53 protein-coding genes and 1 pseudogene (1 of these 54 running past the window's edge) are annotated in these 52,246 nt (G+C 44.0%); 49 read left to right on the top strand and 5 right to left on the bottom strand.

The annotated features are described in order from the left end of the window. From RYK49_RS05740 to ileS, 13 genes and pseudogenes are all read left to right on the top strand, one after another. Positions 1 to 182: pseudogene (locus RYK49_RS05740) on the top strand (GTPase); the annotation flags it as partial. A gap of 23 nt (positions 183 to 205) precedes the next feature. Continuing rightward, positions 206 to 475 (top strand): DUF3165 family protein, encoded by a 270-nt coding sequence (locus tag RYK49_RS05735; RefSeq protein WP_032912504.1) that lies wholly within the window; start codon positions 206 to 208, stop codon positions 473 to 475. Between the two features lie 219 nt (positions 476 to 694). Beyond that, the gene (murD, locus tag RYK49_RS05730; RefSeq protein ID WP_032912502.1) at positions 695 to 2,047 is read left to right on the top strand and encodes a UDP-N-acetylmuramoyl-L-alanine--D-glutamate ligase; all 1,353 of its coding nucleotides are present in this window, start codon (positions 695 to 697) and stop codon (positions 2,045 to 2,047) included. Between the two features lies 1 nt (position 2,048). Beyond that, positions 2,049 to 3,119 carry a UDP-N-acetylglucosamine--N-acetylmuramyl-(pentapeptide) pyrophosphoryl-undecaprenol N-acetylglucosamine transferase gene (locus RYK49_RS05725; RefSeq protein WP_002910324.1) on the top strand — a complete coding sequence of 357 codons (1,071 nt, stop codon included), beginning with the start codon at positions 2,049 to 2,051 and terminating at the stop codon, positions 3,117 to 3,119. Beyond that, on the top strand, positions 3,116 to 4,327 hold the full coding sequence (locus RYK49_RS05720) for a cell division protein FtsQ/DivIB (RefSeq protein ID WP_002910323.1): 1,212 nt from the start codon (positions 3,116 to 3,118) through the stop codon (positions 4,325 to 4,327). The genes RYK49_RS05725 and RYK49_RS05720 overlap by 4 nt, the downstream gene beginning before the upstream one ends. A 121-nt stretch (positions 4,328 to 4,448) precedes the next feature. Next, positions 4,449 to 5,807 carry a cell division protein FtsA gene (gene ftsA / locus RYK49_RS05715; RefSeq protein WP_002896169.1) on the top strand — a complete coding sequence of 453 codons (1,359 nt, stop codon included), beginning with the start codon at positions 4,449 to 4,451 and terminating at the stop codon, positions 5,805 to 5,807. A 16-nt stretch (positions 5,808 to 5,823) separates the two neighbouring features. After that, positions 5,824 to 7,101 (top strand): cell division protein FtsZ, encoded by a 1,278-nt coding sequence (gene ftsZ / locus RYK49_RS05710; protein WP_011836648.1) that lies wholly within the window; start codon positions 5,824 to 5,826, stop codon positions 7,099 to 7,101. Positions 7,102 to 7,109: 8 nt separating this feature from the next. Next, positions 7,110 to 7,781: a YggS family pyridoxal phosphate-dependent enzyme gene (locus RYK49_RS05705; RefSeq protein WP_002910321.1), complete on the top strand. Its 672-nt coding sequence runs from the start codon at positions 7,110 to 7,112 to the stop codon at positions 7,779 to 7,781. A 9-nt stretch (positions 7,782 to 7,790) separates the two neighbouring features. After that, on the top strand, positions 7,791 to 8,378 hold the full coding sequence (locus RYK49_RS05700; protein WP_002910320.1) for a cell division protein SepF: 588 nt from the start codon (positions 7,791 to 7,793) through the stop codon (positions 8,376 to 8,378). A 5-nt stretch (positions 8,379 to 8,383) separates the two neighbouring features. Further along, complete coding sequence (locus tag RYK49_RS05695) at positions 8,384 to 8,659, top strand: YggT family protein (RefSeq protein WP_002896162.1); 276 nt, start codon at positions 8,384 to 8,386, stop codon at positions 8,657 to 8,659. Next, positions 8,656 to 9,441, top strand: coding sequence for an RNA-binding protein (locus tag RYK49_RS05690; protein ID WP_002910319.1), 786 nt, complete (start codon positions 8,656 to 8,658; stop codon positions 9,439 to 9,441). The genes RYK49_RS05695 and RYK49_RS05690 overlap by 4 nt, the downstream gene beginning before the upstream one ends. Positions 9,442 to 9,450: 9 nt before the next feature. Then, positions 9,451 to 10,245 (top strand): DivIVA domain-containing protein, encoded by a 795-nt coding sequence (locus tag RYK49_RS05685; protein WP_002910318.1) that lies wholly within the window; start codon positions 9,451 to 9,453, stop codon positions 10,243 to 10,245. Positions 10,246 to 10,528: 283 nt separating this feature from the next. After that, positions 10,529 to 13,321 (top strand): isoleucine--tRNA ligase, encoded by a 2,793-nt coding sequence (gene ileS / locus RYK49_RS05680; RefSeq protein ID WP_048772687.1) that lies wholly within the window; start codon positions 10,529 to 10,531, stop codon positions 13,319 to 13,321. Positions 13,322 to 13,457: 136 nt separating this feature from the next. On the opposite strand, the gene RYK49_RS05675 is transcribed toward ileS, so the two are convergent. Further along, a complete protein-coding gene (locus tag RYK49_RS05675) occupies positions 13,458 to 13,874 on the bottom strand; it encodes a MarR family winged helix-turn-helix transcriptional regulator (RefSeq protein ID WP_048772690.1) in 417 nt (138 codons plus the stop codon). A 61-nt stretch (positions 13,875 to 13,935) separates the two neighbouring features. On the opposite strand from RYK49_RS05675, the gene RYK49_RS05670 reads away from it, so the two are divergent. Continuing rightward, positions 13,936 to 14,370 carry a GNAT family N-acetyltransferase gene (locus RYK49_RS05670; protein ID WP_048772692.1) on the top strand — a complete coding sequence of 145 codons (435 nt, stop codon included), beginning with the start codon at positions 13,936 to 13,938 and terminating at the stop codon, positions 14,368 to 14,370. Between the two features lie 23 nt (positions 14,371 to 14,393). Here the strand turns inward: RYK49_RS05670 and RYK49_RS05665 are convergent, their stop codons facing one another. Next, a complete protein-coding gene (locus RYK49_RS05665) occupies positions 14,394 to 14,696 on the bottom strand; it encodes a DUF1827 family protein (RefSeq protein ID WP_002898025.1) in 303 nt (100 codons plus the stop codon). A gap of 67 nt (positions 14,697 to 14,763) precedes the next feature. Beyond that, on the bottom strand, positions 14,764 to 15,213 hold the full coding sequence (locus RYK49_RS05660; protein WP_002904052.1) for an NUDIX hydrolase: 450 nt from the start codon (positions 15,211 to 15,213) through the stop codon (positions 14,764 to 14,766). A gap of 224 nt (positions 15,214 to 15,437) precedes the next feature. Here RYK49_RS05660 and RYK49_RS05655 point away from each other — a divergent pair, with 224 nt between their 5' ends. Continuing rightward, a complete protein-coding gene (locus RYK49_RS05655; RefSeq protein ID WP_314865148.1) occupies positions 15,438 to 16,337 on the top strand; it encodes a YafY family protein in 900 nt (299 codons plus the stop codon). Positions 16,338 to 16,396: 59 nt separating this feature from the next. Beyond that, positions 16,397 to 17,011 (top strand): GyrI-like domain-containing protein, encoded by a 615-nt coding sequence (locus RYK49_RS05650; RefSeq protein WP_048772696.1) that lies wholly within the window; start codon positions 16,397 to 16,399, stop codon positions 17,009 to 17,011. A gap of 48 nt (positions 17,012 to 17,059) precedes the next feature. Here RYK49_RS05650 and RYK49_RS05645 read toward each other — a convergent pair whose 3' ends face one another. Then, positions 17,060 to 19,330, bottom strand: coding sequence for an ATP-dependent Clp protease ATP-binding subunit (locus RYK49_RS05645; protein WP_048772698.1), 2,271 nt, complete (start codon positions 19,328 to 19,330; stop codon positions 17,060 to 17,062). Between the two features lie 249 nt (positions 19,331 to 19,579). Between RYK49_RS05645 and RYK49_RS05640 the strand changes: the two genes are divergently transcribed. The 32 genes from RYK49_RS05640 to icd all read left to right on the top strand — a co-directional run bounded on the left by RYK49_RS05640 (position 19,580) and on the right by icd (position 51,301). Continuing rightward, positions 19,580 to 19,810 (top strand): DUF1797 family protein, encoded by a 231-nt coding sequence (locus RYK49_RS05640; RefSeq protein ID WP_002896146.1) that lies wholly within the window; start codon positions 19,580 to 19,582, stop codon positions 19,808 to 19,810. 189 nt (positions 19,811 to 19,999) lie between these two features. After that, the gene (locus RYK49_RS05635; RefSeq protein WP_002921925.1) at positions 20,000 to 20,854 is read left to right on the top strand and encodes a bifunctional methylenetetrahydrofolate dehydrogenase/methenyltetrahydrofolate cyclohydrolase; all 855 of its coding nucleotides are present in this window, start codon (positions 20,000 to 20,002) and stop codon (positions 20,852 to 20,854) included. Continuing rightward, complete coding sequence (locus RYK49_RS05630; RefSeq protein ID WP_048772700.1) at positions 20,851 to 21,624, top strand: HAD hydrolase family protein; 774 nt, start codon at positions 20,851 to 20,853, stop codon at positions 21,622 to 21,624. Before RYK49_RS05635 ends, RYK49_RS05630 begins: the two co-directional genes overlap by 4 nt. Before the next feature lie 107 nt (positions 21,625 to 21,731). Beyond that, positions 21,732 to 22,574: an NAD(P)H-hydrate dehydratase gene (locus RYK49_RS05625; protein WP_314830225.1), complete on the top strand. Its 843-nt coding sequence runs from the start codon at positions 21,732 to 21,734 to the stop codon at positions 22,572 to 22,574. Beyond that, on the top strand, positions 22,550 to 22,786 hold the full coding sequence (locus RYK49_RS05620) for an initiator RepB protein (RefSeq protein ID WP_314830226.1): 237 nt from the start codon (positions 22,550 to 22,552) through the stop codon (positions 22,784 to 22,786). Before RYK49_RS05625 ends, RYK49_RS05620 begins: the two co-directional genes overlap by 25 nt. Continuing rightward, a complete protein-coding gene (xseA, locus tag RYK49_RS05615; protein WP_314830227.1) occupies positions 22,731 to 24,071 on the top strand; it encodes an exodeoxyribonuclease VII large subunit in 1,341 nt (446 codons plus the stop codon). Before RYK49_RS05620 ends, xseA begins: the two co-directional genes overlap by 56 nt. Next, positions 24,049 to 24,261 (top strand): exodeoxyribonuclease VII small subunit, encoded by a 213-nt coding sequence (locus RYK49_RS05610; protein ID WP_002896137.1) that lies wholly within the window; start codon positions 24,049 to 24,051, stop codon positions 24,259 to 24,261. The genes xseA and RYK49_RS05610 overlap by 23 nt, the downstream gene beginning before the upstream one ends. Next, the gene (locus tag RYK49_RS05605; protein ID WP_002919432.1) at positions 24,258 to 25,133 is read left to right on the top strand and encodes a polyprenyl synthetase family protein; all 876 of its coding nucleotides are present in this window, start codon (positions 24,258 to 24,260) and stop codon (positions 25,131 to 25,133) included. The genes RYK49_RS05610 and RYK49_RS05605 overlap by 4 nt, the downstream gene beginning before the upstream one ends. Then, entirely contained in the window at positions 25,126 to 25,941 is an 816-nt protein-coding gene (locus RYK49_RS05600; RefSeq protein ID WP_314830228.1) for a TlyA family RNA methyltransferase, read from the top strand. Before RYK49_RS05605 ends, RYK49_RS05600 begins: the two co-directional genes overlap by 8 nt. Beyond that, positions 25,934 to 26,365 (top strand): arginine repressor, encoded by a 432-nt coding sequence (locus RYK49_RS05595; protein ID WP_002915680.1) that lies wholly within the window; start codon positions 25,934 to 25,936, stop codon positions 26,363 to 26,365. The genes RYK49_RS05600 and RYK49_RS05595 overlap by 8 nt, the downstream gene beginning before the upstream one ends. An 8-nt stretch (positions 26,366 to 26,373) precedes the next feature. After that, a complete protein-coding gene (gene recN, locus RYK49_RS05590; RefSeq protein WP_314830229.1) occupies positions 26,374 to 28,032 on the top strand; it encodes a DNA repair protein RecN in 1,659 nt (552 codons plus the stop codon). Positions 28,033 to 28,083: 51 nt separating this feature from the next. Beyond that, positions 28,084 to 28,812, top strand: a complete 729-nt coding sequence (locus tag RYK49_RS05585) for a metallophosphoesterase (RefSeq protein WP_314830230.1) — start codon at positions 28,084 to 28,086, stop codon at positions 28,810 to 28,812. A 281-nt stretch (positions 28,813 to 29,093) separates the two neighbouring features. Beyond that, on the top strand, positions 29,094 to 29,927 hold the full coding sequence (locus RYK49_RS05580) for a DegV family protein (RefSeq protein ID WP_314830231.1): 834 nt from the start codon (positions 29,094 to 29,096) through the stop codon (positions 29,925 to 29,927). Between the two features lie 112 nt (positions 29,928 to 30,039). Further along, entirely contained in the window at positions 30,040 to 30,315 is a 276-nt protein-coding gene (locus RYK49_RS05575) for an HU family DNA-binding protein (protein WP_002896125.1), read from the top strand. Between the two features lie 233 nt (positions 30,316 to 30,548). Then, positions 30,549 to 30,698, top strand: coding sequence for a hypothetical protein (locus tag RYK49_RS05570; RefSeq protein ID WP_314830232.1), 150 nt, complete (start codon positions 30,549 to 30,551; stop codon positions 30,696 to 30,698). A 238-nt stretch (positions 30,699 to 30,936) separates the two neighbouring features. Beyond that, positions 30,937 to 31,257 carry a hypothetical protein gene (locus RYK49_RS05565; RefSeq protein ID WP_002896121.1) on the top strand — a complete coding sequence of 107 codons (321 nt, stop codon included), beginning with the start codon at positions 30,937 to 30,939 and terminating at the stop codon, positions 31,255 to 31,257. Positions 31,258 to 31,461: 204 nt separating this feature from the next. Then, entirely contained in the window at positions 31,462 to 31,905 is a 444-nt protein-coding gene (locus RYK49_RS05560; protein WP_002896119.1) for a Fur family transcriptional regulator, read from the top strand. Positions 31,906 to 32,340: 435 nt separating this feature from the next. Then, a complete protein-coding gene (locus RYK49_RS05555) occupies positions 32,341 to 33,381 on the top strand; it encodes a hypothetical protein (RefSeq protein WP_314865141.1) in 1,041 nt (346 codons plus the stop codon). An 8-nt stretch (positions 33,382 to 33,389) separates the two neighbouring features. Next, positions 33,390 to 34,130, top strand: a complete 741-nt coding sequence (locus tag RYK49_RS05550) for a hypothetical protein (protein ID WP_002896116.1) — start codon at positions 33,390 to 33,392, stop codon at positions 34,128 to 34,130. A 33-nt stretch (positions 34,131 to 34,163) separates the two neighbouring features. Continuing rightward, positions 34,164 to 34,910, top strand: coding sequence for a hypothetical protein (locus RYK49_RS05545; RefSeq protein WP_314830234.1), 747 nt, complete (start codon positions 34,164 to 34,166; stop codon positions 34,908 to 34,910). 149 nt (positions 34,911 to 35,059) lie between these two features. Then, the gene (locus tag RYK49_RS05540) at positions 35,060 to 35,752 is read left to right on the top strand and encodes a phosphoglycerate mutase (protein WP_002898001.1); all 693 of its coding nucleotides are present in this window, start codon (positions 35,060 to 35,062) and stop codon (positions 35,750 to 35,752) included. A 209-nt stretch (positions 35,753 to 35,961) separates the two neighbouring features. Continuing rightward, on the top strand, positions 35,962 to 38,028 hold the full coding sequence (gene pbp2b, locus RYK49_RS05535) for a penicillin-binding protein PBP2B (RefSeq protein WP_314830235.1): 2,067 nt from the start codon (positions 35,962 to 35,964) through the stop codon (positions 38,026 to 38,028). A 104-nt stretch (positions 38,029 to 38,132) separates the two neighbouring features. After that, the gene (gene recR / locus RYK49_RS05530) at positions 38,133 to 38,729 is read left to right on the top strand and encodes a recombination mediator RecR (protein ID WP_002897999.1); all 597 of its coding nucleotides are present in this window, start codon (positions 38,133 to 38,135) and stop codon (positions 38,727 to 38,729) included. A 218-nt stretch (positions 38,730 to 38,947) separates the two neighbouring features. After that, complete coding sequence (locus tag RYK49_RS05525) at positions 38,948 to 39,994, top strand: D-alanine--D-alanine ligase (protein ID WP_314830236.1); 1,047 nt, start codon at positions 38,948 to 38,950, stop codon at positions 39,992 to 39,994. Positions 39,995 to 40,069: 75 nt separating this feature from the next. After that, positions 40,070 to 41,440: a UDP-N-acetylmuramoyl-tripeptide--D-alanyl-D-alanine ligase gene (murF, locus tag RYK49_RS05520; RefSeq protein WP_314830237.1), complete on the top strand. Its 1,371-nt coding sequence runs from the start codon at positions 40,070 to 40,072 to the stop codon at positions 41,438 to 41,440. A gap of 58 nt (positions 41,441 to 41,498) precedes the next feature. Further along, positions 41,499 to 42,185, top strand: coding sequence for a TIGR02206 family membrane protein (locus tag RYK49_RS05515; RefSeq protein ID WP_314830238.1), 687 nt, complete (start codon positions 41,499 to 41,501; stop codon positions 42,183 to 42,185). 18 nt (positions 42,186 to 42,203) lie between these two features. Beyond that, positions 42,204 to 42,890 (top strand): TIGR02206 family membrane protein, encoded by a 687-nt coding sequence (locus RYK49_RS05510; protein ID WP_314830239.1) that lies wholly within the window; start codon positions 42,204 to 42,206, stop codon positions 42,888 to 42,890. Positions 42,891 to 43,317: 427 nt separating this feature from the next. Next, the gene (locus tag RYK49_RS05505; RefSeq protein WP_314364801.1) at positions 43,318 to 44,862 is read left to right on the top strand and encodes a peptide chain release factor 3; all 1,545 of its coding nucleotides are present in this window, start codon (positions 43,318 to 43,320) and stop codon (positions 44,860 to 44,862) included. A gap of 336 nt (positions 44,863 to 45,198) precedes the next feature. Next, the gene (locus tag RYK49_RS05500) at positions 45,199 to 46,107 is read left to right on the top strand and encodes a magnesium transporter CorA family protein (protein WP_314830242.1); all 909 of its coding nucleotides are present in this window, start codon (positions 45,199 to 45,201) and stop codon (positions 46,105 to 46,107) included. A gap of 211 nt (positions 46,108 to 46,318) precedes the next feature. Further along, positions 46,319 to 48,982, top strand: coding sequence for an aconitate hydratase AcnA (gene acnA / locus RYK49_RS05495; protein WP_314865139.1), 2,664 nt, complete (start codon positions 46,319 to 46,321; stop codon positions 48,980 to 48,982). 2 nt (positions 48,983 to 48,984) lie between these two features. Then, complete coding sequence (locus RYK49_RS05490; RefSeq protein ID WP_314830244.1) at positions 48,985 to 50,103, top strand: citrate synthase; 1,119 nt, start codon at positions 48,985 to 48,987, stop codon at positions 50,101 to 50,103. Next, entirely contained in the window at positions 50,090 to 51,301 is a 1,212-nt protein-coding gene (icd, locus tag RYK49_RS05485; RefSeq protein ID WP_314830245.1) for an NADP-dependent isocitrate dehydrogenase, read from the top strand. The genes RYK49_RS05490 and icd overlap by 14 nt, the downstream gene beginning before the upstream one ends. Before the next feature lie 31 nt (positions 51,302 to 51,332). Here the strand turns inward: icd and RYK49_RS05480 are convergent, their stop codons facing one another. Continuing rightward, positions 51,333 to 51,731: a hypothetical protein gene (locus RYK49_RS05480; RefSeq protein WP_061589218.1), complete on the bottom strand. Its 399-nt coding sequence runs from the start codon at positions 51,729 to 51,731 to the stop codon at positions 51,333 to 51,335. Between the two features lie 357 nt (positions 51,732 to 52,088). Between RYK49_RS05480 and RYK49_RS05475 the strand changes: the two genes are divergently transcribed. Then, positions 52,089 to 52,246, top strand: the 5' end (the start) of a protein-coding gene (locus tag RYK49_RS05475; protein WP_314830246.1) for a DEAD/DEAH box helicase. 1,405 nt of this gene lie beyond the right edge of the window; the window shows 158 of its 1,563 coding nt (coding positions 1-158); the start codon lies at positions 52,089 to 52,091; its stop codon lies off the right edge, out of view.

The raw sequence follows: 52,246 nt of genomic DNA, 5'->3' as shown, positions 1-52,246 counted from the left end.
AGGACCAAACAGCTGTTATCAAGACACCTCGTATCTTGACACTTGAAGAGTCTCTGGAGTTCTTGAACGACGATGAGTACATGGAAGTAACACCAGAATCTATTCGTCTGCGCAAGCAAATTTTGAACAAACAAGAACGCGAAAAAGCCAATAAAAAGAAAAAATCAGCTGCAGCTGAATAAGCAAAATGGAAAGGAGCAGCAAGATGGTTTATCTTATCATTGGGATTTTAATCCTCTTTTTCTACATTTTTGCTGTTCCATCCAGTATTAAAGGGACTGTTAATGCAGTGACCATGGTGCTACTGATTGTAGCCTTAATTATCTTATTTGGCTTAGGCATTTTTAAAATTTTCCAGTTACCGGCTGAATATTTTGTAGGTTTCGGCCTATCCGTAGTGACTGTCTTGGCTTTGCGGGATATCAATCGTCTCAAGCCGCCTACGAAATCAAAAAAGAATTTTGATGAAGAATAATAAATGAGCAAGAATTTAGAAAGTTGGACAGACTTTTTGAGTTCTTGCTCTTTTTCTTTACAAAAACAATAGGTTTATGTTACAAAATATTTCAAATAGATGAAAACATATCATTTTTTTCAAAACTTGCTTACAGTCGAAAATAAAAGACTCCTATGACTTTTTTATTTTCACAAAAAAAGGTAAAATAGAGTGAAGTATGAATGGAAGAGGTTGCTTATGAAAAAAATAGCAAATTTTGCCAATAAGAAGGTCTTGGTTCTGGGATTGGCCAAGTCGGGTGAGTCAGCTGCTCGCCTTTTAGATAAATTAGGAGCTATCGTGACAGTTAACGACGGCAAACCTTTTGAGGAAAATCCTGCTGCTCAATCTTTGCTAGAAGAAGGTATTAAAGTGGTGACAGGAGGTCATCCCTTGGAGTTGCTGGACGAAGATTTTGAACTAATGGTGAAAAATCCAGGTATTCCTTATGACAATGCCATGGTCGTTCGGGCTCTGGAGAAGAAGATTCCAGTCATTACTGAAGTCGAGTTGGCTTATCTAATTTCTGAAGCACCGATTATTGGTATTACGGGTTCAAATGGCAAGACGACGACCACAACCATGATTGCGCAAGTCTTGACGGCTGGCGGTCAGAATGGTCTATTGTCCGGTAATATCGGCTTTCCTGCTAGTCAGGTAGCCCAAACAGCCAGCAGCAAAGATACTCTGGTCATGGAACTGTCTTCCTTCCAGTTGATGGGGATTGAAGATTTTCATCCGCAAATCGCTGCTATTACTAACCTCATGCCGACTCATTTGGATTATCACGGCTCTGTTGAGGAATATGCAGCTGCCAAGTGGAATATCCAGAAAAACATGACAGCTGATGATTATCTGGTTTTGAATTTCAATCAAGATTGGGCCAAGGAAATGGCTAGCCAGACTCAGGCTGCTGTTGTGCCTTTTTCAACGACTGAAAAGGTGGATGGTGCCTATCTAGATGGTGACGTCTTGACCTTCCGTGGAGAAGCGATTATGCAGGCGGCTGAAATCGGCGTTCCTGGCAGCCACAATATTGAAAATGCTCTGGCTACGATTGCTGTGGCCAAACTGCGTGGCATTGACAATCAGACGATCAAAGAAGTCTTGTCTGCTTTTGGTGGTGTTAAGCACCGTCTCCAGTATGTGGGACGTGTAAATGAGGTTGTCTTTTACAATGATAGTAAGTCTACCAATATCTTGGCAACCCAGAAAGCCCTATCTGGTTTTGACAATAGCAAGGTGATTCTGATTGCAGGCGGCTTGGACCGTGGCAATGAATTTGACGAGTTGGTGCCTGACCTCAAAGGGCTCAAGAAAATGGTTATCTTAGGACAATCAGCTGCGCGTGTAAAGAGGGCGGCTGATCAGGCTGGTGTTTCTTATCTGGATGCGACTGATGTCCGGGATGCAGCTCATAAGGCCTTTGCTCAAGCGGAGCCAGGAGACATTATCTTGCTCAGTCCTGCCAATGCCAGCTGGGATATGTATAGTAATTTTGAAGTCCGTGGCGATGAATTTCTCGCTGCATTTGAAGAATTAAAAGGTTAAGATGAAGAAGATTGTATTTACAGGTGGAGGAACAGTTGGGCATGTAACCCTCAACCTTCTCCTTATTCCGAAATTTATCAAAGAAGGCTGGCAGGTCCACTATATTGGTGATAAGCATGGGATTGAGTATCAGGAAATCCAAAAGTCTGGACTAGACGTGACCTTCCATTCGGTAGCTACGGGCAAGCTTCGCCGCTACTTTTCATGGCAGAATCTGCTGGATGGCTTTAAGGTCGTCTGGGGTATTTTCCAGTCGCTGGGTATTATGCTCAAGGTACGGCCGCAGGCTCTCTTTTCTAAGGGAGGCTTTGTATCCGTTCCGCCCGTGATTGCAGCCCGACTGTCAGGAGTGCCTGTATATGTTCATGAGTCGGATCTATCCATTGGCTTGGCCAATAAAATCGCCTATAAGTGTGCGACCAAGATGTATGCGACCTTTGAGCAAAGTTCCAGTCTGACCAAGATTGAGCATGTCGGAGCTGTGACCAAGGTCGGTAACCAAGAGTCAGTCCCACCGCAGGAACTAGAAGAAATCCGTCAGTATTTTGATAAAGAGCTGCCTACTCTGCTTTTTGTCGGTGGTTCTGCTGGTGCTAAGGTCTTTAATGACTTTGTCAGCCAGAATCAAGCTGCGCTGACCGAGCGTTATAACGTTATCAATCTGACAGGCGATGCAAGTTTGGATGTTCTGTCTGAACGTCTCTTTCGCAGAGCCTATGTGACTGACCTCTACCAGCCTTTGATTGACTTGGCAGATGTAGTGGTGACACGCGGCGGTTCCAATACAATTTTCGAGCTCTTGGCTATGGCTAAGCTGCACATTATCGTTCCTCTGGGACGTGAAGCCAGTCGCGGCGATCAGATTGAAAATGCGGATTATTTTGTGAAAAAGGGATATGCCAAGCAATTGGCAGAGGAACAGCTGGATATGAGCAATTTACAGGTAGCTCTTGATGACCTTTTGGCTAATCAGGCTTCTTATCATCAAGCTATGAAGAATTCCCAGGAAATCAAGTCTGTAGATGAATTTTATGCTTTATTGAAGGCGGATATTGATAAAGGAAAGAAATGAGCAAGAAAAACAACGATGAGCCAAAGGAAGAGGTAAGTGAGCACCTCTCTGAATGGCAGAAACGAAACAAAGAATATCTTGAAAAGAAGGCTCAAGAAGAGGCCAGCAAACAAAAGAAGCTGGAAGAAGAGGAAGCAAATGAAGCTGAAGCTGAGGACTCAATCGAAGGCGAAGAAATAGCTGAAGAGACGGAAGAAGATGACTCATCTTATGAAGAGGAAGAAACAGAATATTTGGAAGATGAATCATCCGAATCTGAGCTAGAGACCGAATTGAGCGAGAAAGAGCGCAAAAAACTGGAGAAACTTCAGAAAAAGGCAGAAAAAGAAGCTGCTAAGGTTCATATCTCGAGGGTTCATATTTATCGAGCGCTGCCAATTTTGCTGGGCAGTGGCTTGATTTTTCTCCTGTCAGTTTATTTTTTGACGCCACTGGCAACCATGAAGACAATCGAATTTTCTGGGAATCAAATGGTCAGTCAGGAAGATCTGCTCAAAAGCAGTAAGATTGATGAGAAGGACTATACTTTAACAACCTTTATCAATGGCGGTAATCATATCCGCAATATGAAAGCTTCTAGCCCTTGGATTAACAACCTGGAGATGGCTTATCAGTTTCCGATTACTTTTCAGGTAAAGGTCAAGGAGTACGGAGTTCTGGCCTATCTGCATGAGGGTGGCCAGTACTATCCTATTCTGACAAATGGGGAGATTATTTCGGACCCGACTGCTGCAGATTCTTTGCCAGAAACCCATATTTCGATAGAGTTTTCAGATAAAAAATTGATTAAAGAATTTGCTCTTCAAATTGAAAAGGTACCGGCTTCGGTCAAGAAAAATATTAAGACAGTTCAGCTGACCCCGAGCAAGGTGACACCGGACTTGGTTACGCTGACAATGCATGATGGCAATAAAATTTTGGTACCAATTTCGCATATTGCTAAGAAACTGCCATATTACAAGGGAATCCAATCGCAGCTGGAAGAGGGTGTACCTAGTGTCGTAGATATGGAAGCAGGGATTTTTAGTTATGTTGAAGGAGCTCAAAACGAGTCGTCTTCTTCTGATGAAGAAAAGCAGAAAGCAGAAGAGGAATCGACGGGACAGCCAACAGAACAAGCGGCTGAGCAGGTGACAGAAAGTCAGGAAGAAGAACCTGCAGAGCCGCAAAATTCGACAGAAAACCCGGGAACTGCTGAAAATCGCTAAATTATATGTAAAAAAACTGCACATTTTCAGTTTCTTTATGTTATAATAAAGCTTGGGTAACTCTAATTTTTAGCGTTATTAGTATAGACCGGAAACATGGAAGATAGAGAGGACTGGTGTAATGGCTAGAGACGGCTTTTTTACTGGATTAGATATAGGAACTAGCTCAATTAAAGTGTTGGTGGCAGAGCACATCAACGATGAAATGAATGTTATTGGGGTCAGCAACGCAAAAAGTGCTGGCGTTAAAGATGGAATTATTGTTGATATTGAGGCTGCTGCTGCTGCCATTAAGACAGCTATTTCTCAAGCAGAAGAAAAGGCAGGCATTTCAATTGGTTTAGTTAATGTCGGACTTCCGGCTAATCTCTTACAGATTGAGCCAACTCAGGGCATGATTCCTGTGACTAGTGATTCTAAGGAAATCACAGATACAGATGTAGAGAATGTTGTTAGATCTGCTCTGACTAAGAGTATGACTCCTGACCGCGAAGTGATTACTTTCATCCCAGAAGAGTTTGTAGTGGATGGTTTCCAAGGGATTCGTGACCCACGCGGCATGATGGGGATTCGCTTAGAAATGCGTGGTCTTCTCTATACTGGACCACGGACTATTCTCCACAACCTCCGCAAGACAGTGGAGCGCGCGGGAGTTCAGCTTGAGAACGTAATTATCTCCCCATTGGCTATGACTAAGTCAATCTTGAACGAAGGGGAACGTGAGTTTGGTGCAACTGTTATTGATATGGGTGGCGGTCAAACTACAGTGGCTTCTGTTAAAGGTCAAGAGCTTCAATATACGAATATATACCAAGAAGGCGGTGACTACGTAACCAAGGACATCTCCAAGGTTTTGAAGACTTCACAAAAGTTGGCTGAAAGTCTTAAGTTTAACTATGGATCTGCTTATGTTCCAGAAGCTGGGACAGAGTCTTTCCAAGTAGAAGTGATTGGCGAGATTGAGCCGGTTGAAGTAACTGAAAAGTATCTGGCTGAAATTATTTCTGCTCGTATCCAACACATTTTTGAGCAAATCAAACGCGATTTGGATAGAAGGCATCTTCTCGAGTTGCCAGGCGGCATTGTGATTATTGGTGGAGCAGCTATTCTTCCAGGAGTGGTTGAGCTGGCTCAAGAAGTGTTTGGTGTGAATGTCAAGCTTTATGTGCCAAATCAAATCGGCATTCGCAATCCAGCCTTTGCACATGTTATCAGCCTGTCAGAGTATGCTGGAAACTTAACAGATGTGGATATGCTGGCTCAGGTTGCTGTTCATGGTGATGAGCAACTGCGCCATCGACCTGTATCCTTTGAGCGTCCTGCTCAGTCAGTACCACGTTTTGAACCTCAACCAGCTGATGAGATTCCTGAGGAGCCGGTCCAAGAAGTTCCAGTTGCCAGTGCTGATGTGCCAAACCAAGAACCAAAAACTGGTATTACAGATCGGATGCGCAACCTAATTGGCAAAATGTTTGATTAAGGAGAATACAGAGAATATGACATTTTCATTTGACGCTGCTGCTGCACAAGGCGCAGTAATTAAAGTTATTGGTGTCGGTGGAGGTGGCGGTAACGCCATCAACCGAATGATTGATGAAGGTGTTGCTGGTGTTGAATTCATCGCAGCAAATACAGATGTTCAAGCTCTTAGCAGTGCCAAAGCTGAAACAGTTATTCAGCTTGGTCCTAAGCTGACTCGCGGACTTGGTGCCGGAGGTCAGCCTGAAGTAGGTCGTAAGGCTGCTGAAGAAAGCGAAGAAGTCCTGACCGAAGCTCTGCAAGGAGCAGATATGGTCTTCATCACTGCTGGTATGGGTGGTGGATCTGGGACAGGTGCTGCTCCAGTGATTGCTCGTATTGCAAAAAATGTTGGTGCTCTGACTGTTGCTGTAGTTACACGTCCTTTCGGTTTCGAAGGAAGCAAGCGTGGAACCTTTGCAGTAGAAGGAATCAATGAACTTCGCGAGCATGTAGACACACTCTTGATTATCTCAAATAACAACTTGCTTGAAATTGTAGATAAGAAGACTCCGCTTCTTGAAGCACTCAGTGAAGCAGATAATGTTCTTCGCCAAGGTGTCCAAGGGATTACTGACTTGATTACCAGCCCAGGACTAATTAACCTTGACTTTGCCGACGTGAAAACAGTTATGGCAGACAAGGGTAATGCTTTGATGGGAATTGGTGTTGGTAGCGGTGAAGAACGTGTCATCGAAGCTGCTCGCAAAGCTATCTACTCACCTCTTTTGGAAACAACCATTGATGGCGCAGAGGACGTAATTGTCAACGTTACTGGTGGCCTAGATATGACTCTGATTGAAGCTGAAGAGGCTTCAGAAATTGTCAACCAAGCAGCAGGTCATGGTGTGAACATCTGGCTCGGTACTGCGATTGATGAGTCCATGAAGGATGAAATCCGCGTGACGGTTGTAGCTACTGGTGTCCGTCAGGACAAGGTTGAAAAGGTCAGCGGCATTCGTCAGACACCACAACCTACTAGTCCAAGCCGTCCGCAGCAAGTTGAGCCAAATCGCGAAGTTCGCTCAGGACAGTTTGAACGAAACTTTGATATGACCGAAACGGTTGATATTCCTGCTCCAAGCCGTCAAAGAACGGATGCGCCTAAAGGTTCAGCCTTTGGTGATTGGGATCTTCGCCGCGAAGCGATTGTTCGTCAGGCTGAACCAAGTTCGTCAGCCCGCGTGGAACGCTATGCAGAAACTAATGAAGATGATGATGAATTGGAAACACCTCCATTCTTCAGAAATCGTTAATCTAAATCATGAATTTGCAGAATAATAAAGAGTTGGTCTTTCAATCCGTCGCTCAAGCGGCGGAGCAAGCCCAGCGTTTGAAAGATTCAGTAAATATCATTGCAGTTACCAAATATGTTGACTGCGAAACAACTCAGGAGCTTGTTCGTACAGGTATTCAGCATATCGGAGAAAATCGGGTAGATAAATTTCTAGATAAATACCATGCTCTGAAAGATGAGAATCTGACATGGCACCTGATCGGCAGTTTGCAGAGGAGAAAAGTCAAGGATGTGATTAACTATGTTGATTACTTTCACGCTTTAGATTCTGTAAAATTGGCCAAGGAGATTGACAAACGGGCTGAACATGTGATTAAATGTTTCCTGCAGGTGAATATTTCTAAAGAAGAGAGCAAGCATGGCTTTTTGATTGAAGAACTTGAAGTTGTCCTGCCTGAACTTGAAAAATTAGAAAATGTTCAAATTGTGGGATTGATGACAATGGCTCCGTTTGAAGCTAGTGATGAGGAGCTGAACCAAATTTTTGAAAAGGCTCATCAACTACAAAAAGAATTAAAAAAGAAACAGTTAAATAATATGCCCTTTTCTGAATTAAGCATGGGAATGAGCCGTGATTATCCAGAAGCAATTGCCCATGGCTCGACTTATGTCAGAATTGGTACAGCATTTTTTAAATAGGAAAGAAATATGTCATTAAAAGATAGATTTGATAAATTTATAGATTATTTTACAGAAGATGGAGATGAGACTGAGCTTCAGGAGCAGACAGTCAGCAGACCTGCAGCGCCTGTTAAGCAGAAGCCTGAATTGGTTCAGCCTAAGCCAGTCAGAGAGAGCAAGCCAGCTCCTCGTCCGGCTGCTGCGGCCAAGCCACAGCCTAAACCTCAGCCCCAACAGAAATCTTCGACTGAGAATATTACCAGACTGCATGCACGTCAGCAGGAATTGGCTCAGCACCGTGCAAATGCGGATGAGAAAATTACGATTGATGTTCGTTATCCGAGGCGATATGAGGAAGCGACTGAAATTGTTGATCTGCTTTTGGCCAATGAAAGCATCCTGATTGACTTCCAGTATATGACTGAGGTACAGGCTCGACGTTGTTTAGACTACCTAGACGGTGCCCGTTATGTCTTGGCTGGAAGTTTGAAAAAAGTTGCAAGCACTATGTATTTGCTGACTCCGATTAATGTAGTGGTAAATGTGGAAGACATCCGCCTGCCAAACGATGTTGAAATCAGCGAATTCGACTTTGATATGAAGCGCAGTAGATAAGAGATATGTTATATTTTGTAATTCGTGCCATCTCTAATCTTTTCGATCTTTATAGCATTGCCTTGATTGTCTATGCACTTCTGTCTTGGTTTCCAGGAGCCTATCAAACCAAATTCGGAGAGTTTCTAACACGAATTGTAGAACCGTATTTAAAACTTTTCCGCCGTCTTCCCTTGCAGTTTGCAGGGCTGGACTTTACCGTTTGGGTTGCAATTCTGGCTTTAAACCTTTTAAATCGTGTGGTCTTTTATTTAATAAGCGTCTTACTAATGTTATTATGATGAAAGATTTATATCAACATTTTTCGCATGAGGATCGAGAGTTTATTGATAGGAGTCTGAAGCTGCTTCAGCGGGTTCAAGATACCTATGCGTTTGAAACAACGTCTTTTCTGAATCCCCATCAGGTCTCAATCCTGAAGAATATTGGCAAGCAATATGATGTGCAAGTCTTTGCTAGTACGGATTTTTTTCCAAGTGAACTAGCAAGAGTTCTTGTGGCGCCTTCTTATTACCAACTGAATATGGATGATTTTGAATTGAGCTTGCTGGAAATTTCCTATGCAAGCAAATTTTATAAAATCAGTCATTCGCAGATTATGGGGACCTTGCTCAATCAATTAGGGATTGAAAGACGAACATTTGGTGATATTCTTGTGGTTGGAGACCGCGCTCAGCTCTTTGTAGATAAGAGACTGGCCCAGTATTTTATAGATCATGTCTCTAAAATTGCAAAGATGCCTGTCAAACTAAAGGAAGTTTCCTTTGCAGAGCAGCTGAAAGAGCAAAAGCAGGCTGTCACCAGAGAAATTTTAGCATCTAGCCTTCGCTTGGACAAGTTGGTAGCCAGCACCTTTAAGTTGTCAAGGAGTCAGGCTGCTCAGCTGATTTCTGGCAAGCATGTGAAAGTAAACTATGCTGTTAATGACAATCCCAGCCTGCAGGTTGGGCTAGAAGACTTGATTAGCGTTAGACGATTTGGAAGATTTAAGGTTTTAAGAGAAAATGGCCTTTCCAAGAATGGAAAACATAAGTTAACTGTTGAATTATTAGCTAGTAAATGAGGAGGAACTATGACACTTACAGCATTAGAAATTAAAGATAAATCCTTTGGAACCAAGTTTAGAGGCTATGATGTTGAAGAGGTAGATGAATTCCTGGACATCGTTGTCCGTGATTATGAGGACTTGGTTCGTGAAAATCACGAAAAAGAAGCAAAAATTCGCAATCTGGAAGAACGTCTGACATATTTTGATGAGATGAAAGACTCTCTCAGCCAGTCTGTTTTGATTGCTCAGGATACGGCTGAGCGCGTTAAAGTTGCTGCCAATGAGCGATCTACAAATATTGTCCGTCAGGCAGAGCAGGATGCGCAGCATTTGTTGGATGGAGCTAAGTACAAGGCTGATGAAATTTTGCGTCAGGCAGCGGACAATGCTAAGAAAGTAGCCATTGAAACAGAAGAACTGAAAAACAAAACACGTGTCTTCCACCAACGCTTGAAATCAACCATTGAGAGCCAACTCAGCATTGTGGATTCGTCTGAATGGGAAGAAATCCTGCGTCCGACAGCTACTTACCTGCAAACCAGCGATGAAGCCTTCAAGGAAGTTGTATCTGAGGTTCTAGGAGAAGAGGCAGTTGTCCGCGAGGAAGAAGTGGATGTGACACGTCAATTTTCTCCAGAGGAAATGGCTGAGCTGCAAGAGCGCATTGAAGCTGCAAACCGTGAATTAGCTGCGACACAAGCTTTTTCTCCGCTCAGTGATGAAGACATAGAAGCTCACGCAGCTGAGGAAAACTCAGAAGCTTACCATCACGATGATGATACAAATGGGGAACAAAAAGTTCCAGTAAATATTTTATAATTTTTAAAGAAGCTAAGATTGTAAAAACACAGACCAAGCAAAATACTTTCAGCGAGCAGATGATGGTGAGAGATCTGCAGTCCATCTTGCTTGGGCTATCATTTTACAGAACTTTCGTCTGAAATCAGTAGGATGAGACGGCAGTCCACGTTACGGACAAAGAGGGGCAAGAGGAGCATCATGCTATTGTCTTGCCTAAACAAAGGTGGTACCGCGAATTTTCGTCCTTTTTGGAGAAGTTTGCGGTTTTTAATTTGTAATTTTAAAAATAAAGAGGAATAGAATGAAACTGAAAGAAACACTCAATCTTGGGAAAACTGCTTTTCCTATGCGGGCTGGCCTGCCAAATAAAGAACCAATCTGGCAGAAAGAATGGGATCAAGCTAAGCTTTATCAACGCCGTCAGGAACTGAATGAAGGCAAGCCGCACTTTATCTTGCATGATGGCCCTCCTTACGCTAACGGCAATATTCACGTCGGCCATGCTATGAATAAGATTTCCAAAGATATTATTGTTCGCTCAAAATCTATGGCTGGCTACTATGCGCCTTACATTCCAGGCTGGGATACGCATGGTCTCCCAATCGAGCAGGTATTGGCAAAGCAAGGCGTTAAGCGTAAAGAACTGGACTTGGTTGAGTACCTCAACATGTGTCGGGACTATGCCCTGAGCCAAGTCGAAAAGCAAAAAGAAGACTTCAAGCGTTTGGGTGTTTCTGGTGACTGGGATAATCCTTATGTGACTTTGACTCCTGACTATGAAGCGGCTCAAATCCGTGTCTTTGGCGAAATGGCTAAAAAAGGCTATATCTACCGTGGTGCTAAGCCCGTTTACTGGTCATGGTCATCTGAGTCAGCTTTGGCTGAAGCAGAAATTGAATACCATGATTTGGTTTCCACCTCTCTCTACTATGCTAACCGCGTCAAAGATGGTAAAGGGGTATTGGACTCCGATACTTACATCGTCGTATGGACAACAACTCCATTTACCATTACAGCCTCTCGCGGATTGACAGTTGGAGCAGATATTGATTACGTAGTCGTACAACCAGCTGGTGAATCTCGTAAGTTTGTGGTTGCTTCAGAATTGTTGAATAGTCTGTCTGAGAAATTTGGATGGGCTGATGTTCAAGTTTTGGCTACCTACCGTGGTCAAGAATTAAATCACATCGTGACAGTTCACCCATGGGATACTGCTGTAGATGAACTTGTTATCCTGGGTGACCACGTTACGACTGACTCTGGTACTGGTATTGTCCATACAGCGCCTGGTTTTGGTGAGGACGACTATAATGTCGGTGTAGCTAATGGCTTGGAAGTATTTGTCACTGTTAATGAGCGCGGTATCATGATGGAAAATGCTGGTCCTGACTTTGCAGGCCAGTTCTATGACAAAGTTGCGCCAACAGTTATTGAAAAGCTTGGTGACTTGCTCCTTGCTCAGGAAGAAATCTCTCACTCCTACCCATTTGACTGGCGGACTAAGAAGCCAATTATCTGGCGGGCAGTACCACAGTGGTTTGCATCTGTATCCAAATTCCGCCAAGAAATTTTGGACGAAATTGAAAAGGTTAAATTCCATTCTGAATGGGGTAAAGTACGCCTCTACAATATGATTCGTGACCGCGGTGACTGGGTTATCTCTCGTCAGCGGGCTTGGGGTGTGCCATTGCCAATCTTCTATTCCGAAGACGGAACACCAATCATGACGGCTGAAACCATTGAACATGTAGCTCAGCTCTTTGAGGAGCATGGTTCTATTGTCTGGTGGAAGCGTGAAGCAAAAGACCTTTTACCAGAAGGATTTACTCATCCAGGTTCTCCAAACGGCGAATTTACCAAGGAAACGGACATCATGGACGTTTGGTTTGACTCAGGTTCATCATGGAATGGTGTAGTGGTCAATCGTCCTGAGTTAACTTACCCGGCTGATCTTTATCTAGAAGGTTCAGACCAATACCGAGGTTGGTTCAACTCCTCCCTCATCACTTCAGTTGCCAACCATGGCGTAGCTCCTTACAAACAAATCTTGTCACAAGGATTTGCCTTAGATGGTAAGGGCGAAAAGATGTCTAAATCCCTTGGAAATACAATTGCTCCAAGTGACGTGGAAAAACAATTTGGTGCGGAAATCTTGCGTCTCTGGGTAACCAGTGTTGACTCTAGCAACGACGTTCGTATCTCTATGGATATCTTGGGTCAAGTTTCTGAAACCTACCGTAAGATTCGGAATACGCTTCGTTTCTTGATTGCCAATACCTCTGACTTTAATCCAGCTGAGGATGCTGTAGCTTACGAAGAACTTCGCTCCGTTGATAAATACATGACTATCCGCTTCAATCAATTAGTAGAGACTATTCGCAAGGCTTACGCAGAGTTTGAGTTTCTGACTATTTACAAAGCGATTGTCAACTTTGTGACCGTTGACTTGTCTGCTTTCTATCTGGACTTTGCCAAAGATGTCGTCTATATCGAAGCAGCTAAGTCATTGGAACGTCGTCAGATGCAGACTGTCTTCTATGATATTTTGGTCAAGATTACCAAGCTGTTGACACCAATCCTGCCTCACACAGCAGAAGAGATTTGGTCTTACCTAGAACATGAAGAGGAAGAATTTGTTCAGTTATCTGAATTGCCAGAAGCTCAGATTTTCCCAAATCAAGAAGAAATCTTGGACACTTGGTCTGCCTTTATGGACTTCCGCAGTCAGGCTCAGAAAGCCTTGGAAGAAGCCCGTAATGAGAAGGTTATCGGGAAATCGTTGGAAGCACACCTGACTGTCTATCCAAATGAAGTTATCAAGACCTTGCTGGAAGCAGTTAACAGCGATGTGGCACAGCTTCTCATTGTTTCTCAATTGACGATTGCTGAAGGACCTGCTCCAGAAGGCGCTCTAGTCTTTGAAGATGTAGCTTTTATCGTAGAGCATGCGCAGGGACAAGTCTGTGATCGCTGCCGTCGCATTGACACAACAGTTAAAGAGCGCAGCTATCAAGCCCTTGTCTGTGACCACTGTGCAGAAATTTTAGAAGAAAACTTTGTTCAAGCTGTCTCAGAAGGCTTTGAGAGCAAGTAAGTTTCCAAAATAAAAAATGGCTTTGCCCTTTAGTGGTAAGCCATTTTTTAGATAGATCGATTTGAAAATTTGTTAATTTAAAACCAAATTAGCAAAAACAAACAGTTGCAAATGCAACTGTTTTCTGTTATACTAGTCATATCTTAGGAGTGCTTATTTTAGCCAAGATGTTTTGGAGCTGAAAGAGCTCAGAGGAAGTCAGTTGCTGCAGAGCCTGACTGGCGTAGGTATTTTCAAAGCCAATCAGCTGGTCGTAGAGTTTGAGAGCCTGACTGCTGGGATAGAGCTCTTTGAACTTCTTATTTTGAGCTTTGGTCTTTTTAATAATCAAGCCTCTATCTTCCAGTTTTCCTAGAGAACGGCTGAGAGTAGTCTTGTCAATCTGCACCAGCTCTGCCAGTTGTGATTGGCTGAGACCTTCATTTTCGACGATGCGAATGAGCAATAGAAACAAATTATTGTCTAGGTCGTAGTTACTGGCTTTCTGATTCATTTTCATCATGGCTTGTCTGGAAATAAATCCCATTTGACGGAAAAGTTGACGATAATCCATAGGAACTCCTTAATAGTTGCATTTGCACTTATTATACATTAAAAAGTTAGAGGAAACAAGTATGTGGTCTAGGAAAAAATTAACAGAGCTGAACCCGATAGAATTTTATCAAATCATAAAACTGCGCATCGACACCTTTGTGGTGGAGCAGGAGCGCATTTATCCTGAGCTGGATGAGAAGGACCTAGAAGCAGTGCATGTTTACCACGCTAATGAACAAGGGGAAATTGATGCTTATGCCCGTGTCTTTGAAGAGGGAGAGCATTTAGTATTTGGTCGAGTAGTCACAGCTCAGTCAGCACGAGGACAGGGCTTAGGAGGACAGCTTATCAGAGAAATCTTGCAATTATGTGCTGAGAAATGGCCAGGAAAGGAAATTGAAATAGAGGCTCAGGTTCAGGTGGCTGTTCTCTATGAAAAGTATGGCTTCAAATCAGTTGGCCAACCCTTTATTTTTGAATCGACACCTCACATTACCATGATCTATAAACAATAAAAAACTAAGGTCTGGCCTTAGTTTTACTGTTTAACAGGAATAGAAATTTCGATTAGATTATTAGCGTAAATCGTGCGGATAGCAGCTCTATCAATAGTATTTGCATCAATTTTTCTCTTCAAGAAAAATTCTCTGATTTTTTCGATTTCCTGTTCGCGTACAGCACGGTGCATGTTTGAAATCAAGATTTCATAGTGAAGAGGAGCTTGTGTAAAAACAACATCGCTGTTTCCAGCAGAATAAACTTCGACTAATATCGCATCGGTGCTTTCCAATTGGCTTTTGACAAGGTCAGCATGACTGTTTGTTGTATTAATAAGCTTCATACGATTTCCTCCTGCTTTATACCTGCTATTATTATAACATGTTTGCTATGAATTGTGAATGATTTCTTTAAGCTTTAAGTGTATTTTTCCAGGCTTGGATACCCCATTTATGGCTGCCGCGTTTGAGTGTTTCAATAGCTTCTTCGACTGGGAACCAGGCAAGCTGGTTGAAATCTTCCAGCGGTTTTTGGACTTCTTGGAAAGAGGTGACCTCATACAGGTAGGCCGGGTTGTAAAAATAGGTGTCGCGATGGCGGGAGTAAAAATATTCATCAGCTTGTCCAAGATAGCGTCCAAGCTGGGCTGTGAACCCAAGTTCTTCCATCAGCTCGCGTTCAAGGGCAGTCTGATGGTTTTCCCCCTCTTCAATCTCTCCACCGGGCAGAAACCAAGCCCCGTTAGGCGCCTGAACCAAAATAATCTTTTCTTTCTTCTCGTCTGGGATAACGGCATAGACTCCGTAACGGGTCACATATTCTACATTTGCTTCCTTTTCACCAAAGGTTGGATTTGTCATTCTAATATCCTCAATCTCTAGTCAGTTTACTATCTATCATAATGGACTAAGGACCAGCTGTCAAGAATTTACTCGGTTTATTGGACAGAAAAAGAATGATAGTCCTTGAAAGAAATCCCCTTAAAATAATAAATTCCTTCCTTTGAATTTTTAAAAATCTATTCTTTATGGGAATAGTCAAACATTCCTAGCTAGAATTGTTATAATAGTAGCGAGGTGGTTTTATGACAGAAAGCAGGCTTTTTAAAATCTTATATCTTCTTTTAGAGCAGGGCCGCACAACAGCTCCCGAATTGGCCTCACTATTTGAAGTATCCATTCGGACCATCTATCGAGATGTGGACAAGCTGAGTTTGGCAGGAATCCCTATCTATTGCAGCCCAGGCAAGGGCGGGGGTATTTTTCTGATGAAGGATTTTGTCTTAGACAAGGCCTTATTTTCAGAGTCTGAGAGGGATGAACTATTAGCTGCTCTTCAAGGCTTCCAGATTTTAACAGATGGCGAGCAAGTAGAGACCCTGTCTAAGTTGCAGTCATTGTTTCAAGTTCAGGCAACTTCATGGCTGGAGGTGGATTTCACTGACTGGCGCAAAAAAGCAGATCAGAAAGAACTGTTTGATACCATTAAGCAAGCAATCTTGCAAAGAAGAGTCTTGTCTTTTTCTTACTTGAATGGGTGTGGAGAAAGAGGGCAGCGCAAGCTAGAGGCGCTGAAGTTAGTATTTAAAAGCCAAAACTGGTATGTTGCTGGCTTTTGTCGTTTAAGACAAGCCCCGCGCTTTTTTAAACTCAGCAGAATGAGAGACTGTCAGATGTTAGAGGAACGATTTAAGCAGAGAGTCTTGGATGAGAAATTTAGCCCCGAGGAGTGGCTAGGAGATACTGTAAAAGTCCTCTTGAAATTTGACCGGAAGCATGCCTTTCGGGTGTACGAGGAGTTTTCAGAAGCAGAGATAGAGGAGACTGATGGGAGCCTTTATGTCCAAACGCATTTGCCGAGTCACGATAGTCTTTATACCTACTTGCTATCCTTTTTGGATGGAGTTGAAATCATGGAGCCGTCTCGGTTACGGGAAGAATTCAAAGAAAAGTTAAAAGCTATTGCCGATATTTATAAAAGCTGACAGAGGTTGTCAGCTTTTCTTTGCTATACTGTTTGTAGTAAAGAAAGGAGGGCTCTCTCATGAAATATGAATGGAGAAAAGCCGATCGAGAATTCTATCAAATCAAGTCTGCACCCTGTCTCATAGATGTTCCTGCCCAGTCTTTTATCATGATTGACGGCAAGGGCGATCCTAATGCTGCCGACTTTTCGGAACGAGTTGGTGCTCTGTACAGTTTAGCCTATGCTATCAAGATGAACTACAAAAAGACAGCAGCCGAGCAAGAATTTACTGATTTTACAGTCTATCCCTTGGAAGGACTTTGGCAGCAAGAGCAAGCAGGAGAACTCATTAAAGAAGAATTGATTTATACTATTATGATTGGCCAGCCGGACTTTATCACTGGAGAGATGGTGAAAAAGGCTCTGGAGCAGATCCGTGTCAAAAAGCCTAATCCTCTCTATGACGAGATTCGTTTTGAAGAAATGACGGAAGGAGAGTGTGTCGCCATGCTGCATCTGGGTCCTTTTGACGAAGAACCTCAATCCTTCGCTAAAATGGATGCCTTTTGCCAGAGTCACCAGCTGACACGGATTTCAAATACTCATAGGGAAATCTATCTTAATAATCTGAATCGGACAGACCCTAGCAAGCTGAAAACAATTCTGCGCTACAAGGTTCAGAAAAATCAATAAAGAAATAGAGCAGAAAACTAACTGTTTTCTGCTCTATTTTGTCGAAATTCATTTTTCTTCTTGAGATGAATTAACGGACTCTGTGCTTTCAGTTTTCTTTGCTGACTTGATGAGAATCTTGCCATTGCTAGTCATGATAGCTTTGAGCTCTTTTTCGCTTGGATTTTCCAGATAGAAGTCAGTAATAGCATCTTCGATATGGTCCTGAATGGTGCGGCGCAGTGGGCGAGCGCCCATTTTCGGATCGTAGCCCAAATCAACCAATTTTTCCTTGACCTTCTCCGTAACATCCAGATGAATGTCGTTGGTTGCCAAACGTTGATTGACATCGTCCAGCATAAGGTTGACGATTTGCAGCAGATTGTCCTTGCTGAGCGCCTGGAATTCGATAATGCCGTCAAAGCGGTTCATAAACTCAGGACTGAAGAAGTTGCCCAATTCACCTAAGACGGAGTTGGTGCGGCCTTCACGCGCTGCCCCAAAGCCAACGCTGGCTTCAGCTTTGCCAGTTCCGGCATTGGATGTCATGATGATAATGGTGTCCTTGAAGCTGACAGTCCGGCCTTGACCATCGGTCAGGCGGCCATCATCTAGAACCTGCAGGAACATGTGCATAACATCAGGATGTGCTTTTTCCACCTCATCCAGCAGAATGAGTGAGTATGGATTGCGGCGGACGCGCTCAGTCAATTGGCCAGCTTCATCATAGCCGACATAGCCCGGAGGGGCACCGACCAGCTTGGCCACGCTGTGTTTTTCCATGTATTCACTCATGTCAAAGCGAATCATGCTGTCAGCCGAGCCAAAGAGCTCAATGGCTAGTTGCTTAGACAGCTCAGTCTTACCGACGCCAGTTGGTCCGACAAAGAGGAAGCTGCCGATTGGGCGATTAGGACTTCCCAGTCCGACCCGGTTGCGACGGATGGCCTTGGCAATCTTATCCACAGCATCGTCTTGGCCAATGACATGGGCCTTTAGGTCGCTGGCGAGATTGACCAGCTGAGACTGTTCCTTTTCTTTGAGGTCGCCAACTGGGATATTGGTCTTTTGCTCTACGATGTGCTCAATCGTTTTCTCGCTGATAATCGGAGTATCCTTATCTAGCACACTTGTCTGCTGGAGTTCCTTGTACTTGGCAATCTGGTCACGGAAGTAAGCCGCTTTCTCGAAATCTTCGTCACGAGTCGCCTGAGCCTTGAGGTTTTCGGCCTCAATCAGACGTTGGTCAATGACCTTGGGATCAACGAAGTTGAGGGTCAGATTCATCTTAGATCCAGCCTCATCCAAGAGGTCAATAGCCTTGTCTGGCAGGAAGCGGTCTTGGATGTAGCGGTTGGAGAGAAGGGCAGCAGCTTCAATGGCCGCATCTGTGTACTTGACGTGATGGTAGTCTTCGTATTTTTTCTGAATTCCTTTGAGGATGGTAATCGTTTCCTCTACCGTCGGCTCGTCTACCTTAACGGGCTGCATACGGCGCTCCAGTGCAGCATCCTTCTCGATGATACGATATTCGTTTAGGGTGGTCGCTCCGACCATCTGGAGTTCTCCGCGAGCCAGAGCTGGTTTGAGGATGTTCCCAGCGTCCATATTGCCATCGCCAGCAGAGCCTGCTCCGACAATTTCATGGATTTCATCAATAAAGAGAATGACATCCTGGCGAGAACGAATCTCATCTATAAGCTTCTGCATTCTCTCCTCAAATTGGCCACGGATACCAGTTCCCTGTACTAAACTGACAACGTCTAGGCGGATAACTTCCTTGCCTTGGAGTTTATGAGGCACATCACCATCAACAATTTTCTGGGCCAGGCCTTCCACCACGGCTGTTTTTCCGACTCCTGGCTCTCCTATGAGAACAGGATTGTTTTTGGTGCGGCGGTTGAGGATTTCAATGACACGGACGATTTCTTCATCACGGCCAATTACAGGATCAATCTCGCCTCGGCGAGCCAACTCAGTCACGTTGATACCAAACTCTTCCAGCAGGCCTTTTGGCTTTTGCGGACTTGGCTGAGGCTGACCACCCTTGCTAGGATTGGAACCGTAGCCGCCACCGCCTCCATAGGCTCCGCCAGATTGGGTAGGAGGAGTAGTTGGTTCCTGAGGCTGTTGAAAATTGCTGAGGCTATTGAAGAAGTCATCGATAGGATCTGTTCCGTGATTGTTGGCATTAGCAATTCCGCCGAACAAGGAATGTTCGGGGTCTGTTTTCATGATTTGGTAGCAGTTTTGGCACAAATCCACCTGTTGTTTATGACCATTTACGTTGGTATAAAGGTGAATTGTGGATTCATTTATTTTACAATTTTGACAAAGCATGCAGATACCTCTTTTCTTTTAGTGTGCAAGCTATTTATAGAAATGATTAAAGGTCAAAAATAGTCAAAGTTTTATAGTTTCATTATATCAGTATTCTCGAACTTTGCAAGAATTTACTACAAAATCCTCCCTTAGACCGAGCAGAATGAAAACAAATTCTTGAAAAATTGCAAAAAATTGGCTTTTAGTGGTATTTCAGCAGCTATTTATGGTAAAATAAGAGGGAACTAAGTAAATAGGAGAAACAAAATGGAATCACATTTAGTTAGAATTATTAACCGCTTAGAAGCTATGGCTAAGGATGGCGGAAATTTGAAACGTAATTTTGAGCGTGAAGGAGTGGTTGTAGCAGAAGTAGCTTACAGTTATGACGAAGAAAACGGCTCTGTCTTCACCTTGCGTGACGTTGCAGCGCGTGAGACCTATACTTTCGACAGCATCGATTTGATTGCAATGGAAATTTATGAATTACTCTACTAAAAAGCACTTAGCTGCTTTTTATTTTTGCACTTTTTATCTTGTTTTGAAAATGATTTAGTAGGTCTGAAAATTTTACCACTAGCTGCCAATGAATCCTCGTCTTATAACTTTGTATAAGAAAAAGTTATAGGCTGGGCACAGATTTTTTTGGTATAATGAAAAAAATAATGAAAAAGAAATGAGAATGACATGGCCCAGATTATTGATGGTAGAGGTTTAGCAGAGAAGCTTCAGAAAAAATTAGCTGAAAAAACGGCTCGCCTCAAAGAAAAGACAGGTCAGGTACCGGGCTTGGTAGTGATTGTGGTGGGAAATAATCCAGCCAGTCAAATCTACGTACGTAATAAAGAGCGCTCAGCCTTGGCTGCTGGCTTTCGGAGTAAGGTAGAACGTCTGCCAGAAGAGACCAGCCAGGAAGAGCTCTTGAGCTTGATTGAAACTTATAATCAAAATCCTGACTGGCATGGCATTTTGGTCCAGCTGCCCTTGCCTGAGCATATTGATGATGAAGCTGTGCTGCTGGCCATTGATCCAGACAAGGATGTTGATGGCTTTCATCCGCTTAATATGGGCAAGCTATGGAGCGGCCATCCGGTTATGATTCCGGCTACTCCTGCAGGCATTATGGCAATGTTCCATGAATATGGCGTTGAACTGGAAGGCAAGCGAGCGGTCGTCATCGGGCGGAGTAATATTGTTGGTAAGCCCATGGCTCAGCTGCTTTTGGCTAAGAATGCGACGGTTACTCTAACACATTCGCGGACCCACAATCTAGCCAAGACTGCTAAGCGGGCAGATATTTTGGTGGTCGCTATCGGACGTGGACATTTTGTGACCAAGGACTTTGTCAAGGAGGGGGCCGTTGTCATTGATGTCGGTATGAACCGAGATGAAAATGGCAAGCTGATTGGCGACGTTAAGTTTGATGAAGTGTCTGAACTTGCCAGTCTGATTACCCCTGTACCTGGAGGTGTTGGGCCTATGACCATTACCATGCTGATGGAGCAGACTTACCAAGCCTTTAAACGGAGTCTTGAATCATGAAATTTGTTTTTGATTTGGATGGGACCTTGTCCTTTGATTATATGACGATTGATGAGGAGATTAAGCAGGTTCTGCTGACGGCTCCTCAGTTTGATCATGAAGTTCTGTTTGCTTCGGCGCGCTCCTATCGAGATTGTCTGGGATTATTGGGTCCGGAATTGAGCCAGCAGATAGTGATTGGCCTGAACGGCGGAGTAGCTTATCAGAAGGGACAGCTGATGTTTGAGCGCCAGCTGCATCAGTCGAGTTATCAAGCCATTCTAGATACTTGTTTGACCTATAATTTGCCTTTTTTCGTTGATAATACTTTTGACTACAGCGGCCAGATTTTAGAAAAAATCCCTTTTATTGCCAGTGTAGATCCTCTCAAGCGGGCAAGACGGCTGGAACTGGCTGATCTCCAGCACCCTATTAAGGTTGTTATTTACATGGGGAATCATGAGCAACTCTTAGACGATTTACAGGCTCGTTTTGCAAGCTTGCCTAATCTAAGTCTAGACTATCATGAACATGAGAAATGTTTTTATATCAATCCGGCTGAAACCAATAAAGCTTCAACTGTAAAGGAACTCTGCGGTTCGGATTATGTAGCTTTTGGTAATGATCAAAATGATATCCAGCTCTTTAAGAATTCTCTCTATGCTGTGCAGGTTGGGGATTTTTCGGGCTTGAGCGATTATGCGGATGAGCAGGTCGCTTTTCAGGAAAACTTACCTAAGGCAGTCGCAGCAAGAATCTTACAAAAATTTGCAGATTTCCGAAGAAAATAACTTTCTTGCGATACGAGGCACCTGTTTAGGTGCCTTTTGGTGTATAATAAAGATAGGTTTGGTCATCTTTAGATCAGTACAGGATAAAGTTGGTCTAGGAGAATATCATGTCAAAAAATGCTGGAAATATTTTAAAAAGAGTCATTAGGGAACGCCCCTTGGATAGCCACAAGGGCGATTACGGCCGTCTCTTATTGATTGGGGGAACCTATCCTTATGGGGGCGCCATTATCATGGCTGCTTTGGCTGCGGTCAATAGCGGAGCGGGTCTGGTGACTGTTGCTACAGATAGAGAAAATATCGCCCCTCTGCACAGTCATCTACCGGAGGCCATGGCCTTTGACTTAGAGGAGCAAGACCGATTGACAGAGCAACTGGCCAAATCAGATCTAGTCTTGATTGGTCCTGGCTTGGCGGAGAATCAACTAGGTCTAGATATCCTACAAAAGGTAGTCCAGACTGTGACAGAGAAGCAGATACTTATCATGGATGGCGGCGCCATTTCACTCTTTAGCAAAGCAGCTTTGCCATTTCCAAAAGCCCAAACAGTTTTTACCCCTCACCAGAAGGAGTGGGAAGGCTTATCGGGTTTGAGCTTGTCAGATCAGGCAGCGGTAGCCAATCAGGCAGCGGTCAATCAGCTGCCTCTGGGCAGTATTGTTGTGCAGAAAAAGCATGGGACGACCATCTATCAAAGCGGTCAAGAGCAGGTCTTTGAGCTGACAGTAGGCGGACCTTATCAGGCAACTGGTGGAATGGGGGATACGCTGGCAGGTATGATTGCCGCATTTGCGGGTCAGTTCAAGTCAAGCAGTCTCTTTGAGCGAGTGGCGGCTGCAACTCTTCTTCACTCCCTTATCGCTGATGAACTGAGTCATGAAGCTTATGTCGTCCTGCCAACGGCAATCAGTAGAGCCATTCCAAATTGGATGAAGGAAATGAGTCAGTAGACTTTTTCTTGGGTTTTAAGTCAGCTGGGTTTCTTTTGTGGAAGCCCAGTTTTTTTCTTGCTTTTCAGGGAATTTTTAGACTTTGTAATCGGTTTTTTATGCAGTTTTTTGTTATAATAAAAGTTACGGAAAAACTAGAAATGAAAGGAAAAGGACATGCCAGAGTATTTGTCGGTTTCGACCTTGACCAAGTATCTGAAGATGAAGTTTGAGCGGGATCCTTATTTGGAGCGTGTCTATCTGACTGGCCAGGTGTCCAATTTCCGCCGGCGCCCCAATCATCAGTATTTTTCATTGAAGGATGAGAAGGCCGTCATTCAGGTTACGATTTGGTCTGGTGTCTATCAAAAGCTAGGCTTTGAGCTGGAAGAAGGCATGAAAATCAATGTGATTGGCCGGGTGCAGCTCTATGAGCCGAGCGGTTCCTATTCTATCATCGTTGAAAAAGCGGAGCCGGATGGTATCGGAGCTTTGGCTATCCAGTTTGAACAGCTCAAGAAAAAACTGGGAGAAGAAGGGCTTTTTCAAGAGAAATTCAAGCAATCCTTGCCCCAATTTCCTAAGAAAATCGGCGTCGTAACCAGTCCCAGCGGAGCGGTTATCCGGGATATTATTACGACGGTCAGCCGTCGCTTTCCGGGAGTGGAGATTGTCCTTTATCCGACAAAAGTGCAGGGAGATGGGGCTGCAGATCAGATTGCTGACCACATTAGACTGGCCAATGAGCGGTCGGATTTGGATGTACTGATTATTGGTCGAGGTGGCGGTTCTATCGAAGATCTCTGGGCTTTCAACGAAGAGGAAACAGTTCGGGCTATTTTTGAGTCTCGGATTCCTGTTATTTCTAGTGTCGGCCATGAGATAGATACGACTTTGGCGGACTTTGTGGCTGATCGCAGGGCTGCGACTCCGACGGCTGCGGCTGAGCTAGCAACACCGGTCACCAAACTGGACCTGCTGGGACATTTGCAGCAGCAGGAAAACCGCATGTCACGAGCGATTTCCAATCGCCTGAGCTATTATCGAGAGAGATTGAATAAGCTAACCCAGTCGGTTATCTTCCGACAGCCAGAGCGTCTTTACGATGGCCATCTGCAGAAATTAGACCAGCTCAACCTGCGACTGAAGCAAAAAATTCGCGAATATTATAGTGAAGAGCAACAGCGGGCCAAAATCTTGCAGCATCGTTTGGAGGCATTGAATCCGCTCAATCGAGTTCAGCGTTTTCAAGAGCAGACTGCCCAGCTGGAGCGTTTGCTGCGCAGCAATATGGCGGTCATTTATGATAACAAGGTGGCTCAAGTCAGGAGATTGTCCGAGGCCTTGCTTATGCTGGATACCAGTCGAATCGTGGCGCGTGGCTATGCTATTGTCCAAAAGAATCAAAAGGTTGTCGAGTCAAGTGCTGGCATTGAAGAAAAAGATGAGCTGACCCTGCTTATGCGGGATGGGCAGCTGGAAGTAGAGGTAAAACATGTCCAAAGAAAAGAAATTTGAAGAAAATTTAGCAGACTTGGAAGTCATTGTTCAAAAGCTGGAAAATGGTGACGTAGCGCTGGAAGAGGCAATTGCGGAATTTCAAAAGGGAATGAAGCTTTCAAAAGAACTTCAGGCTAGTCTGGACAAGGCTGAAAAGACCTTGGTTAAGGTCATGCAGGCAGACGGCACAGAAACGGAAATGGAATGACAAGAAACGAGAAACTGGAAAAAATTGGTCTGACGATTGAAGATTTTTATAGGTCTCAGCAAGTGTCTTCGGATTTATCAGAAGTTATTTTGTACTCGGTGAAGGCAGGCGGCAAGCGAATTCGTCCCCTATTGCTATTGGAGTTGATTCAAGCATTTGGCCTAGAGCTAGCTGAGGCTCACTATCAGGTCGCAGCGGCTCTTGAGATGATTCACACTGGCAGCCTTATTCATGATGATTTGCCAGCTATGGATGATGACGACTATCGTCGAGGCCGCTTGACTAGCCATAAGAAGTTTGGAGAGGATATGGCTATTTTGGCGGGTGATTCTCTCTTTTTGGACCCCTATGGACTATTGGCAAGGGCCGAGCTGCCCAGTCAGGTCAAGGTGGACTTGATTTCTGAATTGTCTCTGGCAGCAGGGAGCTTTGGTATGGTCGCAGGACAAGTTCTGGACATGCAAGGTGAAGGCCAAGCAATTAGTTTAGAAGATTTAAAAAACATCCATGCCAATAAGACTGGTAAGCTACTGACCTATCCTTTTGTCGCAGCTGGTTTGATTGTTCAGGCTCAGCAGTCTGTTCAAGACAAGCTTCGTAGGATTGGAGAGCTCTTGGGCTTGGCCTTTCAAGTGCGGGATGATATTTTGGATGTGACAGCTAGCTTTGAAGAGCTGGGTAAAACCCCGCAGAAAGATTTAGCTGCGGCCAAGTCGACTTATCCAGCCTTTCTGGGACTGGATGGAGCTAAGAACTTTTTCAATCAGACCCTTGATGAAGCTGTGCTTATTCTGTCAGACTTGGAAGAGAAGACAGAGTTTTCAGGCGAAGAAATTCAAAAGATAATAGAAAGTTTAAGATTGAATGGCTAAGGAAAGAGTAGATGTGCTGGCCTACAGACAAGGGCTCTTTGAGACCAGAGAGCAGGCTAAGCGTGGTGTGATGGCTGGACTAGTCATTGCTGCGGCCAATGGCCAGCGCTTTGACAAGCCAGGTGAAAAGATTGACGCAGCCACAGAGCTGCGCTTAAAAGGTGAGAAACTCAGGTATGTCAGTCGCGGCGGCCTCAAGCTAGAAAAGGCTTTGCAAGTGTTTGATATTTCGGTAGCGGACCGAGTGACCTTAGATATCGGAGCTTCGACCGGCGGTTTTACAGATGTCATGCTGCAGCACGGAGCTAAGCTGGTCTATGCAGTAGATGTCGGTACTAATCAGCTGGCTTGGAAGCTCAGACAGGATGAGCGGGTCGTCAGCATGGAGCAGTTTAATTTTCGCTATGCCCAAAGGACTGACTTTGAGCAGGAGCCGAGCTTTGCTAGTATTGACGTTAGCTTTATATCGCTGAGTTTGATTTTTCCGGCTCTGCATGAGATTTTGGTTCAGGATGGCCAAGTGGTCGCCTTGATCAAGCCTCAGTTTGAAGCGGGACGCGAGCAGATTGGGAAAAAAGGGATTGTCAAGGATAAAAAGGTCCATCTGGCAGTTCTGGAAAAGGTCACAGCATTTATGATGGAGGCTGGCTTTTCTGTCAGGGGACTGGATTTTTCGCCTATTCAGGGCGGTCAGGGCAATGTGGAATTTCTGGCCTATTTAGAAAAGAGTACAGAGCCGCAGCCTCTTGATTCAGCAATGATGACAGCTGTCGTAGAGGCAGCACACAAGGAATTTAAGGATGAATAAGAAGGATAGATTAGAAAAGATTAGACGCTTTGTCAGTGACTATGACATTGGTACACAGGAGGAAATTGTAGAACATCTTAGGGAATCTGGGATTACAGCGACCCAGGCTACGGTCTCTAGGGATATCAAAGAACTGGGGATTGTCAAGATACCGCTCAAGGACAACACTTATATCTACGAGCTGCCTAAGACCATGACTAGCAGTCTGGGCTTGGCCGAAAATAATATCCTGTCCTGTCAGGTCTTGGGAAATATGATCAATCTCAGTCTGGTACCAGGGAGCACAGCACTGGTCAAGCGTCATCTTAGAAATGAATTTGCTGAGGATATTTTCAGTATCTTGGCAGACAACGACAGTATTTTGATGGTTATGATGACAGAGGAAGCAGCTGCAAGGATTGCAACCATCATTCACCATTGGTAGGAAAGCCTATGTTATTAGAAATTTCGATTAAAAATTTTGCCATTATTGAGGAAATTTCCCTAAATTTTGAGCAAGGTATGACGGTTTTGACCGGGGAGACCGGAGCCGGCAAGTCTATTATTATTGACGCGATGAATATGATGCTGGGCAGCCGTGCTACGACGGATGTTATTCGTCATGGAGCGCCCAAAGCTGAGATAGAGGGACTTTTTTCGCTGGAAAATAGCAGAGCTTTGCGAGAGATTTTTGAGGAGCAGGGCTGGGAGCTGACCGATGAGCTGATTATCCGTCGGGAAATTCTGCAAAATGGCCGCAGTGTCAGTCGTATCAACGGTCAGATGGTTAATCTGTCTGTTCTAAAGGCTGTCGGTCAGCACTTGGTGGATATCCATGGTCAGCATGATCAGGAAGAACTGATGAGACCTCAGCTTCATATTGCCATGCTAGATGAGTTTGGAACAGCAGACTTTTTGCATCTCAAGGGTCGCTATCAGGAAACCTTTGACCGCTATCGAAGCCTGCGCAAGCAAGTCCTGACTTTGCAGAAAAATCAGCAGGAGCATAAGGCCAGGATTGAGATGCTGGAGTTTCAGATGGCGGAGATTGAGAGCGCAGCCCTCAAAAGCGGTGAAGATACTGCCCTGCATCAGGAGCGGGACCGCTTGCTCAACCACAAGCTCATTGCAGATACGCTGACGAACGCCTATACCATGCTGGATAATGAAGATTTTTCCAGTCTGACCAATGTCCGCTCAGCTATGAATGACCTTGAGTCTATCGAGGATTACGATCCAGCCTACAAGGAGCTTTCAGGCAGCTTGTCAGAGACTTATTATGTCTTGGAAGATGTCAGCAAGCGCCTAGAGGACATTTTAGATGGACTGGATTTTGATGGAGATCGGCTGCTGCAGGTGGAGAGTCGCCTAGACTTGATTAACAGCATCACGCGTAAATACGGCGGCCAAGTAGATGATGTGCTGGATTACTTTACTCAGATTTCCAAAGAATACAGGCTTTTAACTGGAAGTAACTTGTCCTCAGAGGATATGGACCGAGAGCTGAAGGACTTGGAGAGAGAGCTGGTAGAGCTGGCCCAGGAGCTGAGTCAGGCTCGTCACAGCCTAGCAGCCCAGCTGGAAGCGGAAATCAAGCAAGAGCTGCAGGACCTTTACATGGAAAAGGCACGTTTTAAAGTGCAGTTCAGTAAGGGCAAATTCAACCGTGAGGGCAATGAACAAGTAGAGTTTTACATCTCAGCAAATCCGGGCGAGGATTTCAAACCTTTGGTGAAGGTTGCGTCTGGCGGGGAACTTTCCCGTCTCATGTTGGCTATCAAGTCTGCCTTTTCTCGTAAGGAAGGCAAGACCAGCATTGTCTTTGACGAAGTGGATACGGGCGTTTCTGGCCGAGTGGCCCAGGCTATTGCTCAGAAGATTCACAAGATTGGCTCCAACGGGCAAGTCTTGGCTATTTCCCATTTGCCGCAGGTCATTGCGATTGCCGATTATCAGTTCTTTATTGAGAAGATTTCGGATGAGAATTCAACCGTCTCAACGGTTCGCTTGCTGACGGCTGACGAGCGTGTTCAGGAAGTTGCTAAGATGCTGGCTGGCGAAGATGTAACGGATGCTGCCTTGACTCAAGCCAGAGAATTATTAAAGAAATAAACAAGCGAGGCTGAGACACTAGTGTTTCGGTCTCCTTTAGGAGGAGCGCATATGACAGAATATTTTGCAATTGGTGATGTCCATGGTAAGGCTAGTATGCTAGATGAGCTGCTCCAGCACTGGGACGGTCGTAGCCAACTAGTCTTTCTAGGGGACTTGATAGATCGTGGCGAGGACAGCCGAGCAGTTTTGGAGCGGGTCAAGGATTTAGTGAATCAGAAAGGAGCTATCTGTCTTTCTGGCAATCATGAGTATATGTTTCTGACTTGGCTGGACAATCCTGAAAAGTCTTATAACCACTACCGACGCAATGGCGGAGATACGACGATTAATTCGCTTTTAGGCCGGCCTCTCAATGCTCCTGTAGATGGACTAGCAGACGCGGAACGTGTCAAGACGGAGGCGGCCGATGTAGTAGATTTTATTCGTCAGATGCCTTTCCTATTGGAGACAGACCAATACATTTTTGTCCATGCTGGCCTAGATTTGGAGCTGAAAGATTGGCGAGAGACCAGTGATTATCAAAAAGTTTGGATTCGCGCGCCTTTTCACGAAGGCAGCAATCAGACTGGCAAAACGATTATCTTTGGCCATACACCGACATTTTACCTCTTGCATGAGGCACCGGGAACTGACCAGCTATGGATGACTGAGGATGGCAAGATTGGCATGGATGGCGGAGCTGTTTATGGCGGAGTCCTCCATGGAGTTCTCTTTGGTCATAATGGCATCATAGAGCAGTACGCCATAAAAAATGATGGTTTTGTAGCTGAAGACTGAAAAAAGATTGGATTTTCCCAATCTTTTTTTGCTGAGATTCTCTCTGAAAATCAGCTTTTCCAAAATTTTCCCCAATAAAGCTAAAAAAGCAGCATGTAAACACTTTTTCATCTAATTTTAAAGAAGCGCAAAAAGATTAAAAAAATAAAACAAGCAGATTAAATTTAGGAAACGCTTGGCCTGAGCTGTGATTTTAGCGAATATTCCCCCACAAAACCATAAAAATTTGGTATAATGTAGTGTAATAACAAGTTAAAATTTAGATACAGAGTAGGAAATCTATGACGAAAATAAAAATCGTAACTGACTCATCCGTAACCATTGAACCAGAGGTTGCCAAGGAATTAGACATTACAATTGTGCCTCTCTCTGTTATGGTGGACGGGGTGGTCTATTCGGATGCAGACCTAGAGGAGGGTGAGTTTCTTCGTCTCATGCAGTCTAGTCGCAATCTGCCTAAAACCAGCCAGCCGCCTGTCGGAGTCTTTGCTGATGTTTTTGAGCGCTTGGCAGAGGATGGAGCACAGATTATCTCCATTCACATGTCTCACGCCTTGTCAGGGACTGTCGAAGCAGCCCGTCAGGGAGCGACTTTGGCTAATGCGGATGTGACGGTTGTTGATAGTTCTTTCACTGATCAGGCTATGAAGTTCCAAGTCACCGAAGCAGCTAAACTGGCCAAGGAAGGAGTTAGCCTAGAGGAGATTCTGACTAAAATCGAGGAAGTGAAGGAAAAGACAGAACTCTACATCGGTCTCTCTACCTTAGAAAATCTGGTTAAAGGAGGCCGTATTGGTCGAGTTTCCGGTCTGATTAGCTCCTTGCTTAATATCCGGGTTATCATGCAAATGAAGGACCATCAGCTAGAGCCCATTGTCAAAGGGAGGGGTGCTAAGACCTTTAAGAAATGGCTGGATGATTTGACAGCAAGTCTGCAAATTAAGCAAGTGGCTGAAATTGGAATTTCCTATGCAGGCAGTCCAGAATTGGCTCTGGAAATGAAGGAAAGTTTACAGCCGTATGTCAAGAAACCTATTTCAGTGCTGGAAACAGGGTCCATTATTCAGACACATACAGGGGAAAATGCTTGGGCTGTGCTGATTCGTTACGAATAAAACCATAATAATTTAGAAAATAGCGGCTTAGTACTTGACCTGAAAGCTATTTTTAGATATGATAATATTTGTTAGGGTTATCAACCCAGAAAAAATTTGGAGGATTTGTTAAATGGCTAACAAACAAGATTTGATCGCAAAAGTAGCAGAAGCTACAGAATTGACTAAAAAAGATTCAGCAGCAGCAGTTGACGCTGTATTCGCAGCTGTAACTGAGTACCTTTCAAAAGGTGAAAAAGTTCAACTTATCGGTTTTGGTAACTTTGAAGTTCGTGAGCGTGCAGCACGTAAAGGTCGCAACCCACAAACTGGTAAAGAAATCAAAATCGCAGCTTCTAAAGTACCAGCTTTCAAAGCAGGTAAAGCTCTTAAAGACGCTGTAAAATAATTTTGGTTAATAAAGCCTGACATACTTGCCTTTGGCGAGTATGTCAGGTTTTTCTTTTTGCTCTCAGTTCTTGAACTTAATAAAAGATTTAGTGGCTTCGAGAAAGTTGATTGATGAACTTTCTTGGAGTTTTTATTTTGCAAAGAAGTGAAGGAAATTGTCTCTAATCAAAAGAGAATGATAAAGGACAAACATATTTAAAGACGTGAAATAAAAAGTTTAGGAGGTAAGAAATGAAATGGAAACCACTTCAGGGCTCACTGCTTCCTGTTAATCCTTTTGGCAGCAAATTTCGCTTGTTGATGGGATTGTTTGTCGTGCTTTTTTCAATCTTTCTATTACCCATGCAGACATTGACTGCTTTGGAGGAGCAGTTGGTTTGAGCAAATGTCAGCGTGACTAAGACTTAAGCTTCAGTAAAAAGCTTTGAAAATCTAGAATATATGAAAAGTCTGTTATCTCAACTTTTGTTGGGAATAGCAGGATTTTTATTTTCAAGGAAAGATAAGCATTAAAAGCAGTCAAATGCTTGAATTTTTCATAAAATTAAAAATGAGCTTGTATTTTTCTAGCAAATATGGTAAGCTATTTTAGTAAAAAATTATACAAAGGAGACTGTTGATGAAGACAAAAACATTAGCACTCGTAAATGGACTTGTTGGACTTATTGGTGGTATTATTCTACTTTTGTGGCCTTTCTTCATTTGGGTTATTTATTTTATGCTAGGTGTATTTGACATCCTGAAAATTGCAATCCTAGCTTTGGGGATTGCTGGTATTGTCTACTATAAGGATGATAATCGTGTGGGACCAGCAGGCTCTATCTTGATGATTGTAGGTGGAATTTTTACCTTTAATGACTTCTTGGGCTGGATTGGTGCTATTCTTTCTATCATAGGCGGTTCCCTTTATTTAGCAAGCTTGAAGAGATTCCAAGCATAGAGCGAGGATTGAAAAAAATACTAGTTTAAAGCTTGCATTGCCTTAAATGGATAAGGAATCATGCAGAAGCAGGATGCTGAACTTTGGTTCTTTCTGTCCTGCTTTTTTCCTTTTAGCTTATTTACAATCATTCTTAATAGCCAAGTAAGCCTAGTCATGGTATAATGGTAATGACTTAGATAAGAGGCTATAACGGAGTAAATAATGAAACAAGAACACCAGCATGACTTTGACCAAGTAATTGGCCATTTGCGCGCCAAGGGTGTGCGCATTACAGAAACGCGGAAGGCGGTAATTGACTATATTATCCAAAGCCACGACCATCCTAGCGCTGAAATGATATATCAGGACTTGAAGCCCAATTTTCCTAATATGAGTCTGGCAACAGTCTATAATAATCTCAAGGTTCTGATTGATGAGGGTTTTGTCGCTGAGCTCAAGGTTCGCAATGATACGACGACCTACTTTGACTTTATGGGTCATCAGCATCTCAATGTCATCTGTGAAAAATGCGGCCGTATTGCTGATATGGAGCTGGAACTTCCAGATGTCAAGCATGAGGCTGAAGTGCAGACTGGCTACCACATCACCCAAAGTCAGACGACTGTCTATGGCCTCTGCCCCCAATGCCAGCAAGAGGCGGTGTGACTGCGAGGATGATTAGGAGCTTTTTGGAGCCTAAAGACGAACAAAGTTGTGACTCGCTTCGGAAATTCAATCTGCAACTTCAAAGCAGTACTTTGAGCCATCGGCTATTGCGTTAAGATTCTATTTCTAATAAAAAGCAAGGCTAGAACTTATGTCTCTTAGCCTTTTTCTATGTGTTTTAGCAAGGCATGTTCGCAGGATATCATCTGAGCTTAGAGACGTTGGTACCTAGTCAAGTACAGCACTTAGCAAGATCAGATATTTTAAGTATAACCCCTTATATACTTATGCTATTATTTTACAGGTAGAATAATCTGTGATATAATGGGTACATAGAAAGCGCTTTTAAATAATAGAAGGGAGTAAATTATTTAAAAATAAGGCCTTGAGCCATCTTGTTGTTTCTCAGGATTTATCATTTTGGAGGTTTTTATTATGAAAAAAGCACGATTCACTAGCATTTTTATGCTTAGTTTACTGATTGTTTCAAACCTAGTTCTTCCGGCTCGTGTCTTTGCTGAAGAGGCAAATGCTAATAACACCGGGAAAGAAATTTTGTCTTCTCTTTTTGCAATAGAAGAAAGTTTAAACGAAAACGGTTTGTCGCTTAAACAATTTGCTCAACTTCAACAAAGAGGGGAAGGTTTTTATTCAAAATTGGCAGCTCTAGCTGGGGAGATGAGCACAAAACAGCCACAGTTGACTGAAGAACAGAAAAAAATTGTAGATGAAAAACTGGAAAAGGCTAGAAAAATATCTGATAAATGGGATTATGCTTCTCAAATGGCACAACAAAATATGCAGCGAGATGGTAATGCAAGAGACATTAATAAAGAGACAGTCTATATGTATCTATCTCATTACATAGACATTAAGACTGGGATTTTGGATACGGTTAATCCGTATATCTCAAATGATGGCTATTTCAGTGCATGGATTGTTAATGACGATAGGCGAGCCTATGACCAGTATCTATCTAAAGTCTTACCTGTAGAGCAAGTAGCCACAGGAGTGAAAATGATAAAGTCGATTATTGATGTAAAAAATCTCTTCAAAGAACCAGGGAAAATTCTTTCAATAAATAATTACACTTTACAAATTCTCTATTCTTTAATTTTATTACGTTCAATACCCAAAGATTTACAAGGACTTGACGATAATATTAAAGAATTTGTGACTGCATTAAATGTTTCAAATGATCCTAAAATGACCATAGGAGCATTAGAGCAAAGTCTTGAACTTGAGGGATATGATCAGCTCACTAGAGATACAATTGAAAATTTAGTGTTAAATATAGCTTGCACATTTGTAGGGATAGATTCTTCAATTATAACTGAATTAGTTCAATCTGGAATAGAATTTTTAGGATATGCATCAAAGGATTTATATGATAAAGCATTATGGATTTCTTTGATTCAATACAATAATATGAGAGTTTCTAAACGTATCATGCGTTATTATGGGTTTGATTTTTAGGAGGTCTTATGTTCTGGAGAAGAGATTGGGAGGAAGAGATATCAGGAAGCAGAGAATCGCCTTTTTTGGAATGCCGTCATCTTCTTTTTGAAGGGGAATCGGACTATCCTATTTGTCCTTCTTGTGGCAAGCTAATAAAGGAAAATCTTCCTCAAAACAGTGTGGATCGCTCACGTCTTTTTCTGATTTATCAAAAAGTGAAGCGAGTATGGAGTGTCAAAATTGGGATTACTTCAACACTGCTCATTATCATTCTATCTTATTGGTTGCCACAGGTTATAGGTGGCTGGTTTCTATGGACAGGCGACTATGGATTTAGTAGATTTATTCCTTCTAGTTCTCATAATCCCACCTTATTTAGTGTGACACTTTTTGGCTACATTCCCTTATTTATCCTTTTTGTAGCAAGAGAGCGTGTTAAGCGATTTTTTACCTTCTCTTTGAGGATTGAGCATTTTCATAAAATTCTTTATTCTTGGCCTGTTCAGCTTACTCTCTTTATCTTTGTTATCATCTTATTAAGTGCTTATATGCCTAAGTTTTATGAAATGGAAGGAGAATCGTTGATTGTCAAGCAAATTCAGCTAACTCCCGCCCAACAGACTAAGGGAGTAGAGCTCTTTGTCTTTGTCAATATGCTTTGTAACTGGATAGTAGCAGGCTTGTTGGCCATTCATCAACTGATAGACAGGAGACGGACTTGGTGGCTCAAGGAAGCCAACGAGGTTTATCTTTCTGGCGGGTGTTGATATGAAGAGAAATTTTGATTTTTAGGAGGTCTTATGTTCTGGTGGAGAAAGAAATGGCTGGATGAGTTGTCAGACAGTGATGAATCGCCTCTTTTGGAATGTCGTCATCTTCTCTTTGAAGAGGAAGCTGGCTATCCCATTTGCCCCTCTTGCGGTGGACTCATAAAAGAGAATTTTCCTAAGAAAGGAGCGGACAAAGCACGTCTGCACCTGATATGGGAGAAGATGCAGCGAGTATGGAGCGTAAGATTTGGAAGGGAATTTTCAGCAGCTTTGTTTGTGATACCAGCTATTTTTCTTCCAGAATTTTTAAGCCGTTGGATTTTAACCACTGGAGATTACGGCTTTTCTAGCTTTTTCATTGCTAGCCGTCATACGCCTACAATGATTAGCTTTACTTATGAAGGCTATATTCCTTTATTCATCTTTTTTATGGGCAAAGAACGCTTTAAACGTTTCTCTACTTTTTCTTTAGGATTTGAGCGTTTTCATAAAATCCTTTATTCTTGGCCTGTTCGGCTTGTTACTTTTATCGCTGTTATTTGCTTTATTAATATTATTATGCCAAAGATTTATGGGGTTGAAGGAGATGTCTTTATAGGTAAACATAGCCAGCTAACTCCGGCCCAGCATGCTAAGGGTGTAGAACTTTTCATCTTTGTCAATATGCTCTCCATATGGATTGTATCTGCCTTACTGCTTATTTATCAGTTGATAGACGGGAGACGGACTTGGTGGCTCAAGGAAGCCAACGAGTTTTATCTTTCTGGCGGGTGTTAGGGCAAAGGTTTCCGCCCGGGAATACAAAAGCGCTTTCTTGCTGAAAAAGGTCTGATTTGACGAAATAGGCTAGCTTTTTAGGCGAAAATTTTGTAAAATAGAATAGATAAACGGGGACTGCCTCGGAAAATAAAAGGAGAATCCATCTAATGGTAAAATTAGTTTTTGCTCGCCACGGTGAGTCTGAATGGAACAAAGCTAACCTGTTCACTGGTTGGGCCGATGTTGATTTGTCTGAAAAAGGTACACAGCAAGCAATCGACGCTGGTAAACTGATTAAAGAAGCTGGTATCGAGTTTGACCAAGCTTACACTTCAGTATTGAAGCGTGCGATTAAGACAACTAACCTTGCTTTGGAAGCAGCTGATCAGCTTTGGGTACCAGTTGAAAAATCATGGCGTTTGAACGAGCGTCACTATGGCGGTCTGACTGGTAAAAACAAGGCAGAAGCAGCTGAGCAATTTGGTGATGAGCAAGTGCATATCTGGCGTCGTTCATACGATGTATTGCCTCCAAACATGGATCGCGATGATGAGCACTCAGCACACACTGACCGTCGTTATGCTTCACTTGACGACTCAGTTATTCCAGATGCTGAAAACTTGAAAGTTACTTTGGAACGTGCCCTTCCATTCTGGGAAGACAAGATTGCTCCAGCTTTGAAAGATGGCAAAAATGTCTTTGTAGGTGCACACGGTAACTCTATCCGTGCCCTTGTGAAGCACATCAAACAACTGTCTGACGATGAAATCATGGACGTGGAAATTCCAAACTTCCCACCATTGGTATTTGAATTTGACGAAAAATTGAACGTAGTAAAAGAATACTACCTTGGAAAATAAGCTTAAAGGAATCTGAGATTATTCTCAGGTTCTTTGCTTTTCCAGAGAGGAAGGACAAGGATTGCTGGAAGCCTAGCCGGCAAGTCTTTTCTGTTCCGAAGTTTAGCGGATTTCCTCTTAACTCGTCCACATTTTCAGATTTTCTATCAGTTTTGAGACATTCATCGAGCTGGATTTATGGTAAAATAAAGGTCAGAACTTTTACTAGAATGAGAGAGAAAATGGCAAGGAAGAAGAGAAAATTTGACAGTCATTCCATCACCAGAAGACTTTATCTGCTGTTTGGAATCGTGATGTTTTTGTTTTTAGCCTTGATTGCCCGTCTGGGCTATATGCAGGTGGTCAATCAGGACTTTTATACGGATAAGTTGGCCAAGGCCAGCAAGACCAAGATTACCACTAGCTCAGTGCGTGGGCAGATTTATGATGCTACTGGCAAGCCCTTGGTGGAAAATACGACCAAGCAGGTGGTGACCTATACACGGGATAATCGTCTGACGGCTGGGGAGATTCGAGCGACAGCTCAAAAGCTCCTGACCTATGTCAGTGTCAGCGATACAGAGGTGACAGACCGCCAAGAAGTGGATTATTATTTGGCGGACAGCGCAGTCTATCAGGAAGTGGTGGAAAAGCTGCCCAAGGACAAGAAGTTTGATACAGACGGCAACCGCCTGCCTGAGTCCAAAATCTATAAGGCGGCAGCTGAGAGCATTGACCCTAAGCAGCTGGGCTATACGGATGAGGAAAAGAAGGCCATTGTTCTCTTTAGTCAGATGAATGCAATTTCCAACTTTGCGACGGGGACCATCCAGACAGATGCGCTGACAACAGAGCAGGTGGCTGTATTGGCTTCCAGCAGCAAGGAGCTGCCAGGTATCAGTGTCTCAACGGGCTGGGATCGAAAGGTCTTGGATACCTCACTGGCTTCTATCGTGGGTAATATCTCGACAGAAAAGACTGGACTTCCGGCTGAGGAAGTGGATGATTACCTGAAAAAAGGCTACTCCCTCAATGACCGGGTGGGGACCTCCTATCTGGAAAAGCAGTATGAGTCGGTCCTTCAAGGCAAGCGAGCTGAGAAGGAGATTCATCTGGACAAAAATGGTAATATGGAGAGTGTGGAAAATATCTCTGACGGCAGCAAGGGCGACAATCTCAAGCTGACGGTGGACTTGAACTTCCAGCAGGGAGTAGAGGACATTCTCAAAAATGCCTTTAATGCAGAGTTGGCTAGTGGCAATGCGACTTACTCTGAGGGCGTCTATGCCGTAGCTATGGATCCCAATACCGGCGCCGTTTTGGCTATGGCAGGCATCCGGCATGATCTGGAAACAGGAGAAAGCTCGGTCGATGCTCTGGGGACCATGACCAATGTCTTTGTTCCGGGATCTGTGGTCAAGGCTGCAACATTGACCTCGGGCTGGGAAAATAATGCTATTAGCGGCAACCAAGTCCTGACAGACCAGCCGATTAGTTTTGGCGGTACGGACAGTATCACTTCTTGGTTTACCCAGTATGGTTCGCGTGCTATCACAGCCCAAGAGGCTTTGGAATACTCTTCCAATACCTATATGGTGCAGGTGGCGCTGAAGATGATGGGAACGCCTTACTCAGCGGATATGAAACTGGATTTTGATGAGCTGGATCCGTCCATGAAAAAGCTGCGGTCGACCTTTGCTGAATACGGTCTGGGCACTTCAACAGGGATTGACCTGCCAAATGAGTCCACAGGCTATCTTCCAGACAAGTTTACCTTTGCCAACTATCTGACCAATTCTTTCGGTCAGTTTGACAACTATACAACGCTTCAGCTGGCCCAGTATGCCTCAACAGTAGCTAATAATGGTAAGCGTGTGGCTCCGCATATCGTTGAAGGCATTTACGGCAACAGCGACCAAGGAGGCCTCGGTGATTTGGTGCAGAAAATTGACACCAAGGAGCTGAACCAGGTCAATATCTCTGACGAGGATATGAGCATCATCAAGCAAGGCTTCTATCAAGTGGTTCATGGCAGCAGTGGCTTTACGACTGGTCGGACAATTTCTCAGGGAGAGAGCGTGCCAATTAGTGCCAAGACTGGTACGGCTGAGACCTTCGTGGACAAGGGTAAGAAAGAAGCCATCAATACCAATGTCGTGTCCTATGCACCAAGTGAGAAGCCGCAGATTGCGGTGGCGGTAGTGTTCCCTCATAATACGGACTTATCTTCTACTGTCAGCCACAGTATCACTCGCGATATTATCAATCTTTACAATCAACAACACCCTATGAATTAGCACTCAATGAAAATCATCAGCAAACGGAGAAAGCTAAGAGCTGTCAGTGCTCAAGTAGAGCAACCTGGTTTGAGGAGATTTTTTGAGAATAGAGAAAGGATTTTATGCTTTACCCAACCCCTATTGCCAAGCTGATTGACAGTTTTTCAAAGCTGCCCGGCATTGGCATCAAAACAGCTACTCGTCTGGCTTTTTACACTATTGGCATGAGCGATGACGATGTCAATGAATTTGCCAAGAATCTACTGGCTGCTAAGCGTGAGCTGAGCTACTGCTCTGTCTGCGGCAACCTGACGGATGAAGACCCTTGTGCAATCTGCCAAGACCAGTCGCGCGATCAATCAACTATTTTGATAGTTGAGGACAGCCGGGATGTGTCAGCCATGGAAAATATCCAGGAATACCACGGACTCTATCATGTCCTGCATGGCTTGATTTCACCTATGAACGGCGTTGGACCGGACGATATCAATCTCAAGAGTCTAATCACTCGTCTGATGGATAGTGAGGTGACGGAGGTTATCGTCGCGACCAATGCGACAGCGGATGGCGAAGCGACTTCCATGTATATTTCACGGGTCTTGAAACCTGCTGGGATTAAGGTGACTCGCCTAGCGCGTGGTTTGGCGGTTGGCTCCGATATTGAGTATGCGGATGAGGTTACGCTGATTCGCGCTATCGAAAATCGGACGGAATTATAAACATAAAGGATTTTTCTGGCTCTAGCTGGCTGGAACAGTCCTTTTTTCTGTTCAAAAATGCTGGGAATTGTGATATACTAAAACGGACTGATACAGAAGCTCCTGCTTAGAAGAATCGACTAGCTAGGTAGATGCAAAACCAAGCTTTTGAGCCTGATTCTTCTCGGGCTGGCAGCTTTTGTAAATCGTACTATTTTTAGAAAATGATAGGAAAAATCATGGCAAAACAAAGATTGATTTTATTGTATGGCGGACGCAGTGCAGAGCGGGAAGTTTCGGTATTATCAGCTGAGAGCGTCATGCGGGCTGTCAATTATGATAGATTCTTGGTGAAAACTTACTTCATCACCAAGGATGGAGACTTTATCCAAACTCAGGAATTTGAAGCAACGCCGGCGGCTGATGAGAAGCTGATGACCAATGCCACAGTTGATATGTCTCGGAAGATCAAGCCCAGCGATATTTACGAAAAAGGAGCGGTGGTCTTTCCGGTCCTGCATGGTCCCATGGGCGAAGATGGTTCTATTCAAGGCTTCTTAGAAGTACTCAAAGTGCCTTATGTCGGCTGTAATATTTTATCTTCTGGCCTAGCCATGGATAAAATCACGACCAAGCGAGTGCTGGAATCGGCAGGCATTGCCCAAGTCCCTTATGTAGCGCTGGTAGATGGTGAGGATCTAGAGCAAAAAATCCAAGAAATTGAGGAGAAATTGACCTATCCAGTCTTCACCAAACCTTCCAATATGGGCTCCAGTGTAGGCATTTCTAAATCGGAGAACCAAGCAGAACTGCGTGCTTCTCTGGACCTGGCTTTCAAATACGACAGTCGGGTACTGGTCGAGCAAGGAGTGACAGCTCGTGAGATTGAGGTTGGACTTCTAGGCAATGTTGACGTCAAGAGTACCCTGCCTGGAGAAGTGGTCAAGGACGTGGCTTTCTATGACTACGAAGCCAAATACATTGATAATAAAATTACCATGGATATTCCAGCTAAGATTCCAGAAAAAGTGGTGAGCCTGATGCGTCAAAATGCAGAGGCAGCTTTCCGAGCTCTGGGCGGTCTGGGACTGTCCCGCTGTGATTTCTTCTATACAGAAGATGGTCAGGTCTTCCTTAATGAACTCAATACCATGCCAGGTTTTACCCAGTGGTCCATGTATCCACTACTCTGGGAAAATATGGGGCTGGCCTATCCTGAATTGATTGAGAAGTTAGTTGGTCTAGCTGAAGAGGCATTTGCTAAGAGAGAGGCGCATCTTCTCTAAAATATGATATAATAGAGGGGCTGAAAATTTTCGGTCCTTTCTTTTTGCGAGCAAACCGAAAAATGAGGAAGAAGTATGAAACTAGATTTATATGAAATTGCAGAAGTCCTATCTGCGAAAAATGATGTGACTCAGTTTGAAAATGTCTCTCTTAGGAATGCAGAGTTTGACAGCCGTTTGATTGAGTCGGGTGGCCTTTTTGTGCCGCTTAAGGGAGCGCGTGACGGCCACGACTTTATTGCGACAGCCTTTGCTCAGGGAGCTGCTGCCACCCTATCTGAGCGTCCAGTGACAGAGGGGGTTTATATCTTGGTCGATGATGTCCTGACAGCCTTCCAGCGCTTGGCTCAGTATTATCTGGAAAAGATGCAAGTGGACGTGCTGGCGGTGACAGGTTCCAACGGCAAAACGACAACCAAGGACATGCTGGCACAACTACTAGCAACCACTTACAAGACCTATAAGACACAAGGTAATTACAATAATGAAATCGGTCTGCCTTATACGGTTCTTCACATGCCTGAGGACACAGAGAAACTTGTCTTAGAAATGGGGCAGGACCACTTGGGCGATATTCATCTCCTGTCTGAACTTGCCAAACCAAAGACGGGCATTGTAACTCTGGTCGGAGAAGCCCATCTGGAATTTTTCGGCAGCCGAGCTGAGATTGCCCACGGCAAGATGCAGATTGCGGACGGCTTGAGAAAAGACGGTCTCTTGATCGTTCCGGCGGATAAGATTGTCAATGAATTTTTGCCAGAAGACTGCAAACTGGTTCGCTTTGGTCCTGATGCGGATATCTTCCTGACGCGTCTGGAAGAGCGCAAGGACAGCTTGAGCTTTGAATGTAACTTTTTAGAGCAAAGGATTGACCTGCCTGTAACTGGCAAGTACAACGCAACTAATGCCATGATTGCGGCCTATGTGGCTCTGCAGGAGGGGGTATCTGAGGCGGCTATTGCTCAAGCCTTTTCTGAGCTAGAGCTGACCCGCAATCGAACGGAGTGGAAGAAAGCTGGTAATGGCGCGGATGTCCTATCGGATGTCTATAATGCCAATCCAACAGCCATGCGCTTGATTCTTGAGACTTTCTCGACCATTCCGGCCAATCCAGGCGGACGAAAATTGGCGGTACTGGCGGATATGAAAGAGCTGGGAGCGGACTCTAAGTCCATGCACGGCTCGATGATTACTAGCCTCAATCCAGAAATTGTGACCGACCTTTTCCTTTATGGACAAGACATGGAAGCCCTCTATGACTATGCCAAGGAAATCTACCCGCCAGGCAAGGTGCATTACTTTATCAAAAATGACGAGAAAGATCAGTTTGAACAGTTGACTAAAGCTGTCAGAGAGAGTCTAACCTCTGCTGACCAAATCCTTCTCAAAGGCAGCAATTCCATGAATCTGGCTAAGCTGGTAGAGGACTTGGAGGGGGAATTATAAGCAACAACAGGGAACCCCAGCCTTGTTCAAACCTTATATTAGAATGGGAGTTTAGGAGATGGGAATAAGAGATATGTTTACAACCAATAAAACCGAACCGCCTCAACTGGGACTTTGGTATTTTGTTCTTTTGGGGCTGGTATTTGCGATTATCTGGCTTTCCTATCGCTACTACAATCGGAAAGCTTACCAGCGGTTATTTGTTGGGATGCAAGCTTGTCAGCTGATAGGCCTCTACTCTTGGTATATGCTGACTGCTGCCCCTTTGTCTGAGAGTCTGCCTTTTTATCATTGCAGAATGGCCATGTTTGCCTTGATGTTTCTGCCTAATCGCTCAGTGTATAAATTTTATTTTGCACTTTTGGGGACTTTTGGCTCGATTGTAGCCTTTATTTATCCGATTTTCGATCCCTATCCTTTTCCCCATATCACTATTTTGTCCTTTATCATTGGCCATTTAGCGCTCTTGGGAAATTGTTTGATTTATCTTTTCAGATATTATCATACTTTCTCTATGAGCTGGCAGCGAGTGGTGTGGACGACCTTTCTGATGAATACTTTTTTGCTGGTCATCAATCTATTGACGAGGGGGTCTTATGGATTTCTCACAGATCCGCCGCTTGTTGGCAATCACGGACTCTTGCTCAATTATCTGCTTGTCTCAATCGTCTTAAGTGCAGCAGTTTGCTTGGTGTCTGACATTTTTAAGCGCGTGGAGCAAACCAAGACAGTCAGCCTAACTTAATTATCTAACGGAGGATTTATGAAAGATTTTTTAACAACGACAAAAACGGTGGCACCGCCTATCTCGATTTTATGGTATGCTGTGATGATTGCTCTGGTTTTGCTGTCTATTTGGAGCTCGCTCAAATACCATGATAATCCGCGTTTTGTCAAGGCTTTTAAGTGGATTCAGATTGCCCAGCTGTTGATGCTTTATAGCTGGTATTTTGGTTTTCGGATTCCCTTTTCCAACAGCTTGCCTTTTTATCATTGCCGCCTGGCGATGTTCGCGGTGGTTTTTTTGCCGGACAAATGGCGCAGCAAGCAGTATTTTGCTCTTTTAGGAGCCAGCGGAGCGGTCTTTGCCTTGGGCTACCCAGTCTTTGACCCCTATGATTTCCCGCACATTACCAGCATTTCTTTCTTAATTGGCCACTATGCCCTTTTGGTTAATTCCTTGATTTATCTGATGAATCACTACGACAAGACCTTGCTCAAGAAATACATGATTGTAGCTTACACCTTTGGGCTTAATCTTTTCCTAGTCGGCGTTAATCAAGTGACGGGGGGGAATTACGGTCTGCTAAAAAGTCCGCCTTTTATCCCTGATGCCCCCCTATGGATAAAGTACCTTCTTGTGTCGGTCATCCTTTCTCTGGCTCTGGTTCTCTTTGACATATTGTTTAAGATACGGTGGAAAAAGCAGTTAAGTCTGGTCCGCAGTTAGTTCACTTCAAATTTACAGCTCCTGTCAAGTTAATGTGGCAGGATTTTTTTAATTAGAAAGCTTAATTATGACTTGCTTTGCTTCTAGTAACAAATGGGCTGTTTGTCTATCAACTCTTTAAGTTGGTCGAGCTAGACACTTCTGTGACAGCTGAAGAGAAAGAAGAACCGGCTCTATTTACTGGTTTTAATCTTAATCTTTGCAATTTTCCTCTTTAGCAGTGTCATTGTCAGATTATAAGAGAAATTTTATTGACATAGGAGAATAGAATCGCTCGAGAGGGCGATTTTTATCTTCTTTAGATCATTGAAAAAAAGCGCTAAATCCGCTATAATAGGTAGGTTGAAAGGATTGAAATACTTCGATGTAAGATAAAAAAACAAATACTAAGATTCACCATTATCCTAAATGAAAGAAAGAGAAGAAGATGACTTTACAAGAAGAAATTAAGAAACGCCGGACCTTTGCCATTATCTCCCACCCGGACGCGGGGAAAACGACCATCACGGAGCAGTTACTCTACTTCGGAGGCGAGATTCGTGAGGCTGGGACAGTTAAGGGAAAAAAGACGGGTAATTTTGCCAAGTCGGACTGGATGGATATTGAGAAGCAGCGGGGGATTTCAGTGACTTCCTCTGTTATGCAGTTTGACTACGATGGCAAGCGGGTCAATATCCTGGATACGCCAGGGCACGAGGACTTCTCCGAAGATACTTACCGGACCTTGATGGCAGTGGATGCTGCGGTCATGGTTATTGACTCGGCCAAGGGGATTGAGGCTCAGACCAAGAAGCTCTTTGAGGTTGTCAAGCATCGGAATATTCCAGTCTTCACTTTTATGAACAAGCTGGACCGTGACGGTCGCGAGCCCTTGGACTTGCTGGAAGAACTAGAAGAGATTTTGGGCATTGCTAGCTACCCGATGAATTGGCCGATTGGCATGGGGAAGAGTTTTGAAGGTCTTTATGACCTCTACAATGAGCGGCTGGAGCTTTATAAGGGCGAGGAGCGCTTTGCGACTCTGGCAGAAGGTGACCAACTGTTTGCTTCTAACCCTTTCTATGAGCAAGTTAAGGAAGACATTGAGCTCTTGAGCGAAGCTGGAAATGAATTCTCAGAAGAAGCGATTTTGGAGGGCAAGTTGACACCTGTTTTCTTTGGCTCAGCCCTGACCAACTTTGGCGTCCAGACATTCCTGGAAACCTTCCTCAAGTTTGCTCCGGAACCGCATGGCCACAAGAAGACAGATGGTGAGGTAGTCGAGCCACTCAGCCCAGACTTTTCAGGCTTTGTCTTTAAGATTCAGGCCAATATGGACCCGCGCCACCGCGACCGTATCGCCTTTGTCCGTATCGTTTCTGGCGAGTTCGAGCGCGGTATGAGTGTCAATCTGCCTCGCACTGGCAAGTCTGCTAAGCTGTCTAATGTTACCCAGTTTATGGCCGAGAGTCGGGAGAATGTGACCAATGCTGTAGCTGGTGATATTATCGGGGTTTATGATACGGGGACTTATCAGGTCGGTGACACCCTGACTGTAGGTAAGAATAAGTTTGAATTTGAGCCTCTGCCAACCTTTACTCCAGAGATCTTTATGAAAGTTTCGGCTAAGAATGTTATGAAGCAAAAATCCTTCCATAAGGGGATTGAGCAGCTAGTGCAAGAGGGAGCCATTCAGCTTTATACTAACTACCAGACAGGCGAGTATATGCTGGGCGCTGTCGGTCAGCTCCAGTTTGAGGTCTTCAAGCACCGCATGGAAAATGAATACAATGCTGAAGTGGTCATGAATCCTATGGGCAAAAAGACTGTCCGTTGGATTTCACCGGATGACCTGGACGAACGTATGTCTTCTAGCCGTAACATCCTGGCCAAAGACCGCTTTGATCAGCCAGTCTTCCTCTTTGAAAATGACTTTGCCCTGCGCTGGTTTGCGGACAAGTATCCAGATGTCAGACTGGAAGAGAAGATGTAACTCAGTACCAACAATTGGAACTAAAGTTCCTAATTGTTGGACGCTAGGTGCTATTGTATAGACTAGTTAACTGCCTTATTAACTCATCGGCGAAAAAATAATCGTTTTCGCCTCTTCGTGTCGTAGTGAATGGGATTGTTATGATTGTATAACAAACTAAAGTTACTAAGGCCGAGTTCTGTTGGACCCTTGCTAGCCACTTGACTACTTTCATTAGGCGAGCTAATTAATTTGATTGGTTTTATGCTTCGACATTGCATATTTACTTGCAGGAAGAGTTTGTGAAGTTGGCGCTAGTTTATTAGAGAATCATTCTACCTCATAGAAAGGAGCTCCATGTTTCTGGAAAGAAAGCTAAAAGATCAATCTGTCTGGATCAACATTGACTCAGATAGTTTCAAAAAGAATGCCCGTATTTATCAGGATTATGAAATTGATCAGGAGACCATCGAGTATGCACTCGATAAGAACGAGCGGGCTCACATGGACTACAATCGTGAGAATGGAACGGTTGTCTTTATCTACAATGTCCTTAATCTAGCGACAGACAAGGAACATTATGAGACGATTCCCATGACCTTTGTGGTGCAGCAGGGGCGTCTCATCACCATTAGTAATCAAGACAATGCCTATGTTGTGGACATGATGAAAGCCTATACTGAGCATCATGAGCCAGTATCGGTCTATAAGTTTCTCTTCGCTAGTCTGGAGTTGGTCTCCAATTCTTACTATCCAGTCGTTGAGCGGATGGACAAGCGCAAGGATGAGATTAATGCTCTCCTGCGTCAGACAACTACCAAAAAGCATCTTTTTGCTCTGTCCGACTTGGAAACATCTATGGTCTACCTGCTTGCAGCTGCCAAGCAGAATCACATGCTCCTAGAACATATCAAAAGCCACGGCATTTACCGCCGTTTTGATGAATTAGAAACCGAGCAGTTTGAGGATGCTATGATTGAAGCTCGTCAGCTTGTTTCGATGACTGATCTGATTGCTCAAGTTCTCAGCCAGCTTTCTGGCTCCTACAATAACATCCTGAACAACAATCTGAATGACAATTTGACGGTCTTGACCATTATTTCGGTCCTTCTGGCAGTGCTTGCAGTTATCACTGGTTTCTTTGGTATGAATGTTCCTCTGCCTTTGTCTAATGATAAAAATGCCTGGATTTATATTGTTGTTATTAGTCTAATCATCTGGGGACTCCTGACTAAGCTTCTTAAATGGCTAGCCAATAAGAAGTGAACATTTGAGATTATTTTACCTTTAACAAGCACCGAGAATGGTGCTTGTTTTTTCGTGCTTGGGAAAAATAATTATTAGTACAGTTTGCATGTATTAAAAAAACTGTTATTTTATGTCATAAAATATAACATAAAAATTATAATTTTTATTGCATAAAATTTCATAATAAAGTATAATATAAGACAATTTAAAATAAGTGAGGGGTAGAAATATGGCAGAATACCTAAGCGATTTAAATTATAAAGGCAAAACATACCAATACACAGACCTTGGGAAAGCCTCAGCTCTACTAGGAGGGGATATAGAAGAACTTCCTTATTCTATTCGCATATTATTAGAAAGTATTCTTCGTAAGGAAGATGGTGTTGACGTAATAAAAGATAACATTGTTTCTTTGATGCATTATCAAGCTAAATCACCAAGCGGAGAAGTTCCTTTTAAGCCTAGTCGAGTCATTCTCCAGGATTTTACGGGTGTTCCTGTTGTGGTGGATTTGGCTAGTATGCGCGATGCTATTGTCGGGCAGGGAGGCCAAGCCGATCAGATTAATCCAGAGATTCCGGTCGATTTAGTCATTGACCACAGTGTTCAGGTGGACTTTTATGGCCGTGACACAGCTCTGGAGGCCAATATGAACCAAGAGTTTGTCCGCAATAATGAGCGCTACGAATTTCTCAAATGGGCAGAAAAATCTTTTGATAATTATCGAGCTGTTCCTCCTGCTACGGGGATTATCCATCAGGTCAATATCGAGTTTCTCAGTGATGTCATCATTGAAAAGGATGGCCAACTCTATCCGGACAGCATGTTTGGGACGGACAGTCATACGACTATGATTAATGGTATCGGTGTTCTGGGCTGGGGAGTCGGTGGGATTGAGGCTGAAGCTGCCATGCTAGGTGAGGCTTCATATTTTCCAGTTCCTGAGGTGATTGGTGTTCGTATCTTGGGCAAGCTGCCTAAGATTGCGACTGCGACGGATTTAGCTTTAAAGGTTACGCAAATCTTGCGGCAGGAAAATGTTGTTGGCAAATTTGTCGAGTTCTTTGGGCCTGGTTTGTCTAATCTAAGCCTGGCTGACCGAGCAACAGTGGCTAATATGGCGCCGGAATACGGAGCTACCTGTGGTTATTTTCCGATAGATGAGGAAACGCTCAATTATATGCGCCTGACCAATCGATCAGAAGATCATATCGAGCTGACCCGTCTCTATGCTCAAAAAAATCACCTCTTCTATAATGAAAAGGTTGAGCCGAACTATACCAAGGTAGTCGAAATTGATTTGTCCAGCATTGTGCCGAGTATCTCAGGACCCAAGCGACCCCAAGATTTGATTGAATTAACAGCTGCTAAAGAAGAATTTCAAGCTAGTATAGTGAGAGAAGCGGGGGTCCGAGGCTTTGGATTAGATGAGAACGAGCTAGAAAAGTCTGCAGTGGTCCAGTTTTCTGACCATGATGAGACGATTAAGACGGGTCATGTGGCTATCGCTGCTATTACTAGCTGTACCAATACATCTAATCCCTATGTGCTGATGGCGGCAGGGCTTTTGGCCAAGAAAGCAGTAGAAAAAGGCTTACAGGTTTCAAAGACTGTCAAAACTTCTTTGGCTCCGGGCAGCAAGGTAGTCACAGGCTATCTCAAGAAGAGTGGTCTGCAAACTTATCTGGATCAGCTTGGTTTCAATCTTGTCGGCTATGGCTGCACCACTTGTATTGGAAATTCAGGCGATCTCCGACCGGAAGTGGCTCAGGCGATTACGGATACTGACTTGCTGGCTAGTGCTGTTCTTTCAGGAAATCGGAATTTTGAAGGACGGATCAATCCATTGGTCAAGGCCAATTTCCTAGCTAGTCCGCCCTTGGTAGTTGCCTATGCTCTGGCTGGAAATACCAATATTGATCTGACTAGTGAGCCGTTGGGTTATGATCAAAAGGGGCAGCCTGTTTATTTGATGGATTTGATGCCAGAGCACGATTTGGTTGCAGATTATGTTCAAAAATACGTGACGCGCCAGCTTTTTGAAAAAGAATATGCCCATGTGTTTGACGACAATGAAAAATGGAATCAGATTCCGACAGCGTCTTCTCAAAATTATCAGTGGAACCAGGCTTCGACCTATATTCAAAATCCACCTTACTTTGATGGCTTAGCTGATGATTTAGCCATTCAACCACTGAAAAATCTTGCAGTGCTGGCAAAATTTGGGGATACGGTGACGACAGACCATATCTCCCCAGCAGGAAATATTGCCAGAAACAGCCCAGCGGCTTCCTATTTACTGGAGCACGGAGTGGATTACCAAGAGTTTAATTCTTATGGCAGCCGTCGGGGCAATCATGAGGTCATGATGCGGGGGACTTTTGCCAATATTCGGATTAAAAATGAATTGGCGGATGGGAAAATTGGTGGTTACACAGATTATAAAGGAGAGTTGCTATCCATTTATGAGGCGGCCATGCGCTACAAAGAGGAGCAAATTGGCACCATTGTCCTAGCTGGCAAAGACTACGGTATGGGGTCCAGCCGTGATTGGGCAGCTAAGGGGGCTAATCTTTTGGGTGTCAAGGTGGTGCTGGCAGAGAGTTTTGAGCGTATCCACCGGTCCAATCTGGTCATGATGGGTATTATTCCTCTGCAGTATCTAGAGGGTGAAAATGCGGCTAGTCTGGGTTTGACAGGTAAGGAAAGTTTCGACATCAATCTGCCACAGGACCCACAAGTTGGTCAGCTAGTTGATGTAGTAGCTCGAAAGGGTGCTGAAGAAATAGCTTTTCAAGCTCGGCTGCGCTTTGATGCAGAGGCGGATATTCGTTACTACGAAAATGGAGGAATTTTACCCATGGTCGTTAGAAAGAAATTAGAGGAGGTGTGAGCATGAGTCAGACGGACGGTTTGAAAGATACCATTGCCTGTGATACCAGGATTAGCCAGATTGTTGATGATTCTTTGTCTTATGCAGGCTACAATATTTCTGAATTGGTAGAGCACCAAGCGAGTTTTGAAGAGGTGATTTATCTGCTGTGGCATTTGCATTTGCCGACTCAAATTGAGCTCAAGCATTTTGAAGAAGATCTGCGAGCTAATTATGCCATTAGCGATGCGGTGGAGCAGTGTATTCTCATCCAGTCCCGCAAGCACCTTCATCCCATGAGTGTCTTGCGCTCAACGGTCAGTCTTTTGGGCGTTTATAATGTCCATGCTGAGGAAGCATCTCTAGAAGCTACCTATGAGCAGAGCATCCAGCTTATGGCAAAGATGCCGACTATTATTGCGGCTTTTGCCAGACTGAGGTCGGGTCAGACTCCGATAGAGCCGCGGGAGGATTTAGGTTTTGCGGCCAATTTCCTCTATATGCTAAAGGGAGAAGAGGCTAGTGAGCTTGAAGTCAAAGCCTTTAACTGCGCCTTGGTGCTCCATGCCGATCATGAACTCAATGCTTCAACCTTTGCGGCTCGAGTCTGCGCCTCAACCTTGACCGATATTTATTCCTGCGTGACAGCAGCAGTTGGAGCGCTCAAGGGCTCCCTTCATGGCGGTGCTAATGAATGTGTCTTTGATATGCTGAAAGAGATCAGAGAGGAAGGGGATTGCCAGGCCTACCTAGACCGCAAGCTGGCCTCTCACGAGAAGATTATGGGCTTTGGTCACCGGGTTTACAAGACCCAAGATCCGCGTGAAAAATACCTGCGACAAATGGCCAAGGACTTGACACAGGGAACCAAGGATGAGGTCTGGTATCAGCTTTCAGAGGAAATTGAAGCCTATATGAAGCATACCAAGCATCTGATACCGAATGTCGATTTTTATTCGGCTACTGTTTACCATGTGCTGGGCATTGACAGCAGTATCTACACCCTGATTTTTGCTATGAGTCGGGTGGCTGGTTGGATTGCCCATATTCAGGAACAGCGCAAGAACAATAAGCTGATTCGGCCACGTTCTAACTATATTGGTGCTCAAGGTTTGGAGTATCTTCCAATTGGAAGGAGATAAAATGGCAGATAAGATTTTGTTTGAGAAAGGGCGGTTGCAGGTGCCGGATGCTCCTATTATTCCTTACATCCAAGGAGACGGGATTGGGGTTGATATCTGGGAAAATGCCCAGCTGGTCTTTGATAAGGCAGTGGAAAAGGCTTATGGTGGCCAGAGAAAGGTTGTTTGGAAGGAAGTTTTGGCTGGGAAAAAAGCAGCAGACCAGACAGGTGACTGGCTACCGGATGAAACGCTGGCAAGGATTAAGAGCCATCTAGTGGCTATTAAGGGCCCGCTAGAAACCCCAGTCGGAGAAGGGATTCGTTCGCTGAATGTGGCCCTGAGACAAGAATTGGACCTCTACGCCTGCCTGCGGCCGGTTCGTTATTTCAAGGGAGTTCCCAGTCCGCTCAAGCATCCAGAGAAGACAGATATCACGATTTTTCGGGAAAATACAGAAGACATCTATGCAGGGATTGAGTGGGAGAGCGAAACAACTGCAGTCCAAAAAGTTATCGATTTCCTGCAGAAGGATATGCAGGTTGACAAGATTCGCTTTCCAGAAAGCTCTGCTATTGGGATTAAGCCTATCTCTAAGCAAGGAAGCGAGCGGCTGATACGGGCGGCTATTGACTATGCACTAGCCAAAGGACTGAGCCGGGTGACTCTGGTCCACAAGGGCAATATCCAGAAATTTACAGAGGGCGGTTTTCGAAAATGGGGCTATGAACTAGCTCAAAGAGAGTATGCGGACGAGCTGGGTTCTGGAAAACTAATCATCCAGGATGTGATTGCAGATAATTTTCTGCAGCAGATTTTGCTTTTTCCAGAGAAATTTGATGTTGTCGCCTTGACCAATCTAAATGGTGACTATGCCAGCGATGCCTTGGCTGCTCAGGTGGGAGGAATCGGTATTGCGCCAGGGGCCAATATCAATTACGAGACGGGTCATGCTATTTTTGAAGCAACTCATGGGACGGCGCCAGATATAGCGGGTCAAAATAAGGCTAATCCTTGTTCTCTTATCTTATCAGGGGCCATGCTCTTTGATTACATTGGTTGGTTGGAGGTCTCTCATCTCCTGACTAAGGCCGTTGAGAAAGCTCTCTTTGAGCAAAAAGTGACAGGGGATTTTGCCAGTCAGCTGGAAGGAGTAGCAGCTTTGACCACTAGTCAATTTGCTGAGGAGCTGCTGGCTAATATAGAAAAGTGCTCATAGTGAAGAAAAAAGCGATGAGGGAACTGCCTATCTAGACGGTCTCTTCATCACTTTTTTGTCTTTTTCGATATTCCAGTCCCCAGCCGATGATCCAGCAGAAGACTAGTAGATAATTTTCAATCCAGCCCAGTAGATTGGCTTGATTCGCCTTTTCCAGATAGCCTAGCAGATGGTTGGTTCCAAAGCCCAGCCCGCCCAGAATCAGTGCTAGCAAGGTCATACGCAGATAGAACCAATCATACTTTATGTTGGCAGCAATGACTAAAGGCAGAATAGCCAGATTCCAGAAACCAATTTCCCGCTGCCAGTAGGGAGCTAGACCATAGATGGACTCATTGCCCAAGAGCTGGGGCTGGAAAATCTGGATTGTAGCTGCGCCCAGCATAGCTAAGATTAGTAAAATGAAAATCACTCGTAAAAATTTATTCATACCTGTCTCCTTTCTTCTTTGTAGATTATAATGTTTTTGAAAATGATTTTCAAGTTTTCATTTTTTACAAAAGAAATCTCTAATAAAATATTTTACAGCCAAGTCCTATCTTTTTAGGTACTTTTGTGGTATACTAGATTAGTTGCAGAAATACAGTTTTTCTATTCAGTGGGAACTAGCGACCGAGTTGGCGCTTTTTTAGTGCCTAGACTTGAGAGACCATATTTATGAAGAGAAGAGCGAATACTCTCAGAAAATCGAGATTTAGCAAGAGAAAAGCACTTGGTATGTTTCGATAGTTGAGTATCAAAAGCCTTATAAGGTGGCTTCGCACCGCCTTTAGAAAGAAGAAGAACATTGAAATTTAATGAATTACATTTATCTGCTGAATTACTAGCAGAGATTGAAAAAGCTGGCTTTGTAGAAGCAAGCCCCATTCAAGAGCAGACGATTCCACTTGCTATGGCAGGTAAGGATGTCATTGGTCAGGCCCAGACAGGGACAGGAAAGACAGC

The organism is uncultured Streptococcus sp., assembly GCF_963525625.1.
In the GTDB taxonomy this organism is placed as follows: domain Bacteria; phylum Bacillota; class Bacilli; order Lactobacillales; family Streptococcaceae; genus Streptococcus.
Note: the sequence above shows the minus strand (reverse complement) of the source record. Positions and strands in the feature narration are given on the sequence as shown.

What these genes read in the sequence shown, in the direction of transcription:
- RYK49_RS05545 (WP_314830234.1), top strand. Translation starts at nt 34,164, where the DNA reads ATGTTCTGGTGGAGAAAGAAATGGCTGGATGAGTTGTCAGACAGTGAT.
- RYK49_RS05555 (WP_314865141.1), top strand. Translation starts at nt 32,341, where the DNA reads ATGAAAAAAGCACGATTCACTAGCATTTTTATGCTTAGTTTACTGATT.
- RYK49_RS05540 (WP_002898001.1), top strand. Translation starts at nt 35,060, where the DNA reads ATGGTAAAATTAGTTTTTGCTCGCCACGGTGAGTCTGAATGGAACAAA.
- RYK49_RS05630 (WP_048772700.1), top strand. Translation starts at nt 20,851, where the DNA reads ATGAAATTTGTTTTTGATTTGGATGGGACCTTGTCCTTTGATTATATG.
- RYK49_RS05720 (WP_002910323.1), top strand. Translation starts at nt 3,116, where the DNA reads ATGAGCAAGAAAAACAACGATGAGCCAAAGGAAGAGGTAAGTGAGCAC.
- RYK49_RS05500 (WP_314830242.1), top strand. Translation starts at nt 45,199, where the DNA reads ATGTTTCTGGAAAGAAAGCTAAAAGATCAATCTGTCTGGATCAACATT.
- RYK49_RS05595 (WP_002915680.1), top strand. Translation starts at nt 25,934, where the DNA reads ATGAATAAGAAGGATAGATTAGAAAAGATTAGACGCTTTGTCAGTGAC.
- RYK49_RS05525 (WP_314830236.1), top strand. Translation starts at nt 38,948, where the DNA reads ATGGCAAAACAAAGATTGATTTTATTGTATGGCGGACGCAGTGCAGAG.
- murF (WP_314830237.1), top strand. Translation starts at nt 40,070, where the DNA reads ATGAAACTAGATTTATATGAAATTGCAGAAGTCCTATCTGCGAAAAAT.
- murD (WP_032912502.1), top strand. Translation starts at nt 695, where the DNA reads ATGAAAAAAATAGCAAATTTTGCCAATAAGAAGGTCTTGGTTCTGGGA.
- RYK49_RS05660 (WP_002904052.1), bottom strand. Translation starts at nt 15,213, where the DNA reads ATGACAAATCCAACCTTTGGTGAAAAGGAAGCAAATGTAGAATATGTG.
- RYK49_RS05695 (WP_002896162.1), top strand. Translation starts at nt 8,384, where the DNA reads ATGTTATATTTTGTAATTCGTGCCATCTCTAATCTTTTCGATCTTTAT.
- RYK49_RS05640 (WP_002896146.1), top strand. Translation starts at nt 19,580, where the DNA reads ATGGAATCACATTTAGTTAGAATTATTAACCGCTTAGAAGCTATGGCT.
- RYK49_RS05735 (WP_032912504.1), top strand. Translation starts at nt 206, where the DNA reads ATGGTTTATCTTATCATTGGGATTTTAATCCTCTTTTTCTACATTTTT.
- RYK49_RS05490 (WP_314830244.1), top strand. Translation starts at nt 48,985, where the DNA reads ATGAGTCAGACGGACGGTTTGAAAGATACCATTGCCTGTGATACCAGG.
- RYK49_RS05570 (WP_314830232.1), top strand. Translation starts at nt 30,549, where the DNA reads ATGAAATGGAAACCACTTCAGGGCTCACTGCTTCCTGTTAATCCTTTT.
- ileS (WP_048772687.1), top strand. Translation starts at nt 10,529, where the DNA reads ATGAAACTGAAAGAAACACTCAATCTTGGGAAAACTGCTTTTCCTATG.
- RYK49_RS05480 (WP_061589218.1), bottom strand. Translation starts at nt 51,731, where the DNA reads ATGAATAAATTTTTACGAGTGATTTTCATTTTACTAATCTTAGCTATG.
- RYK49_RS05610 (WP_002896137.1), top strand. Translation starts at nt 24,049, where the DNA reads ATGTCCAAAGAAAAGAAATTTGAAGAAAATTTAGCAGACTTGGAAGTC.
- RYK49_RS05690 (WP_002910319.1), top strand. Translation starts at nt 8,656, where the DNA reads ATGATGAAAGATTTATATCAACATTTTTCGCATGAGGATCGAGAGTTT.
- RYK49_RS05560 (WP_002896119.1), top strand. Translation starts at nt 31,462, where the DNA reads ATGAAACAAGAACACCAGCATGACTTTGACCAAGTAATTGGCCATTTG.
- recR (WP_002897999.1), top strand. Translation starts at nt 38,133, where the DNA reads ATGCTTTACCCAACCCCTATTGCCAAGCTGATTGACAGTTTTTCAAAG.
- RYK49_RS05685 (WP_002910318.1), top strand. Translation starts at nt 9,451, where the DNA reads ATGACACTTACAGCATTAGAAATTAAAGATAAATCCTTTGGAACCAAG.
- RYK49_RS05665 (WP_002898025.1), bottom strand. Translation starts at nt 14,696, where the DNA reads ATGAAGCTTATTAATACAACAAACAGTCATGCTGACCTTGTCAAAAGC.
- RYK49_RS05675 (WP_048772690.1), bottom strand. Translation starts at nt 13,874, where the DNA reads ATGGATTATCGTCAACTTTTCCGTCAAATGGGATTTATTTCCAGACAA.
- RYK49_RS05600 (WP_314830228.1), top strand. Translation starts at nt 25,126, where the DNA reads ATGGCTAAGGAAAGAGTAGATGTGCTGGCCTACAGACAAGGGCTCTTT.
- RYK49_RS05515 (WP_314830238.1), top strand. Translation starts at nt 41,499, where the DNA reads ATGGGAATAAGAGATATGTTTACAACCAATAAAACCGAACCGCCTCAA.
- recN (WP_314830229.1), top strand. Translation starts at nt 26,374, where the DNA reads ATGTTATTAGAAATTTCGATTAAAAATTTTGCCATTATTGAGGAAATT.
- pbp2b (WP_314830235.1), top strand. Translation starts at nt 35,962, where the DNA reads ATGAGAGAGAAAATGGCAAGGAAGAAGAGAAAATTTGACAGTCATTCC.
- RYK49_RS05725 (WP_002910324.1), top strand. Translation starts at nt 2,049, where the DNA reads ATGAAGAAGATTGTATTTACAGGTGGAGGAACAGTTGGGCATGTAACC.
- RYK49_RS05575 (WP_002896125.1), top strand. Translation starts at nt 30,040, where the DNA reads ATGGCTAACAAACAAGATTTGATCGCAAAAGTAGCAGAAGCTACAGAA.
- RYK49_RS05645 (WP_048772698.1), bottom strand. Translation starts at nt 19,330, where the DNA reads ATGCTTTGTCAAAATTGTAAAATAAATGAATCCACAATTCACCTTTAT.
- RYK49_RS05605 (WP_002919432.1), top strand. Translation starts at nt 24,258, where the DNA reads ATGACAAGAAACGAGAAACTGGAAAAAATTGGTCTGACGATTGAAGAT.
- RYK49_RS05550 (WP_002896116.1), top strand. Translation starts at nt 33,390, where the DNA reads ATGTTCTGGAGAAGAGATTGGGAGGAAGAGATATCAGGAAGCAGAGAA.
- RYK49_RS05625 (WP_314830225.1), top strand. Translation starts at nt 21,732, where the DNA reads ATGTCAAAAAATGCTGGAAATATTTTAAAAAGAGTCATTAGGGAACGC.
- xseA (WP_314830227.1), top strand. Translation starts at nt 22,731, where the DNA reads ATGCCAGAGTATTTGTCGGTTTCGACCTTGACCAAGTATCTGAAGATG.
- ftsA (WP_002896169.1), top strand. Translation starts at nt 4,449, where the DNA reads ATGGCTAGAGACGGCTTTTTTACTGGATTAGATATAGGAACTAGCTCA.
- RYK49_RS05585 (WP_314830230.1), top strand. Translation starts at nt 28,084, where the DNA reads ATGACAGAATATTTTGCAATTGGTGATGTCCATGGTAAGGCTAGTATG.
- RYK49_RS05700 (WP_002910320.1), top strand. Translation starts at nt 7,791, where the DNA reads ATGTCATTAAAAGATAGATTTGATAAATTTATAGATTATTTTACAGAA.
- RYK49_RS05705 (WP_002910321.1), top strand. Translation starts at nt 7,110, where the DNA reads ATGAATTTGCAGAATAATAAAGAGTTGGTCTTTCAATCCGTCGCTCAA.
- RYK49_RS05565 (WP_002896121.1), top strand. Translation starts at nt 30,937, where the DNA reads ATGAAGACAAAAACATTAGCACTCGTAAATGGACTTGTTGGACTTATT.
- RYK49_RS05505 (WP_314364801.1), top strand. Translation starts at nt 43,318, where the DNA reads ATGACTTTACAAGAAGAAATTAAGAAACGCCGGACCTTTGCCATTATC.
- RYK49_RS05650 (WP_048772696.1), top strand. Translation starts at nt 16,397, where the DNA reads ATGAAATATGAATGGAGAAAAGCCGATCGAGAATTCTATCAAATCAAG.
- RYK49_RS05635 (WP_002921925.1), top strand. Translation starts at nt 20,000, where the DNA reads ATGGCCCAGATTATTGATGGTAGAGGTTTAGCAGAGAAGCTTCAGAAA.
- RYK49_RS05510 (WP_314830239.1), top strand. Translation starts at nt 42,204, where the DNA reads ATGAAAGATTTTTTAACAACGACAAAAACGGTGGCACCGCCTATCTCG.
- ftsZ (WP_011836648.1), top strand. Translation starts at nt 5,824, where the DNA reads ATGACATTTTCATTTGACGCTGCTGCTGCACAAGGCGCAGTAATTAAA.
- RYK49_RS05580 (WP_314830231.1), top strand. Translation starts at nt 29,094, where the DNA reads ATGACGAAAATAAAAATCGTAACTGACTCATCCGTAACCATTGAACCA.
- RYK49_RS05655 (WP_314865148.1), top strand. Translation starts at nt 15,438, where the DNA reads ATGACAGAAAGCAGGCTTTTTAAAATCTTATATCTTCTTTTAGAGCAG.
- RYK49_RS05670 (WP_048772692.1), top strand. Translation starts at nt 13,936, where the DNA reads ATGTGGTCTAGGAAAAAATTAACAGAGCTGAACCCGATAGAATTTTAT.
- acnA (WP_314865139.1), top strand. Translation starts at nt 46,319, where the DNA reads ATGGCAGAATACCTAAGCGATTTAAATTATAAAGGCAAAACATACCAA.